We start from the raw sequence: 53,143 nt of genomic DNA, 5'->3' as shown, positions 1-53,143 counted from the left end.
GTCGGAGCCATCGGCAGCGACACGGTTGCCCTGCAGGTAATCGGAGCCATCAGCCGCCACGGCGCGTTTTTCCAGCAGGCGATCAGAGCCACCTTCAGCCACACGATTTTCGATCAGGCGATCCGAGCCACCTTCCGCCACACGGCTTTCAATCAGACGATCCGAGCCGCCTTCAGCGACTACAGGTTGAGCCGAGGTCGCGGCGAAAGCGTTCACTGCGAAAACCGAGAAAGCGATGCTGAGGAGGGTCTGGCGTTTCATGATCGTGTGCTCCGGGGTGTAATGGGTTGGTATGGAGCAGATGTTACGCCGCAGGATTTTTAAGAGAACTTCATTGATGTGATGGTGAACATCGATGGTATCGATAGGGCGAGTGGCATGCCGCTAGTGAGCGTGATAATGGCGTACCCTGACAAACCGGTTTTTTGCAGGTATTAATTACATTGCGTATCAACTGTAATGCGCGATAGCGTCATTATCAGGAGTGCAAAACACAAATACAGTCAGTCGGAGGATCCTGTATCAAGTCCGCCGGATTAACTGGTCGTGCAGGTGACGATGTTAATTTATTGACTGCGTAGTTGAGGTGTCTTTGATGGTTCAGCGCACGATGAAAACTACTTTCCTGGCAACACTTCTTCTGGCAAGTGCAGCCATGCCATTCGTCCAGGCACAACCATTGCCACTCGGTAAAACCGGTGCTTTATATAATGAAGAGGTGGAATGGCGCAGCTTTCCTGCTTTCCCCAAAGAAGTAAAACTGGCCGTCCTGGTTGGCGACCCCAGTCAGCCAGCACCCTACGTTGTGCGAGTCAAAGTGCCAAACGGCACCAAACTAATGCCCCATACACATCCTGAAGATCGTATCTATACCGTCATGTCCGGCGTTTTCTATATTGGTTTCGGTTCTGTCTTCGATCCGGACAAGCTGGTGGCCTATGGTCCGGGAAGCGTGGTGATACTTCCGGCTAATACGCCACATTTTCACTGGGCCAGATCAGGGGAGTACATCTCACAAGTTTACGGATTCGGACCGCTGGGCATCGAGTATATCGATAGCCATGATGATCCTCGTAATACATCGAAGTGACACCTGCTCGCGAAGACGATCTACAAGCCAGTCAGACTTTTGTGAATGTACCCAATCCACGTAGGAGCAAGGCTCGCCAGCGAAGGCGGCCAGACAGCCAACCAATCTCCCGCAGATGTATTCGGTTCAACTGTGGGAGCGAGCCTGCTCGCGAAGACGGTTGCTCAGTCACCAATGGCATTGAATGTAACGCCGCGATCGTCAGATCACCGTCCGGAGCAAGCTCGCTCACAATAAGGTTTCGAGAAATTGCGCCGACCGGTGTTTCATCTCTTCGGCAATGAAAAGGAGCAAAATACCAGCCAAAATAAATCCGCCCCTTTATTCCCTCTGCGAAGGCTCAGTGAGGTCGTAGTGATTCGTTTCGAAAGACAATTGGGCAGTTGAACACGAAAAAACCCGGCTGATCAGGCCGGGTTTTTTTTGTGTTTCGGTCAGGCGATTTGTTTATGCGACACGGTTGCCATTCAGGTGATCCGAACCATCAGCGGCGACGGTGTTGCCTTGCAAGTGGTCGGAGCCGTCAGAGGCAATGGTGTTGCCTTGCAGATGGTCGGAGCCGTCAGAGGCAATGGTGTTGCCTTGCAGGTGATCAGAACCATCGGCAGCAACAGCGCGTTTTTCGAGCAGGCGATCCGAACCACCTTCAGCCACACGGCTTTCAATCAGACGATCCGAACCCCCTTCAGCGACTACAGGTTGAGCAGAAGTAGCGGCGAAAGTGTTAACTGCGAAAACCGAGAAAGCGATGCTGAGGATGGTTTGGCGTTTCATGATCGTGTGCTCCGGGGTGTATTTGGTTGGTATGGAGCAGATGTTACGCCGCAGGATTTTTAAGAGAACTTCATTGAGTTGATGGTGACTATTGATGCAGTCAATGGATGCAAAAACCGGACTCTTTGTAGCAGCAGGCTTCGCCAGCTGCTACAGGCTGTGCGTTACGCCAGTGGCTACTGCTCTGTGACGGGCATCAGGTGTTCTTCTGGCCATTGAAGCGTAGGCGCCAATCAAAAGTCATGAAAAAACCGGCTGATCAGGCCGGGTCCTTCGTGCGAACTGACCGGCCTGCTCTACAGCCTCACCAAAAAAAAACGGCGATCTGCTATTGCATTAGTAATCTACAGTTCACTGATGGCAGGTTGTCATAGGGAGGCCTGATGATGCGAAGTTCACTTGTGCATTCGAGACTTTGTTTTTGTTGTTTAGTGAGTGTTGTAACAATGGGGCTGACTGCTTGCTCCAGCAACGCCCCCCCTAAACAAATCATTCGGCCACCTGAGGATGACAGTGAAACTTCGACTGTGCGTATCACTACCAATTGGAAAGAGCACGCGCTTAGCAAATTGGGGTGCATGGAGCACGCCAAAGCCGTTCTGACACAAGCGAAGTATTTTGTTGACGCAGGGGAACGCTCAATCTTTGGGTTGCGTGAAGGCATGACGTTTTCAATTCGCTGCGACTACGAAGGCGTTGCTTTTTTCGCCGTGGCTTATCGCCACAGACCAAGTGTTGAAACTCAGAATCGGATTATGGACGAGGTCATGACGCGGTTTTAAGGAAGTCAGGCCAGCGGTACAGGGTTTTATTATGTGCCCATCGCGGCTCGAAAGTATTTATGAAGGTCAAGGCGTCACAGCGGGAGCAAAAGCCGGAGGCGGGCTTATTGAGTGGTCGGGGAAATAACGGGCGCGCTCGGCGCCCGTTTATTTATTCAAACCGACGCCGGCGCTAGCTGATTTCCCGGGTCACACCCCCCCTACGAGGCGCGCCACAACATTCGCCTGAAATCGGAATTTCTGATGTGGGAAATTTCTCTATGTGTAATAAGGGTTGCTTGGGTGATTTCTAGTCGACGTATATTTAGTAAATATTTTACTGTTGATAGGTGTGCGCTGTCTCGGCATTAATTAAGTGCTTCTTTCACGTGGAACTTAATTAATGCAAGGAATGCTGCATGCAAGAAACAATTGCTTTTCCTCCGCCTTTGAAGTCGTCGAACGCTCGATTGTCAGGGTTTAGTTCAAGCCTTGAAAGTGCTCTGAAATGGGATGGAGCTATTCCGCCGGTTACTTTGATCACCAGTATTGAAAGCGTCGTTAAAGAGCCTGATGCATATGAAAGATTTCTCGCTATAGGGTATTCGCTACACGATCAGATAAGTAGTGTTTTTTCGAATGGCACAACGGGTGTGCGGAATGAGGTTGAGGGGCTCATAAGTTCAGCTGCTGAAGCCGGATCATTCAATCAGTTAGAGGTTGCCTTAAAAAAGAAAGCATTTGTTGTCAAACTACTTCAGCGGGTTATAGGGAGTAGGGCTTGGAGTGGGGCGGATCAGTTTTTTGGCGTAGACGCATTGTCGTTAGACAGAACGGATTTCGCTTATTGTTTCGCTAGTCTGGATACCCTGGAGCACGAGGAAGAACGCCTAGGCTTTTATGAAGGTTTTCTGTTAGCTCTGACAGCCACCAACTTTAAACGAATCCTCGTCAAGGCTGTTTCCATTTTGGAGGACGCTTCACTTTCCATAGATGCTGAAATCCACTCAGCCTGGCTAGAGGTGAAACTGCTAATAACTTCAACTTGACCCTTAATCAGTCCGCCGAAGTGGTTACTGTGGCGGGTGCCGCTACGCTTCACAGCACAAACGGTTGGGGCTTCGAGGTGGCAATCCATAGAAGCATTCAGTTGTTGGCAGGATTGGGGGAAGTATTGCTCAGTCGAGCAATGGCAATCGGGCTCGGGACTTTGCTCTATTCCCCCGCTCTGGGTAACGGCGAGCGTTATCCTCAGACGGCTCTTAAACTATCTGGCAGTAAACTTTTGCCCGATACAACAAGTAACCTGAATGAAATCGCCTCTGCCGGAGGCACCATCGATCTTCCCTATAGGATTTATGGTGACCCTTGGCAATACACACTGGTTGCAACGCCGAGTGGAGGGCGTATTTCTCCGGCAGTACCCGTACGAGCTTTGGTATTCGACCAGAACACCAGCAGTTACAGTTTCACGTCACACGGCACACCACCCATTACCCTCGGCTTTCCTGTCATTCACCAGGGGGGCACCTCAACAACTTCGCCTGCTCGCCCTGCGAATATTCCGAGTTATACAGGGGTTGAACTGACACCATTGCTTGTGGTGCCCGATGTTTTGCCGGCTTTTCAGCTGCCTGATTTCAGAGATTGCATTTACTGCTTTCCGATCGAAAGCGGTCTACCGCCTATTTACGTTGTTTTCAATAGTCCTTATGAAGGGGCTACCACGAGAGGAAAGTACAGTGGTCGACCTTACAACCCCGCCAAGGCCGGAGGCCCAATTTTGGATCTAGATTGGACTAAAGCCATCGTGACGCAAGCTGGTATTGATCTGGTGAAATTACATACGGGCCGATTTGATCCTTCGGATGCCAATACCATCATGATTGAGCGTTTGGACAAAATTCTCCAGGGTAAATTAGTAGTCACGGATATCGACAAACGTTTCTATACTCATGAACTTAGAGAGCTTGAACGTTTCAGGGTGTTAGGTGTGGCAGATGGCGTAAAACCGAATGATGAAGGTGCTACTTGGAATAACACCCACGCGGCGACCCTGGAGGACTACAAGCTAAAAGATGACTTTGAGTTGCTCTACACGCCTGAAGCCATAGACGCAGATAAAAAACAAGCTGACAGAGAGTATGAACAAATGGGAGGAGCAAAACGATGAGCGTCATAGAAACTATCGTACTTGACGAGGAACCCATGGAGGTAATTTTGTTTCTCACCAAAAATGAACTAGGAATCTCGTTCCCTCGACTGGACAGACTTTATAATATGGCTGGTTGGGCACATGTGGGAGATATTATGGGTTTGTTGAATCTCCTTTGGAAGATGCGTGAGGCCGGCTTTGTAGAGCTTAGTGGAACCGGAGTTAGGAGAGGGCCTAACTGGAGAGAACCGACATTCATGGTAGAGGGGAAATATACCTTTGATTGATTTCACTAACTGTCTGACTCTTTGAAAGACGATGGTTAACAAGAAACGGGCGCCTTGGCGCCCGTTTTCATTCACTCTGCCGCCTGCGCCCGCAAACGCCGCCCGATCACATCCATCAAGTCACACCCATCCCTTAACGGAATGGCCAGCAGCTTCGAAAAATCCGACAACACCACCGTGTCGCAACCAATCTCAGCGCGAAAGGCAATGTTCTCCAGCACCTGCGTAACCGCGCGAATGCGGTAATCCGCCGTGGCTTGCAGGACATCGAGTGGAGCGTGGGTGTCGATGAGCAGGGAGGCCGGAACCAGGTCGATTCCGGTGAGAGGCATGTATCTTTCCATGTTTGAAAAAATCTCTATTTGATTGGCTTAAAGCCATCACTCAGTCGTCGCCAAACGATTGGGTGGCAGCTGTGCGCAGGTTGGCGAACCGGCAATAGAGAAAACCGGCAGACCCGAAGGTCTCCCGCGCACAGCCGCCATGACAGCGGCTTTGCGGGTGCGATGATACCTGCAATGAAGCGGATAGCTCTCGCATTCTCTATGAACAGGTCGCCAAACCTGTGTCGCTATTTTGGGCGACGGGGCTGACTATAAGTCACACAAGATCAGCGGAGATAGGTGAGCACTTCCGAACTTCATGTAGGACCCGTGTTGATGAAACTTCAGACCTTTCACCTCCCTCCACTGGCATTCCAAACACAGACCTGAGATGTTCAATGCCCCCGTGGTTTCAGCCACCGAAGCTATCCTCAATCACCACGCCAGCACCCGAGACGGACCCTCAATGCAAACCCCAACCAAACCCCAACGCCCCCTCTGGCAAACCTACCTCCTGTTCCTCGCCCCGATGGTCCTGTCGAACTTCCTGCAATCCATGTCCGGCACCGTCAACAGCATCTACATCGGCCAGATGCTCGGCACCCAGGCGCTGGCCGCCGTGTCGGGCATGTTCCCCATCGTGTTCTTCTTCATCGCCCTGGTCATCGGCCTCGGCGCTGGCGCCGGTGTGCTGATCGGTCAGGCCTGGGGCGCGCGCGAGCCGCATCTGGTGAAGGCGATTGCCGGGGCGACGTTGTTGTTGGGGCTGTTGATCGGCTTGGTGGCGGCGGTGGTGGGCAGTGTGTTTGCGCGGTCTTCGCTGGTGGGGTTGGGGACGCCGGGGGATGTGCTGGACGATGCGGTTTCGTATGCCCACGTGATGTTGTGGTTCATGCCGTCGCTGTTGGTGTTTGTGTTGTTCACGCAGTTGCTGCGTGGGGTGAGTGACACGTTTTCGCCGTTGTTGGCGTTGCTGGTGTCGACCGTCATCGGGCTGGTGCTGACGCCGGTGTTGATTCGCGGCTGGTTCGGCTTGCCGATGCTGGGGATTCAGAGTGCGGCGTTTGCCGGGTTGGCGGGGAACCTGGCGGCGATGGGGTGGCTGGCGTGGCGCTTGATTCGCAAGGGGCATCCGTTGGCGCCGGATCGGGAGTTTTTTGCGGCGATGAAGCTGGATTGGGTGATCCTTGGCAAGGTGCTGCGCATCGGCTTGCCGACCGGGTTGCAGATGGTGGTGTTGTCGCTGTCGGAGTTGGTGATTCTGGCGTTGGTGAACCAGCACGGTTCCCAGGCGACGGCGGCGTACGGCGCGGTGACGCAGATCGTCAATTACGTGCAGTTCCCGGCGCTGTCGATTGCGATCACGGCGTCGATCCTTGGGGCGCAGGCGATCGGGGCAGGGCGCATCGAACGGATCGGGCCGATTTTGCGCACGGGGTTGATGATCAACGTGTGTTTGACCGGTGGGCTGGTGGTGTTGGGGTATCTGCTGTCGCACTGGTTGCTGGGCTCGTTCCTCACCGAGGAGGGGACGCGGAGTATGGCCGAGCACCTGTTGCACATCATGCTTTGGAGCCTGTTGGTGTTTGGCTTTCAGGCGATCATCGGCGGGATCATGCGTGCCAGTGGAGCGGTGATGGTGCCGGTGGCGATCTCGATTGTGTGTGTGGTGGGCGTGCAGTTGCCGGTGGCGTATCTGCTGGATGCGCGGTTCGGGTTGCAAGGGGTGTGGATGGCGTTTCCGGTGGCGTATCTGGGGATGCTGGCGTTGCAGACGCTGTATTACAAACTGGTGTGGCAGCATCAGAAGATTGAGCGGTTGGTGTAGGGGTTTGAGAGGTGTGTATTGCTGCTGGCGTCATCGCGAGCAGGCTCGCTCCTACAGGGATCTGCTTGCCGCCGGCCACCGTCGCGCCGAGAATTCATGGGTGGGGTGAAGTGTTAACCGACAGGCGTGATCGCCTGGGGAGGTTTTCAAATGAATCATTCATCGCAAACCATCCTGCAAAATCGCGCCGCCGCCGGTCGGCGCCTGGTGGAGCCGCTGCTCCCATACGCCCGTCGCGCCGATGTCATTGTCCTGGCCTTGCCCCGTGGCGGGGTGCCGGTGGCTTATGAGGTGGCCACGGCCCTGGCGGTGCGCCTGGACCTGATGCTGGTGCGCAAGCTTGGCGTGCCCTCGCACCAGGAGTTCGCCATGGGCGCGATTGCCAGTGGCGGCATTCAGATTCTCAACGAACAGGCGCTGCGGGCGCACCCGATTGATAAAGCCGCGTTCGATGCCGTGGTCGCACGGGAAACCAAAGAGCTGCAGCGCCGCGAACAGGTCTATCGCGGCAACCGTGCGCCACTGCAACTCAAGGATCAGGTGGTGATCCTGATCGACGACGGCCTGGCGACTGGCGCGTCGATGATGGCGGCGATCCATGCAGTGCGCGAGCACGGGCCGTCGCGCATCGTCGTCGCCGTGCCCGTGGCACCGATTGAAACTGCGGAGGCGTTGCGCAGTGAAGTGGATGAGTTGATCTGCCCGCTGATTCCCGATTGGATGATGTCCATCGGCTATTGGTACATGGATTTTTCCCAGACGTCGGATAAGGAAGTCATGGATCTGTTGCAACAGGCGTGGCAGCGAGAGGCTGGCGACAGCGCGTCATGAATGTGATGGCATCCAAGGTGGAATAAACAACCGTTCTTTGCTTTAGTCCTCCTGATGCTGGCTTGTGTGTACGGCACTTCAACCCATGAGGGCGCCCCGGCCCGGAGTGTTCCATGAACTCTCGATTCCCGCGTTTCACCGCTTTGCTCGCCATCGTGGCACTCGGTGTGTTACCCGGCGCTGACGCAGTCGAATACACCGACGTCAACCCCACGGCCAGTACCATCAGTTTCACCTACAACCAGATGGGCTCGAGGGTCTATGGCACCTTCGGCAAGTTCCAGGGTTCTCTGCAATTCGATACTCGCCACCCCGAAGCGGCACACGCCAAATTGACCATCGACCTGGACAGCATCGATGCCGGCAGCGAAGACGCCAACACTGAATTGCAAAAGCCGGCGTGGTTCGACACCGCCCAATATCCGGTGGCGACCTTTGAGTCGGCCCGATTCAAGGCCATAGGCAACAACCGCTACCAGATCACCGGCAAGCTCACCCTCAGAGGGCTGAGCCGGGAAGTGTCGGTGCCGGTGTTGCTGAAGGAGGAAAACGCCATCGGCATTTTCGAAGGGGAGCTGAAGCTGGAGCGCAATGATTTCAAGATCGGTGAAGGCGAATGGGCCGATACGGTTGTTTCCAACGAGATCAATATCCGCTTTCGGATGGTCGCTCCGCAGCGCTAGTGGGTGGGCACGGCCAATCCGAGTGAGCGCATTCGCTGCGTAAACGATCAACGCCCGGTCCACATTGCATGGACCGGGCGTCAGTCAACGTTACATCAGTGCGCCGCTATGGGCGCCGTCACCGACTTGCCGAACGTCGAGGTGATGGTGACGGTCGGGTTCGGTGTCGGGCCGGCACCGGTGGTGCTGGCCGATACTCTCCAGCGAGCCCCGGTGCCGGTCGGCGTGAGGATCGCGTTACCGAGGTTGAGCGGGCCGGCGGTCGTCGTCGCCGTGACCGTCAGCGTGTTGCCCGTACCCCGTGAAGTGGTCCCGGCCAGGTCCCAGGTGTAGCGGTTGTTGCTGCGCACGGTGACGGTCGCACTGGTCACCACCAGGTCTTCGTTGACCACCGGTGCCGGTGTCACCGCCACGGAGACGGTTGCCGGTGGCGAGACCGCATCCTTGGCATCGCTGGCCTGGTAGGTGAAGGTCGCGGTGAACGGCGCGGGGGCAGTGGCCGGCGGTGTGTAAATCACACGTACACCGTCGGTGGTGACTGTGCCCTGGCCAGAGTCCGGTTGACTCAGGCCCACCACTTTAAGTGGCAGGTTACCGTCCGGATCGGTGTCGTTGGCGAGCACGTTGATGGTCACCGCCTGTCCGTTGGCGCTGGCGGCGCTATCGGGGTTGGCCACGGGCTTTTTGTTCTCGCCTTCGTTGTTGTTATCGTCATCGTTACCGGTGCCACCGCTGCGGAAGGTCGGCAGTGCGGCAGAGTTCACGTAGGTGACGCCGTCCCAGCCGGGCAGGGGTGTTGGCATCAACTGGAACTGGCCCGGATGCTCGATATCCCAGCGCAGCAGCATCGAATTGTCTTCGTGCTGGGTGTTATGGCAGTGCTCCATGTAGGTCCCGGCAAATTCGCGGAAGTGAATCGCCATTTCCACATCCACCGAACTGTCGAGGCCGTCGCCGATGCGGTACACGTCCTTGCGTGCCCATTTTTCCCATTCCGGTGGCGCTTTGCCGTCGCGGCTGAGGATGATCCCTTCCTCGAAGTGCACGTGCACCGGATGGCTCCAGCCGTTGCCGCCGTTCTTGATTTTCCACACTTCGAGGGTGCCGTCACCGGAGAAGCCGGCATCGGTCGGGCCGTTGGCCAGTTGCGGTGCCGCGCTGAGCCGGCGTGGGTCCATGTTGTAGCCAAACCCACCGTCGGTCTTGACAGTCCATGGCGCTTCGTCGGTGCCATCGGAACGACCGAACGTGAACTCGCGATGCCGCGCCACCTTGAGCTTGGCCTGGTCGGCCGGGTTATCACGATCGATGGTCAGTGGAATCATGAATTTGCCTGCCGCCTTGCCTGGCTTGGCTGGCTCGTAATCGGCCGGGTTCATGCTCACGTCCGTGCCGCTGTAAGGCTGCACGATCAATTGCAGGAACTTGCCCACCACCGGGTCGCCCTTGTCCCACTCCGGTCCTTTGCTGCCCTGTTTGATCACCGCCTTGTATTTCTCGGACAGCACGTCGGCCAGGCTCAGCGCGTTCTTCTCAGGACCCTTGCCGGTCTTGTGCTCCAGGAGGTTGACGAAGTACAGCTTGTCGCCAACGTTGATCCCGTTTTTCGCGAAGTTGACGATGATGTCGTAGCGTTCGGCGATGCCTTGCACCGGCAGGATGGCGTTGTGGTTTTGCAGGTTACCGTCGCCGTCCAGGTCCATGCTGCCATCGAACGGCACGGTATGGGCCATGAGGTTGCCGTCGTTGGCGATCATGTGGAACGGTACGCGATTGTAGGACACATTGGAACCGGAAGGCCCCGGGAACTCACCGCTGTTGCCGGCCACTTCACGCACCAGGGCAATCTTCACGTAGCGCGATACCGAGCCATTGAGAATGCGAAAGCGATAGCTGCGTGCGCGCACTTTGAGTTTTGGCTGGTACTGCCAGTTGACCAGCATCTGATCGCCGAGGAAGCCGTCGGTGTTGAACGGGTTGAACCACAGCTGGCCGTTGGCGTCCCAGGCCTTGTCGGCCACCACCAGGTTGACGTCGTAGTCACGGTTGCCCCAGGGCAGCGCCGAGCCGCTGGGCAGGCGCAGGTTGACGCCGTCCTCGATCGCCTCGTTACCGCGATCCAGCGCGCTGTAGTAGTTCATCATCACCGCGTTGCCCTTGTAGACGTTCTGCGCGGTGAAATCGAGCATGTGGTCGTGGAACCAGTGGGTGCTCATGGTTTCGCGCCAGTCGCCGCGAATCTTGATCGTGCCGTTCTGGCAGGTCTTCAGGCCTGGCGAGGCGTCGTTGACATACAGCGTTTCGCCCGGCGCGCACGGGAACGCCGCGCGTGGGTCCGACGCGGTGGTGTTGATGGTGTCGTAACCGGCCAGTTGCATCGGCCAGCGATAGTCGTAGTACTGCCCGGGAAAGAAAAACGCGTTGGCGTAGCCATCACTCTCGGCGGGGGAGTGGCCGTTGTGTTCGTGGGTGCTGATGGTGTGTAGGCCGAACCCCATGTTGGCGGCGGGGTCGATCGGCAGGGCGTTGTAATGACGCATCATCAGGGGTTGGCCATAACGCACCATGAGCAGTTTGGGCGGCACGGTGCCGTCGAAGGTCCACAGCGCATTGTGATTCTGCACCGGCATGTTCGAATGGAAACGCACGTCGATGCCTTTGGTGGTGCCTATCGTGGTGGGGATGTCGGAGGTCTGGTAGTAAAGCCCGCCAGGGCCGAATTCACCGACGGCGTAGTTGTGCAATTGCTTGCGGTCGCGCAAGCCCATGTTGGTCCGGGCGCCGGCTTGCACGGTTTTGTAGGCGGTCTGCGGATAGAACTCGTTCCAGCGCTGGTGCGACCAGCCTTTTCCTGGTGGACGGCCTTCGGCCGGCGAACCTACCGGGTGGCGGTTGAGGAAGGCCTCGATCTGCGCCTGCCAGGGGTTGCGGTCCAGCACGTTGGAGTACTGCGATGGATACGGGAACAATCCCGGTTGGCGCATGAACGCCTCCAGCGCGGCGCTGGAGGGACCACTGCGGGCGATGCTGTTCGGGTCCTGTTGCGGCGCCGGGCCGGCGGTGGGGACCGGGAAGGTCAAGGTCGGTGGCGGAGTCGTCGGATCGAGTTTTTCCGGGCCGAACTCTTCGAACAGCAGCAGTTGCTGAGTAAACGGCTGGGCCCCGAACAACGGGCTGGGTTTGCCGTTGGTGGGGTAGTTGAACGAGGTCTGCGCGGACGGCGGCAGTACGTTGTCGGCACGGGGTGTGTTCTTGTCGCCGTACACGCCGTTAGGCAGGGCGATCGAGCCCTGGTTGGCTTCGGGCATGGACTTCAGGGCTTCCAGTTCAGCCGCGGCTTCAACCGGGTCGGCGGGTGGATTGGAGTAGGCCGAGGGGTCTGTCGGTGGCGGCTGGCTGACATCGTCGATGGGGGCTGCGCTGACTGAGGTCAGGCTGGCGGTGATCAGCATGACAGAGGCCACGCTGGACCTCCGCCAGAAGCTGAGCGAACGGAATACGGGTGTTGTGCTTTTCATGTGATTTCCCCTGAGATTTGCCAAATTGGCGAATCCGCCATCCCGACGTGGGGGGACGACTGCACTTGCGGTGCAAGGGTCGGTGCAACTGTTGGGCCATCATCGAGCACTAGGACAAAAGTCCCGATTAATTAGCAAGTTGTTTCAGAGTGTTGCTCTGGTGTGGCAGTCAGTGGTGGGGAATATTCCTCAGTTACGGGGAAAATTCCCTTATTTCATTGGGTTACTTTCACCACTCGCGGGTGGGTTTGGCAAAATGAGTGGTTCGTATAAGAAAACGAGAGGCATTATCAAATGATTTGCCCCGGCATCAGATGTTGTCCGTGTAGGAGCGTGGCTTGCCCGCGAAGAGGCCGGAACATTCAGCACATTGCCATCTGTCACCCCCAATAATGCAACGCCTCGAAGCTCGTTCAAGGCAGGCGCGGTATGATAGCCAGCCCCGCGACGAACGCTTTGCACCCATCCCCGGAGTCAGCCCCCGCAATGCCCCAGATCACTCATTTCAAAACCCCGTGCCCCGAGCACATCAACAGCCAGATCCTGCAGATGGTGGTGGACAACCTGACCGACATCAGCATGGTCGCGATCCCTCCGAGCAATCTGTTGTACAACGTTTACCAATACACGATCGGCTACGAGGTTCACCTGTATCTGGAGGCGTTGAACGGGGCGAAAGGGATCGATGTGGAGTTGATCGTCGCCACTGACCTGGATGACCCGGAGCAGGTCATCGGTTTCCTGTTGTACCTGCCGGTCAAGGACGACCCCGAGGCGTGTGGCGTGGCCTATATGGCGGTGCATGCCAGCCATCGGCGCCAGGGCGTTGCGCGCAGGATGCTGCGGGAAATGGTCGGTCGATATCCCCATGCCGAGCTGACGTGCGCGGTGGCCAAGGTGCCGTATTTCGAGGCGATGGGCTTTGAAGTGGTGGGCGTGCGCGCGACCCAGGTATTGATGAACACCCGCGACCACGGCAGCGACGGCTTGATGGCGCTGCTGGACGTGGCGTCGATCTACAGCTCGCTGGAGGTACGGCAGATCCATACGTATCTGCTGCAAAAACACGGCAAGCGGGCAATGCTCGATGCGGAAAAACAGCGGGACCGGCATCTGGACCAGTTGACGCGCAAGGCCAATGAATTCGTGCGCGAGCGGTTGGGGGAGGGGGCGGTTCTTGCCAACCAACCTCGTATACACCTGGTCTAACGGCGTTCAACCAGGCATCACAACCCGTTGTAGGAGCTGGCTTGCCAGCGAAGAGGTCGTCACAGCCGATAAAGATGCTGGCTGGAGACCGCTTCGCTGGCAAGCCAGCTCCTACAAGTGCAGAGCGACTGTTGTTAAGACAACTTCACATTCATCGTAATCCGCGCCGTGAATACCTTCTTGCCTTCAACGTCGTGAATGTCCACCGGCACGATCTTGTCGCCCTCCGTCGTCCAGTCCAACGCTTCGCCATCAGCCACCGCCGTCACATCACTCTTGGCCTTGGCCAGGTATTCCACCGTCATGCCCTTGGGAATCCAGCGCGCGCCTGCGGGGATGGACACGTCGGTCATCATCCCGGCGGCCAGTTCGGCGGCGTTGCACATCGCAATCGCGTGAACGGTGCCCAGGTGGTTGGTGATCTCCCGGGCAAACGGCACCTGCACGGTGGCCGAGCCTTTGCGCAGGTCGGTGACCAAGGGGTTGATGGTGGAGAAATAAGGTGCCACCTGGCAGGCCATTTTGCTGAATGATTCGGGGCCTGCGCTGTTGAACATGCTGAGGAACTGACTCATGTTGAAGCCTCTTTGATAGACGGATTTGCAGAATAGTATTCTGTAACAGAACAATGTTCTGTAACGGAACAGTATTCTGTCGAAGAGAAATCTGTCAACCTAGCGCCACTTTCCCGTTGGCAATCGCCAGCCTTCACCCATGCATTTTCCGGTCTGTGTTGAGTATGGAAACTTCAGATTTACTTGAGCGCTGCTACCCCGGCCGCCGCGCCGAACTCAAGCGCGACATCTTTCGCAAGGCCTTGAAACTGTTCAACGAGCAGGGGATCGAGGCCACGACCATCGACATGATCCGCGCTGAATGCGATACCAGCGTTGGCGCGATCTATCACCATTTCGGCAACAAGGAAGGCCTGGTGGCCGCGCTGTACTTCACAGCGCTGGACGACCAGGCCAGGCTGCGCGACAGCTACATGGCCGAGGCCGCCACCACCCAGGCGGGGGTGCACGCCCTGGTGTACAGCTACGTGGATTGGGTCGACAGCCAGCCCGAATGGGCACGTTTTCAGTACCACGCGCGATTTGCCGTGACCAAGGGGCCGTTCAAGGACGAACTCGCCACCCGCAACAAGGCGCGCAACAAGCAACTGATGGAGTGGCTGTTTGATTCGGCGCGCCGAGCTGAAATGGGGGACATTCCGGCTGAGCTGATACTGTCGCTGATCATCGGGCAGGCCGACAGCTACTGCCGCGCCTGGTTGTCGGGCCGGGTCAAGGGCAGCCCGAAGGCGTACCGGGAGATGCTGGCCGACGCGGCCTGGCGCTCGGTCGCTGCTCCCGAAACCCAATGAATCACCCCCTGTGGGAGCGAGCCTGCTCGCGATAGCGGTGTATCAGGAACATCAATGTTGACTGACACACCGCTATCGCGAGCAGGCTCGCTCCCACAAGGGGGGTGTTGGTTTTCAGAAGGTTAAAAAAGAGCCTCAAAGCTCTTTGATGGGGAGAAGTGGAGCCATTGAGGCTCAAGATGCGCATGAAGCAGGCGGTGAGCTTGATAGGGGTTCAGTACACTCACCACCTACGCAACGGCTTGGGCAAGCAAGCGGTTGCGCAACTTCATCGTAGAAACATGGGGGTTCGCCCTCAAGTACCGCTAGTCGAATCCCCCCACAAGTGTCAGCTTCTGCGAAGACCTTCACCCGGCCAACCGGCCTGATTCAGGGCTTTGAGCAGCGTTTCGGCATCCAGCCCCGGCACGGCATGTCCATTACCTTCGGTCGTTTCGGCGGCGAGCAGGGCATTGATGATGGCTTCCTCCACCGCTTCGGTGGCCGCCAGGAACAATTCGCTGATGTGATCGTTATTGACCATGCTCAGGTTATCGGTGGTCGGCGCGCGTTTGCTCTCGTAGGCGGCGGGTGGCACGTGAGCGTTGCCAGTGGCGAAGGCAATGAAAATGTCGCCGCTGTGGTCCTCGTTGCCGCCGCCGGTGCGGGCCAGGCCGAGGCTGGCACGCTGCGCCAGTCGCGTGCATTGATGCGGCAGTAACGGCGCATCAGTGGCCAGGCACACCACGATCGAACCCATGCCCGGATGCGGCAATGAGGCCTTGAGAAACGGTGAGTCAGCCTGCTCCATGTAGCGCCCGACCGGGTAGCCATCGACTCGCAGTTCATTGCGAATGCCATGGTTGGCCTGGACGATGGCGCCGACGGTCCAGCCGCCCTGGGCATTGTTCAAACGCCGCGATGCGGTGCCAATGCCGCCCTTGAATTCGTGGCAGATCATGCCGCTGCCGCCGCCGACATTGCCTTCGGCCACCGGTCCGCTCACCGCCGATTGCACGGCCTGGGCCACGTGTTCGGGCTTTACATGAAAGCCGTTGATGTCGTTGAGCAAACCGTCGAAGGTTTCCAGCACCACCGGCATGTTCCAGTAGAGCCGCCCGTCATCCGGTTGCTGTTCACGGTCCACCACGATCAATGCGTCGCGCACCACCCCCAGGCTATGGGTGTTGGTGAAGGCGACCGGGCTGGTCAGCAGGCCGGCCTCGCGAATCCACTCAAGCCCCGTGGCGTCGCCGTTGCCGTTGAGTACATGGACACCGGCGAAGCACGGCTGCCGGCTGGCGGACCCGGCACGGGGTTCGATCACGGTGACGCCGGTCAGAATGTCGCGGCCGCTGGCGGTACGGCCTCGCACGTTGCTGTGGCCGACCCGTACGCCGGGCACATCGGTGATGGCGTTGAGAGGGCCGGGTTGCAATTGGCCAAACTGAATGTTCAGGTCGCGGGCACGTGGTTTCATGGTTTCTATTCTTCAAATGAGTGGCGCAGGAGTGAAAACCTGTGGGAGCAAGGCTTGCCCGCGATTGCATCGCCTCGGTGCAGCAGAAACACCTCAGTGTCTGCATCGCAGGCAAGCCTTGCTCCCACAGGGTTTGAGGTGTTTGGGTTATTGACCGTTTTTGACCTTGCTCCAGATCCGCGTGCGCACGCGTTCAGTGGCCGGTGGCAACGGCTGCAAGGTGAACAAGGTCGCCAGCGCCTCGGTAGATGGATACACGGCAGGATTGGTGCGCGTCGCTTCGGCCACCAACGCCGTCGCATTGCGGTTGCCGTTGGGGTAGTTGAGGTGATTGCTGACCGGGGCGATGACCTCGGCACGCATCAGGTAGTCGATGAAGGCCAGCCCCTGTTGTGGATGCGGCGCATCCTTGAGCAACACCAGCGTGTCAAACCACACCGGCGCGCCTTCCTTGGGCAGGCTGTAGGCGATCTTCACGCCGTTGCCGGCCTGCTCGGCGGTGGCCTTGGCTTCCAGCATCGCCCCGGACCAGCCCACTGCCACGCAGATATTGCCGTTGGACAGGTCGCTGATGAATTTCGACGAGTTGAAGTAGGCGATATGCGGGCGCAACTTGAGCAACAGCGCTTCGGCTTTCTTGTAATCCTCGGGGTCGGTGCTGTTGGGCGGCAGGCCGAGGTAATGCAGGGCGACCGGCAGCATTTCCGAGGGCGAGTCGAGCATCGCCACGCCGCATTCGCCGAGTTTGGCCAGGTTCTCTTCCTTGAACACCAGGTCCCAGGAATCCACCGGCGCCTTGTCACCCAGCACCGCACGCACCTTGTCGATGTTGTAGCCGATGCCGTTGGTGCCCCACAGGTACGGTACGGCGTACTGGTTGCCCGGATCGTTGTTGGCCAGTTTCGCCAGCAGGTCGGTGTCCATATTCTTGAAATCCGGCATTTGGGCCCGGGGTAACGGCGCCAGCGCGCCGGCCTTGATCAGCGTCGGCAGGCTGAAGTTGCTGGCCACCACCACGTCGTAGCCACTGCGGCTGGTCAGCAGTTTGCCTTCCAGCACTTCGGCGCTGTCGAAGGTGTCGTAGACCGGCTGGATCCCGGTGTCGCGCTTGAAGTCATGCAGGGTGTCGGGGCCGATGTAGTCATACCAGTTGTACACATGAACGGTCGGGCCTTCGGTGGCAACCGCCGACAGCGAAACCGCCAGGCAGGCGCCCAACCCCAGATTGAAATACGAGCGGTGACCACTCATGATGCGGCACTCCTGGCCTGCTGCGGCCGGTGATATTCAGGAGCTTGCAGCGTATCGACCGGGGTGGCCGTTACCCATTCCCATCATGGGTTACTCGAAAGGGGTAGTGCGTGGACGCGTTGTTGAAAGAGTTGCCGCTGCACCAGGGGCTGGCGCGGGTGTTCGGCGCGATCGGCGAGGACGGATTCTGGCGTGCGCTCATCGACACCTTGCGAATGCTGGTGCCGATGGATAACGCATTAGTGGCGGTCATTCAGTCGGGAAGGGTGCCGCGCCTGCTGATCGACTTCGACTCCAAGGGCAGTGGCGAGCAGGAAGGGCTGGCGGATTATTGCGCCGGGATGTACCTGCTCGATCCGTTTTACCTGGCGGTGTGTGCCGGCATCGCTGACGGTTTGCACAGCCTCGACTCGGTGGCTCCCGACCAGTTCCAGCAGAGCGAGTACTACCTCAGCTACTTCCGCTCGGTGGTGGGCGGTGACGAGTTGCAGTTCATGGTCAACCTCGACGGCGCCGTGCTTGGCTTGTCCCTGGGGCGCTCGACGCGCTTCACGCTGGAAGAGCAGGGCCGCCTGCTGTGCGTGCGTGACTGGGTATTGGCCGCCATGCGTCGACACCTGCAACTGCTGCCCCCGGAAGGCCCGGTGGCCGAACCGGTGGCCGGCGATCTGGCGACCCTGCTCGACCGCTTCGACGCGCGCCTGTCGGTGCGCGAAATCGAAACCGCCCGGCTGATCCTCCAGGGCTTTTCCAGCAAGGCCATCGCCCAGCAAATGGGCATCTCCCCGGAAACGGTGAAAGTGCATCGGCGCAACCTCTATCACAAGCTCAATGTGAACGGGCATGGGGAGTTGTTTGCGTTGGTGTTGCAGCCGCGTTGAATCAACCGATCCCTTGTAGGAGCTGGCTTGCCAGCGAAGGCGTCGTATCAGGCAATAAATGCACTGACTGAGACACCGCTTTCGCTGGCAAGCCAGCTCCTACAGGGCGGTTGGGATTTTTAATTGTCCAGTTTGAACACCAACGCCTTCAACCCACACTCGATATCGGCATCCGGAAACTCCGGCGGATTGTCCAGCCGTTGCTCGAAGTGCAGGCTCGGCGCTTCGCGAGTCACGCCGTCGATGAGGAAGTCCGCGCCAAACGCCGGGTCGTTCATGCAGGCCAGTACCGTGCCTTGCGGGCCGAGCAATTCCGGGAGGCGGCGCAGTACGCGCTGGTAATCCTTGGTCAGCAGGAAACTGCCTTTCTGAAAGGAGGGCGGGTCGATGATCACCAGGTCATACGGGCCCTTGCCGATCACCTTGCCCCAGGACTTGAACAGGTCATGACCCAGAAAGGTGACGTTGCCAAGGTCATGTCCATTGAGCCGGTGGTTGTCACGGCCACGGCTCAGGGCCGGGCTGGACATGTCCAGATTGACCACCTGGGTCGCGCCCCCTTCGATGGCCGCCACCGAGAAGCCGCAGGTGTAGGCGAACAGATTCAGCACCCGTTTGCCCTCGGCATTGGCCCGCACCCAGTCGCGGCCATAACGCATGTCGAGGAATAGACCGGTGTTCTGCTTGCGACCCAGATCCACCCGATATTTCAGCCCGCCTTCGGTGATGGTCATTTCCTCGATGACATCCCCCAGCAGCCATTCAGTGGTGCTTTGCAGCAGATAACGATGCTGCAGCAACAGCGTATGCGCGCCCGATTCTGCCCACTGGACTGACTGGGTAATCGCCATCAGCAACTGCTTCAAGTCCTCCAGTTGCGAAGGCTCCGGCTCCTTGAACAGCGCCACCAGCACCACACCCTGCAACCAGTCGACGGTCAACTGTTCCAGCCCCGGCCAGCAGCGACCACGGCCGTGGAACAGGCGGCGGGTTTCGGCGGGGGCGGCTGCCAGGGCGGTCAGCAGGTGCGCTTGGAGAGTGGTGAGGGCGTCTGGGTTCATCGGTCAAGGGTCGGCAATTTTGAGGGGGCGGCATTTAACCATAGTTGCACCCCGAGCGGATCACACAACCCCCCTGTAAGAGCGAGCCTGCTCGCGATGATCGTTAACGATGACGCGGGTTTTCTGAATGAGCGCGGTGCCTGGGAGACCATCGCGAGCAGGCTCGCTCCTACAAGGGCTCGCAGGGTAGTTATCACGAATAATTTAACTCTGCGTGAGGATTTGGCGATCTTGTCGCTCCCATACTCGGCTCCAACGAACAACAACAAGGAGCCCGGACATGTCGCAGTCAACTGCTTCACCCAAGGCCAGCCACCCCCGCTGGCTGCGGCTCACCCATTGGCTGAACGCCCTGGCGGTGCTGGTGATGGTCACCAGCGGTTGGCGCATCTACAACGCCTCGCCGCTTTTCGACTTCAGCTTCCCCAAATCGATCACCCTCGGTGGCTGGCTCGGCGGTGCCTTGCAATGGCACTTCGCGGCGATGTGGTTCCTGGTGTTCAACGGCCTCGTCTATCTGGTCATCAACCTGTTCAGTGGCCGACTCAAACGACGGTTTTTCCCGGTCTCGCCTAAAGGCGTGCTGCATGACCTGTGGGCTGCGCTGCGAGGAAAACTGGGGCATGCCGACCTGAGTCATTACAACCAGGTACAACGGGTGGCGTACCTGTTCGTGATGGTCGACATCACGCTGCTGGTGATCTCCGGGCTGGTGTTGTGGAAGTCGGTGCAGTTCCCGCTGTTGCGTGAATTGCTGGGCGGTTACGAGGCGGCGCGGTATGTGCACTTCATCGCCATGTCGCTGTTGGTGGCGTTTGTGGCGGTGCATCTGGTGATGGTCGCGCTGGTTCCCAAAACGCTGGTGGCCATGATCGTCGGTCGCAAGGAGTCCGTATGAAAAAGCGCATTCAAGACCCGGGCCTGGACGAGTCTTCGATCCTGATCGACGCCCGGAAAATCCTCGCATCGCAGATCGAGGACCGCTCCCGCCGCTCATTCCTGCTGCGTGGCCTGACCCTCGGCGGCGTGGCCATGTTGTCCGGCTGCAACCTGACCGACAACGAAAGCGTCGAAACCGCGTTGTCGTCGATGTCGCGCTTCAACGATCGGGTGCAGGGCTGGCTGTTCAACCCCAATGCCATGGCACCGACCTATCCGGCGTCGATGATCACCCGGCCGTTTCCGTTCAATGCCTTCTACGGCATCGACGAAGCACCGACGGTGGAGGAGGAGGGCTATCGCCTGGAAATCACCGGCCTGGTCGCGGACAAGCGCAGCTGGCGTCTCGAAGAGTTGCGTGCCATGGCACAGACCGAGCAGATCACCCGGCACATTTGCGTCGAAGGCTGGAGTGCGATCGGGCGCTGGGGCGGTGTGCGCTTCAGTGATTTCCTCAAACGCATCGGCGCCGACACCGACGCCAAATACGTCGGCTTCAAGTGCGCCGACGACTACTACACCAGTATCGACATGGCCACCGCGCTGCATGCGCAAACCCTGCTGACGCTGACCTATGACGGCGCGGTGCTGCCGCGCCAGTACGGCTTCCCGATGAAGCTGCGCATGCCCACCAAGCTTGGCTACAAGAACCCCAAACACATTCAGGCGATTTTCGTCAGCAACACCTACAGCGGTGGCTACTGGGAAGACCAGGGCTACAACTGGTTCGGTGGCAGCTGATGAAGCCTGGACATTTCACCCTCAAAAACAAGCAAGGAGTTTCATCATGAAAAAGCTGACCACTGTTGCCCTGTCCATGTGCCTCGCAATCGGCGCCGCCAGCGTGTTCGCTGCCGACACCATGAGTAACGACGCAATGTCCAAGGACACCATGTCCAAAGACACCATGAAAAAAGACACGACCATGAAGAAGGATTCCATGGCCAAGGACACGATGAAGAAAGACAACATGTCCAAGGATTCCATGAGCAAGGACGGCATGAAAAAAGATGCCATGTCCAAGGATGCGATGAAGAAGGACGCCATGTCGCAATAACCCAAACACCCCCGACAACCTGTAGGAGCAAAGCTTGCTCGCGATGGCGTCGTGTCAGTTAACAGATGTATTGGCTGACACGACGCCATCGCGAGCAAGCTTTGCTCCTACAGGGGATCGGGTCGTTCAAGGGGTATGACCTGAAGTCATACCCCCATGATTTTATATGGTTACAGCCCGGCCAACCCCCAGTGTTAAAAAATCGCAAACCAGCTCATCAACAACAAAAAAGAGCGTTTGCAACCATGATCATTCATCACTGCCGCGTCTTCGCCAGCGACCTGCTGCGCTCTTCAAACCCCGACATTTACCACGCGATCCCCACGGTTTGCGTGCACCTCTGATCAACCCAACTCCCTGAAGAGTAAAAGCTCATGAAAGAACTCGATCTGTACATCGGTGAAGGTTTCGAAGGCCCTGGCGTGAACGCCGCGCACATCAATATCCTGATCGGCCCGCGTAACGGCCCGGCAGGGCAAGCGTTCGCCAACAGCCTGGCGTCGCCCAGCCAGGGTCATTGCCCGTTCATGGTGATCGCCCAGCCGAACATCCCGGTCAAACCAATGACCCTGTATGTGAACAAGGCCGCCATTGGCAGCGACCTGCACGGCAATGCCACCTGGGGTGCGTCCCAGGCCGGCATCGCCAAGGCTGTCCTGGAAGCGCTGCTGGACGGCACCTTGCCGCCGGAAGCGGAAGACGAGTGGGCCATCGTTACGGCCAACTGGGTCAACCCGGCTTGCGACGATCTGGATGCGGTGTACCTGAATAACTACAACGCCTGCCGCACCGCGATCCGCGCCGCCCTGACCGGCAAGCCGGAAACCGCGCAGCTGGCGGACGTGGTCAACCACATCAGCAACCCTTTCTACACGCCAAAAGCCTGAGGTCCGCGCCATGCAATACATCCGTTTGGGCAACTCCGGCCTGCAAGTCTCCCGCCTGTGCCTGGGCACCATGAACATGGGTACTCCGGACTGGAAACCGTGGATCTTCGATGAGAAGAAAAGCGAGCCGATCGTCAAGCACGCGCTGGACAACGGCGTGAACTTCATCGACCTGGCGGACTTCTATTCCGCCGGCGTCGGCGAAGAAGTGGTGGGGCGCATCGTCAAGCGCCTGGCCCGTCGCGAAGACCTGGTGATCACCACCAAGGTCGGCTACGGCACCCGCGCCGGGATCAATGCCAGCGGTCATTCGCGCAAGCACATCATGGACAGCATCGACGCCTCGCTCAAACGCCTGGACATGGATTACGTCGACGTGTTCATGCTGCATTACTTCGACGTGAACACCCCGGTCGAAGAAACCATGAGCGCCATGAACGACATCGTGCGCTCCGGCAAGGCCCGTTACATCGGCGTGTCGACCATGCTCACCGGGCAACTGGCAAAAATCCTCATGGCCTGCGAGCGCAATGGCTGGGTCAAGCCGATCAACATGCAGCTGCAACTGAACTGCGCCTACCGCGAAGAAGAGCGCGAGATGATTCCGTTCTGCCGCGATCAGGGCATCGGTGTGTCGGTGTTCAGCCCGCTGGCCCGTGGCTTGTTGACCGGTGACGTGCAGTCGACTCGCAACCAGACCGACTTCTTCACCCAGCAGATGTACAGCGACGAAGCCTCGTTCGAGATCGCTCATTCGGTGCAGCGCGTGGCCCGTGCCCGCGGCGTGTCCAACGCGCAGATCGCCCAGGCCTGGGTGGCCAATCATCCGGGTGTGGATTGCATGCTGGTCGGCGCCGACACCACCGAGCAATTCGACAGCGCCCTTGCAGCGCTGGAGACCAAGCTCGATGCCGAAGAACTGCATGAGCTGGAACGCAACTACACCCCGTGCGACGTGATCAACGATTACACCGCCGGCAAACGTATCCTGCGTTCGGCCCGTCCGGGTTCGGAACGCTTCACCCTGACTGAGGCCGTGGCATGAGCGCGTTGATCCGGCACGGCAATTTTATCGACGGGCAATGGTCCAGTGGTGGCCCGACTTATCCGGTGCTGAACCCGGCCACCGGCGAGCTGATCGCCGATGTGCAGAAGGCTGGCGCCGAAGAAACCAACCTGGCCATTGAAGCGGCCAATCGCGCCTTGCCGGCGTGGCGCAAGCTGACGGCCAAGGAACGGAGCCAACGCATCAAGCGCTGGGGCGAATTGATGCTGAGCAACCAGAAGGACCTGGCGACCTTGCTCAGCCGTGAGCAAGGCAAGCCGCTGGCCGAAGCCATGGGCGAAGTGGTCTACGCCGCGAGCTTTCTGGAGTGGTTCGCCGAAGAAGCCAAGCGCGCCTACGGTGATGTGATCCCGAGCCACAAGGCCGATGCGCGGATCATCGTGGTCAAGGAAGCCATCGGCGTGGTCGCGGCGATCACCCCGTGGAACTTCCCGCTGGCCATGGTCACCCGCAAGGTCGGCCCGGCACTGGCGGCCGGTTGCACGATGATCCTCAAGCCGTCGGAAGAAACCCCGCTGTCGGCCTTCGCCCTGGCGGTACTGGCGGAGCAGGCCGGCATTCCAGCGGGTGTGTTCAACGTGGTGTCCGGTGATGCCGTGGCCATCGGCGGCGCGCTGCAAGCGTCCGGCATCGTGCGCAAGCTGTCGTTCACCGGCTCCACCCGCACCGGCAAGTTGCTGATGCGCCAGGCGGCCGACACCTTGAAAAAGGTCTCGCTGGAACTGGGTGGCAACGCGCCGTTCATTGTCTTCGACGACGCGGATATCGACGCGGCGGTGAAGGGCGCGATGGCCTCGAAGTTCCGCAACACCGGGCAGACCTGTGTCTGCGTGAACCGCTTCTTTATTCAGGACGGCGTGTACGAAGCCTTCACCGGCAAACTCGCCGAAGCGGTGGCGGCGATGCGCGTGGGCAATGCCCTGGAAGGGGAAACCGAACAGGGACCGCTGATCAACACGGCGGCGCTGGCCAAGGTCGAGTTGCATGTCAGCGACGCGGTGGAGAAGGGCGCCAAGGTCCTGTGCGGTGGTCGCCGTCATGCGCTGGGCGGCACTTTCTACGAACCGACGATTCTCGCCGAAGCCAGCAGCGACATGCTGATCGCCCAGGACGAAACCTTCGGCCCGGTGGCCGCGTGTTTCCGTTTCAAGGACGAAGCCGAAGTGCTGCAACGGGCCAACGACACGCCCTACGGTTTGTCGGCCTACTTCTACAGCCGCGACATCGGCCGCGTGTGGCGAATGGCCGAAGGCCTGGAAGCGGGCATGGTCGGGATCAACGAAGGGATCATCTCCACGGAGGTGGCGCCGTTCGGCGGAATCAAGGAATCGGGCCTGGGTCGCGAGGGTTCGAAGTACGGTCTGGATGACTACCTGGAAATCAAATACCTGCTGATGGGTGGCCTGTAAGGGGCACGCCCCTGTAGGAGCAAAGCTTGCTCGCGATGACGGAGTGTCAGTCGACGCCTGTGGTGCCTGACACTCCGTCATCGCGGGCAAGCCTTGCTCCCACAGAAGCAAAAAAAACCAGAAATATCGGTTTCATTTCTCCGTCAATAACAACAATTGGAGACTTACATGTCCGTACAACCGGTAAAAATCGACGACCTGCCCATCGGGCGCTTCCACATCAAGATCGCCGGCCTGACCTTCGGTGCGCACTTCACCGACGGCTACATCCTCGGCCTGATCGGCATCGCCTTCACCCTGCTGAGCCCGCAGATGCAGCTGGATGCTTTCTGGCAGGGCCTGATCGGCGCTTCGGCATTGATCGGTCTGTTCATGGGCAGTCTGTTTTTCGGCTGGATTTCCGACAAGGTCGGCCGGCAGAAAATCTTCCTGGTCAGCTTCGTGCTGATCACCCTCGCGTCGGTGATGCAGTTCTACGTTGAAACGGCGATGAGCCTGTTCCTCTGCCGGGTACTGATCGGCATCGGCCTGGGCGGTGACTTCAGCGTCGGTCACGCCATGCTCGCCGAGTTCGCGCCGAAGAAACATCGCGGGGTGTTGCTCGGTTCGTTCAGCGTGATCTGGACCTTCGGCTATGTGGCGGCAACCTTTGTCGGCACCGCGATGCTCAGCCTCGGCGACGATGCCTGGCGCTGGATGCTGGCTTCGTCGGCGATCCCGGCGGCACTGATCCTGATCGCCCGCATCGGCACCCCGGAGTCGCCACGCTGGCTGGTCAATCAGGGCCGCATTGCCGAAGCGCGGGCGATCGTCAAGAAACACCTGGGCGACAACGTCGAACTCGACGAAACCCGTTCCACCGAAACCCGCTCCGGTTATGCCATCCTGTTCAGTCGCGAGTACCGCAAGCGCACCGCGTTCAACTGCCTGTTCTTCGTCTGCATCGTCATGCCGTACTTCGCCATCTACACCTTCCTGCCGTCGATCTTGCAGAAGATGGGCCTGGCCGAAGGCTTCGGCACCGAACTGATGCTGAACATGCTGCTGATCCTCGGCGCACTGATCGGCATCTGGTGCACCATCAAATTCACCCGTCGCGGGTTCCTGATCAACTCGTTCATCATCCTGGCGGTGGCGTTGTTCCTGCTGGCGGTGTTGCCGGGCAGCGCGGCGTTCCTGATGGTGCTGGTGTTCGGGTTGTTCACCCTGGTGTTGTCGGCGGTCAGTAACCTGGTGGGCGTGTTTCCGGCCGAGAGCTTTCCGACGGAAGTGCGTGCCAGCGGTATTGGCCTGGCGACGGCGGTGAGTCGCCTGGGCTCGGCGATCAGCACCTTCTTGCTGCCGGTGAGTGTGGCGGGGATCGGTCTGAGCCCGACCATGGGCATCCTGGCGGCGATCCTGGGGATTGGGGCGTTGTTGTCCTGGGCCTGGGCACCGGAGACCAAGTCGCTGACGTTGAGTCAGGCGTGCAAGGCGCAGAGTCCGGTGGAGGGTGGTATGCATGTAGCCGGAAAGGCTGCAACACCGGTCTAACTACTGGCACGCTTCCTGTAGGAGCAAAGCTTGCTCGCGATAGCGCCGGACCATCCAACATATCCGTTGAATGACACGCCGCCATCGCGAGCAAGCTTTGCTCCTACAGGGGGTAGCGGTGTGTCAGGGATTGCTGACCCTCTCCAGCCACTCGGTAAACAACCGCACCTTCGACAACCCCCACTTGTCATTCGCCACATCCAGCCAATAGCCATACGGCCCGATCACCTCCACCGGGGTAATCGGCAATAGGCTGCCATTGGCCAGTTCCTTTTCGATCATCTGCCGGTCGATCACCGCCAGGCCACCACCGGCCAGGGCGGTATGGATCACCTGGTCCAGGGTGCTGAACTCCAGCCCTTGCCCGGCATCGACATCGTCGCGGCCCATCGCCGCCAGCCAGTTTTCCCAGACCTTCAAACGCTTGCCGTTGTGCAGGATGTGCAGCAACGGCAATCGCTGCAGATCGGGTGGTTGCCCGGCGGTAAACAACTCCGGGCTGGCGACTGCGATGTGCCGTTCCATGACCAGTAGCTGACTGTGGCAATGGCTGTCCGCTTCGAGGCCGAAGCGGATGTGGCAGTCGATCTCGGCAAGGTTGTCGTGGCTGGCCTGATTGGTCACGCTCAGGCTGATGTCCGGGTAGCGCTGGCAGAACGCGCGCAGGTGCGCCGACAGCCAGCGTGTCGCCCAGGTTGGCGGCGCCACGATCCGCAAGCGCTGACGCAGGTTGGGCACGCGCACGGCTTGCAGGGCGCGTTCGATATGATCGAAGGCATCGCTCAGGTGCGGGGAGAGGGCGGTGCCGGCTTCGGTCAACGACAGGCCTTGGGGCGTACGAATGAACAGCGTCACGCCGAGGTAGTCTTCGAGCTGCTTGATCTGCCGGCTCACCGCGCCCTGGGTGACGTTCATGCCCAGGGCGGCCTGGCTGAAACTGCGATGCCGCGCGACCTCTTCGAAGACGCGCAGCATGTTGAGCGAGGGCAGTTGACGCATGACGGGGGGCTCATTTGTTTGAGTGTGCTTTGTGGTGCCTATCTGACTATTGGCAATGAGTGGATGCAAGTGTTGTTTGGGCGGACGCCATCGCCGCATCGCAGCGAAAGCGCCTGTAAAGGCGCTGATTTCGTCGCCTCCCTGTATGAAAAATGAATTTCCGTCGATGCCGCTGCTCATACCTGTAGGGCGAGGAGTAGAGCCCGTGAAATCGTTGAGGCATACAGGGAGCGGCAAGGTCATGAGTCGAATATCGACGGCGAGTGGAGACCTTCAAGGCGGGTTGATTCTGGTGGTTGAGGACGACCCGCTGATTCTGGAGTTTCTCTGTGAAATTCTGCAGGAAGAAGGCTATAGGGTGGAGCCGCAGACCAGTGCGGATGCCGCCTCGGTGTACTTGCAGCGTCATGCGCAGGGCGTCGGGTTGTTGCTGACGGATATCACCATGCCCGGCACGCTCAACGGCGCGGACCTCGCCAACCTGTTCGGCGATCGCTGGCCGGACAAACCGATCATGATCATGTCCGGCTACGAGACCCCTGAAAGCTCCGGCGTGCGGCATGAAGTCTCGTTCATCAAGAAACCCTGGGCGCTGGGGCAGCTGCTCGATTGCGTGGATGGCGCGTTCAATTCACGTCGTACCCTGTAGGAGCTGGCTTGCCAGCGAAGAGGGCCTCGAGTCTTGCATCGACAATCCGGACGCCTTCGCCAGCAAGCCGGCTCCTACATTGATCGTGTACATTGCTTGAAACACCGTCAGTTCCCTGAGATAGGAAGGACCCTTTGCCCACCTCCAAATCCGTTTTCAACAACCCATACCGTGCCTTCCTGTTCGACATGGACGGCACCATCCTTACGTCGATTGCCGCCGCCGAGCGCGTCTGGGCCCATTGGGCCGTGCGCCACGGTGTCGATGTCGAGAGCTTCCTGCCCACCATCCACGGTGCCCGCGCCATCGATACCATCCAGCGCCTGGCGTTGCCCGGTGTCGATGCCGAGGCTGAAGCGGCGTGGATCACCGCGGCGGAAATCGAGGATGTCGAAGGGGTTGCAGAAGTGGCGGGTGCGGCGCGGTTCCTGAAGTCACTGCCGGCCCATCAATGGGCCATCGTCACCTCGGCACCGAGGACGCTGGCGTTGCGTCGCATGGCCGCGGCCGGGATTCCCGAGCCGGATGTGATGGTCACTGCCGAGGATGTCAGCGTGGGCAAGCCTGATCCGGCGGGGTATCGGTTGGCTGCCCGACGACTGGGGGTCGAGATAGCGGATTGCCTGGTTTTTGAAGACGCCACGGTGGGGATACTGGCGGCGCAGGCGGCGGGGGCGGATTTGGTGATTGTCACGGCGACCCATGAACAGCCGATTGAGACGGGGCATGCGACGTTGGGCTGTTATGACCTGGTTGCCGTTCGGGTGGATACCGACGGTCTCATCCGTTTGCAGCCCCTGTAAGCGACATTAATCCCTGTGGGAGCGGGCTTGCCCGCGATGGCGTCGGCACATCCAGCATTGATGTGACAGACAGATTGCTATCGCGGGCAAGCCCGCTCCCACATGGTTCTGTATGCATCAATAAATCCCGGGTATCAACCGCCAGCTCCGCGCGCAATACGCCTCATATTCACCCCCGAACTGCGCCCTCAGCAGCGCCTCTTCTGAATGAATCCGCGCAATCAGCGGAATCAGCGTCAACGCCGCCAGCAACAGTCCCACGCTCGAGCGAAATGCCAGTGCCCAACCCACGCCGATGACCATCATTCCCAGATAACTGGGGTTGCGCAGGTTGCGGTAGATGCCGTCGGTGACCAGGCGATGCCCCGGTTGAATTGCCACGAGCCCGCTGAAACGCTTGCCCAGTACGAACACCGGCCATAACCGCAGTGCGCCGCCGATAATGAACAGGATTGCCCCGAGCCAACGCGTGCCTTCACCGCCAAAGGTCCAGAAATCGATGCGGTCGGTGTAGGCCGGTAGATACCCGCTCAATAAGCCGATCACCCCGAACGCTGGCAGCACCCAGCGATTGGCCCGGTCTTCTCGTTCCCCGGAGCTGAGATTGACCTCGGTGAACAGCGAAGCGATGGCCATGACGACTGTCGCCAGTGCCACCACCACCAGCGCGCCGTGGGAGAAGAAAGCGCCAATGCCGCCCAGCCCCCAAATGGCCAGGGCGAGGTAGGCGAGGGTGGACACGACGGCGAAAAACGCCAGTTTTGCCGAGATTTTCATACGACCTCCACGCACACACCCTTCATTGTAGGAGCTGCGGTGCGACGGTTCGACTTGCCAGCGAAGGTCGTTAACGATAACGCGTGGGGCTGGATAAACACGGTGCTCTTGAATCCATCGCGGGCAAGCCAGCTCCTACAAAAGCACGTCAGATCGGGCATTGCGGCGGATCACCTGCGGCGGTTGCCCGAATGCCCGCAGGAAGGCTTCGCGCATACGACGACGATCAGTGAAACCAGTCTCCAGGGCGATCTGGTCGAGGGTCAGGCGGCCGCGTTCGAGCATTTGCCGGGCCGCTTCCAGGCGCAGGTTTTCGATGGCCTTGGCTGGCGACTGGCCGGTTTCGGCGCGAAAGGCACGGCTGAACTGGCGCGGGCTGAGGCGCGCCACGTCCGCCAGTTGTTCCACCGACAGCGTCTGGGCCAGGTGTTCCCGGGCATAGCCGAGCACGGTCTGGATGCGGTCGGACTTCGGCTCCAGCGCCAGCAGCGCCGAGTGTTGCGACTGGCCACCGGCACGGCGGTGGTACATCACCAGTTTCTGCGCCACCGACCGGGCAAGTTCGGCACCGTGGTCTTTCTCCACCATGGCCAGCGCCAGGTCGATGCCGGCGGTCATCCCGGCGGATGTCCAGATCGAACCGTCGATCACATAGATGCGGTCGGCCTCGACCTTGATCGATGGAAAGCGCTCCTGCAGTTGCCGCGCGTAGGCCCAATGGGTGGTGGCCCGTCGTCCTTCGAGTAAACCGGCCTGGGCCATGACAAAGGCGCCGGAGCAGATCGATGCCGTGCGCCGCGCGGTCCGGGCACTGGAACGCATGTAATCGAGTACCGCTTCGGGAGCCTGTTCGAGGATGCCATCGCCACCGACCACGATCACCGTGTCGATGAGCCGTTCATCGAATGCTTCGGTACCGATGGTCAACCCACCGGAGGCGCGCAAGGTGCGGCCATCCTCGGACAGCACGCGCACGTCATACAGCGCTTCGCCGGCGCTGAAGTTGGCGTACTCGAACACCGGCATCGCCGCCAGCGCCATGGACTGGAACCCCTCGAAAACCACAAACGCCACGCTGATCATCGCGATGCCCTCAAACGATCATGTCCGAAAAACGTACTTTAAACGTCATTTGCGACGCGTGTCAGTCAATTTATAACAGCTCACACCCGGCGAATATCTCGCCGCACTGCAAAGGAAATTGAACATGGCTCTTTCATCCAAAGGTACTGCCCTGATCACTGGCGCCTCGTCGGGCATCGGCGCCGTCTACGCCGACCGTCTCGCCCGCCAGGGTTACAACCTGATTCTGGTGGCGCGCAGCCAGGCGAAACTCAATGCCCTGGCCAGCCGCTTGAGCAATGAAACCGGGCGCAACGTGGAAGTGGTCGCCGCTGATTTGAAAGATAAAACCGATCTACTGCGGGTTGAACAGATCCTGCGCAGCGATGCCAGCATCACTTTGCTGGTCAACAACGCCGGGGTCGGTGCGGTCCTGCCGCTGCTGGGCAGCCCGGTGGATGACATGGAAGACATGATCACCCTCAACATCACCGCCCTGACGCGCCTGGCCTATGCCGCCGCGCCCGGCTTCGTCACCCGTGGTACCGGGACCGTGATCAACATCGCCTCGATCGTCGCCATCGCCCCGGAAATCCTCAATGGTGTGTACGGCGGGACCAAGGCGTTCGTCCTGGCTTTGAGCCAGTCGATGCTTCACGAATTGGCGGACAAGGGCGTGCGCATCCAGGCCGTGCTGCCGGGTGCCACCGCCACGGACTTCTGGAACGAGGCCGGCCACCCGGTGGAAAACCTGCCGCAGGAAATCGTCATGTCCGTCGAAGAAATGGTCGATGCCGCGCTGACGGGTTTGGCCGCCGGCGAAACGGTGACCATCCCGGGCCTGCACGACGGCGCACAGTGGGACGATTACGAAGCCCGGCGCCAGGCGCTTACCGGGTTGCTCCACAATTCCACGGCGGCGCCGCGTTACCGTTAGATCGGGTGGACGCCCCCTGTAGGTGCGAGCGTGCTCGCGATGGTCGTGAACGATAACGCGTAAAACCAGATGTCCGCGGTGTCATCGGGTTTTTCGCGAGCAAGCTCGCTCCTACAGGGCGTCATCAGCAACGGCTCATGAACTAAGCTTGAACAAGGACCGTTCACCGCTGACCCGTGGAAAATTCGACGGGCCAACGGCGTGCAACAGGAGCCCGAAATGCTTCATATCAGAACGCCCTTGATCCTGCATCCCGACCTGTCGACGCCATCGCGCCGCATCTGGCTCAAACTGGAAAACCTGCAACCCAGCGGCTCCTTCAAACTGCGCGGCATAGGGCTTTTGTGCAGTCAGGCGGCAGAGCGGGGGAAGCGCAAGGTCATCTGTCCTTCCGGCGGCAATGCCGGGTTTGCCACGGCCGTGGCTGCTTCCCGCCTGGGCTTGAAAGCCTGCATTGTGGTCCCGCACACGACCCCTGAATCCACCCGCGCCAGGATCAAGAAAACCGGTGCCGAGGTGATCGTCCATGGCAAGGTCTGGGACGAAGCCAATTTGCGGGCGAAGGAATTGGCCCAAGGTGCAGACACCGAGTACGTGCCGGCCTTCGATCATCCGGTGCTGTGGGAAGGGCACAGTACGATGATCGATGAAATTCTCGAGGATTGTCCGCAGGTCGATGCGCTGGTGACCTCGGTGGGCGGTGGTGGTTTGCTCGCCGGCATTCTCACCGGACTGATCCGCCACCATCGCATGGACTGCAGGATCATCGCCTGTGAAACGCAAGGTTCAGCTTCTTTCGCCGCCGCCGTCAGTGCCGGGCATCCGGTCAAATTCCCCCGGATCGATACGGTCGCGCGGTCGCTCGGCGCATCCCTGGTGGCTGCGTGGCCGGTCCAGCACATCCTGGATTTCCCCCACGAACTGGTCACGCTCAGCGATGAGGAGGCGATCATGGGGGTAGTGCGTTACGCCAGCGACTTGCGTCAGTTGGTCGAGCCCGCCTGCGGAGTGTCGCTGGCCATCGCCTACCTCGACCACCCGGCGATCGCCGAAGCTCACGACGTGGTGGTTGTGGTGTGTGGCGGCGTCAGCATCAGCGCGCAACTGGTGGCCGGCTGGGCTCGTTGATCGAAAAACCCTGTTGGGCCTCAAGCAAGGCAGGGCTGGAAACGCTATCCGGGTTTCACAAGCCCCACCGCTGAGGTTGGCGTTTATTGACCTTCGGCAACGCCGTCCTGGACGAGAATGGCGCGGGCCAGGTCCTCGTCGCTTGCGCTGTTGAGGTCGGGATGTGTTTGACGAATCCGCTGTAGAACCTGTTCAAGATAAACCCCGCGAATCGCACCACCACTGGCCACGAAACTGGAGGCGTCATCCCGGGCGGGAATCATCATTTTTTTATCCTTGAAGGTCGAATACAGCGAAGCGGAAACGCCGGCCGAGGTGGCGACGTCTTCCGCATCCACTTTGGCCATTGCTGAGCCGAAGGGTAAACACAACAGCAGGGACGAAACGATAATCAGACGGCGCATGACGGTGTCCTCGTGCAGCAAAAAGGAAGTGCCTCATATTTTAGGATGCACGGCGATCATCAGGAGTTCCCTGGTGTTGCATGGGGCCGGTGATTCAACGCGAAAACCGACTTCGGTAGTCCCGTGGCGAAACCCCGAGGTTGCGCTGGAACGTCAGACGCATCCGCTCCTCATCGCCAAAACCGCACAGCCGGGAGATTTGATCGATGTTGCGCTCGGAATCTTCCAGCAGGCGCCGGGCGGCTTCCATCCGTAGCACCTCCACGGCCTTGGCCGGGGTGCGGCCGGTCTTGAGCTTGTAGACCCGGGCAAAATTGCGTGGGCTCATTTGCACTTGTTGGGCGAGGGTTTCGACCGTGAGATTTTCCCCGGCCAGGTTGTGCGAGATCCACAGGTGCAGGTCATCGAATACCGCGCCTTCGCTGGTTTGCGATTGCAGCAATTGACTGTACTGGGCTTGCCCGCCGGGGCGCTTGAGGAACACCACCATTTCCCGTGCCACCTGCAGCGCCACTTCACGCCCGCAATCCTCTTCGACCAGCGCCAGGGCCAGGTCGATGCCGGCGCTGACACCGGCGGACGTCCAGACCGAACCGTGCTTGACGAAGATCGCATCGCTATCGACGTCAATCGACGGGTAGTGCTCCTTGAGCATGTCGCACATCTTCCAGTGAGTGGCGGCGCGTCGGCCTTCCAGCAAGCCGGCCTCGGCCAGTAGAAAGGTGCCGCTGCACACCGAAGCGGTGCGTTTGACTTTGCCCGATGCCTCTGCCAGCCAGGCGACCAGATCCAGGGAAAAGCTCATGGCCTGGAGAATGTTCGGTGCGCCCGGAGCGATCAGCGTATCGATCGAATCGACGTCAAAATCGCTTAACGGCAGGGTGTGAACGGCCAGGCCCTCGGCGGTGTGCATCAAGCCGCCGGCCAGGCTGGCGGTGTGCAGCGTGTACCCGGGCAGATTGAGCGCGTGCCTGTACCGGGAGGCGGCCCAGAACACGGTTTGCGCACCGGTCAGGTCCAGCAGGCCCATTTCGGGGTAGGCGAGGAATACGATCAACCGCGGTGGGTCAGGTTGAATGTCGGGTGGTGGATCGGGGCAGACGGCGGAGCTGGCGATGTCGTTCATGAGCTTCTGTTTTAGCGAGTTGGAATAATCATAATTCGCAAAGGGTATAAACGTGATGGCTGCTGATCGGCTGTCAGGAATTCAGGGTTTTATGTCAGTGGCCCGACAAAGTCTAGTCCTGCCGGCGGTGCTTGGTTGTAGGATATTCGCTCGCTGTCTGCCTCGATAACTTGAACGAAGGTAGAGATCATGTCCAAGAACATAGTGATTGTGGGCGCCGGCTTCGCCGGCGTCTGGAGCGCCCTGGGTGCGGCCCGTGTACTCGACGTCAATGGCAAGAGCGCCGATGTCGAGGTGACGCTGGTTTCCCCGCGACCGGAACTGGTCATCAGGCCGCGTCTGTATGAACCCTCGCCCCACGAAATGACCGCACCCTTGATGCCGATGCTGGACGCCGTGGGCGTTAAGTTCCTCGGCGCCGAAGTCGAACGCATCGACACTACCGCCCGTCAAGTCAGCGCCCGGACCGTCGCCGGGCGAAACATTAACCTGGTCTATGACCGCCTGTTACTGACCAGCGGCAGCATTCTCAATCGCCCGCCGGTGCCCGGGTTGGCCGAATACGCCTTTGCCTCGGATCAGTTGCCCGATGCAGTGGAACTGGAGGAACACCTGGTCGGGCTACGCACATTGCCGGACACGCCGGAACGCAACACGGTCGTGGTGGTGGGCGGTGGCTTCACCGGCCTGGAAGTGGCCACTGAACTGCCGGAAAAACTGCGCAGAATCCTTGGTGCGGATGCTGCATTCCGCGTTGTCGTGGTCGAGCGCGCGGATGACATCGGCCCGGATCTGGGCCCAAGCCCACGGCCATTGATCATTGAGGCATTGAAGCAGATGGGCATCGAGTTCCAGGTCGGCTCCGGGGTGGTCGCCATCGATGCCGATGGCGTGCAGACCGCCAACGGTCAGCGGATCGACGCCCAGACCGTGATCTGGACCGGCGGGCTGGTGGCCAGCGGCCTGACCTCGCAAGTGTCGTCGCAACTCGACCGCCTGGGGCGTGCCGAAGTGACCGACGACTTGCGCGTGATCGGCACCGATCACGTGTTTGCCGCCGGTGATGTGGCCAGGGCATTGACTGACGACCAGGGTCATTACTCGCTGATGTCCTGCCAGCACGCGATCATCATGGGGCGCTTTGGCGGGCACAACGTGGCTGCCGACCTGCTGGGCGTGCCGACACTTCCTTACCGTCAACCCTTCTATGCCACCTGCCTGGACCTGGGCGAGTGGGGCGCGGTGTACACCGAAGGCTGGGATCGCCAGATCGTGCTGACCCACGATGAAGGCAAGGAGCGCAAGCGCATGATCAACACCCAATGGATATACCCGCCAGCCGCGAACCGTGCCGATGCGTTGGCGGCGGGCGATCCTCTGGCATCCTTTTAACCGGCTCCCCTCTGTAGGAGCGAGCTTGCTCGCGATGGTCGTCAACGATGACGCGTTTTGTCAGAAGGAACGCGCGGGACCTTGAGACCATCGCGAGCAGGCTCGCTCCTACAGTTATGATGGGTACTCGTGAGTTTTTAGAACAATTGAATTGTCGATCCCTGTCTGTTTCCGCAAAAAAGGGCTGCGTACCTTGGTCGACCGAAACCAGGCAAGGCCCCCCTCATGCTCGAGCCTAAAACCCTATGATTCCCTCCCTCGCCAGCATCGCCGCACGCCTGCGCCTCAAACAACTGCGCCTGCTGATTGCGCTGGATGAACGCGGCTCGTTGCATAAGGCGGCCGAGCAGATTTCCATTTCCCAGTCCGGCGCTACCAAGGCGCTGCACGAAGTCGAGTCGCTGCTGGGCGTGCCATTGTTCGAGCGTCAGCCCCAAGGCCTGATGGCTAACGAAATGGGTCGTTGCATGATCCGTTACGCGCGGCTGATCTACAGCGATGTCGAGCACCTGCGCGAGGACATGCTGAGCATCTTGCGTGGGCAGGGTGGGCGGCTGTCGGTGGGAGTGATCATGGGCGCGGTGCCGTTGCTGACCCGGGCCTTGACGGCCTTGCGCCTCAAGCAACCGCAACTGGCCATCGAAGTGGTGGAGAACACCAGTGCGAACCTGTTGGGGCTGCTGGATCAGGGACGGTTGGACCTGGCCATTTGTCGCACCAGTGTCGGCCAACGCTCGGACGCCTATGCCTGCATCGAGTTGAGCGAAGAGTCGTTGGCGGTGGTGGCCAGCAAGGACCATCCTCTGGCCGGTGCCACGTCGCTGCAACTGACGCAGTTGAGCAATTACCCCTGGGTGGTGTACCCCAAGGACATGCCGATGCGCCAGGCCCTGGAGCGTGAGCTGGAGGACGCCGGGCTGGATATCCCGCGTTATCCGCTGGAGACCTCGTCGGTGTTTGCCACCCTCCTGTTGGTGCAGCAGGACCCGACCTTGCTGGCGGTGGTCCCGGCAGAAGTCGCCGGATTTTGTGCGCAGTTCGGCTTATTGGTGACGCTGCCCTTGTCGATGCGCGCGCTGGTCGAGCCCTATGGCCTGATCAGCCGGATCGGCGCCGATTTGCCTGCGGCGGCGACCTTGCTGATCGACGAACTGCAGCCGTTGATCACTGCGTGATGACCGTCTACGCAGCCCCTGTAGGAGCGAGCCTGCTCGCGAAGAGGGAGTGTCAGTCACCACTGATGAGCCTGACACACCGCTTTCGCGAGCAGGCTCGCTCCTACAGTTCTTTTCGGTGGTTGTCAGGGCTTATTTGATCGGCGAAAACGCCGCCGGCATCAGCAGTTTCGATTCCATTTTTTCCAGCATCGGGAACGCGATCGGCACGAAACCTTCGAGCCAGTCCGGGTCCTGGTAAAGGGCGGCGCGTTTCTTGATGCGTTCGTCCAGGCTCTCGTAGGCCCAGATGTGGATCACCTGGTTCAGTTCGCCGATTTCGGTGTACCACCAACCCACCAGCGTGGTGTAGCGGGAGATCACCGGCAGGCCGTTTTCCTCGAAGTGCTTGAGGTAGGTCTGCATCTTGCCGATCTGGATTGTGTAGGTGCGCATTTCGTAGAACATGGGGGGCGTCTCTTCAGGAATGAGGCGTTGCCGATGAGTCGTTCGATGTCGGCGGATTCTTGTTCGTCCGTGAACAGTAATCAGTGTCGCGGGCGGCTGATAATGAAAAGGTCTGATCCGGTGATCACCCTTTGTCATCCCCGGTCTGAGGCTGTGCAGTGATAACGTGACCCCTTCGAACAGTCAGGAGCATCGTCATGGATTTGGGTATTTCGGGACGCTGGGCGATTGTCTGCGCCGCCAGCAAAGGCTTGGGCCTGGCCTGTGCGCGGGCCTTGGCGAAGGAGGGCGTGAACCTGGTGATCAACGCCCGTGGCGACGAAGCGTTGCAGGCCGCCGCCGTGGAGTTGCGTCGGTTGGCGCCGGCCATCGAGGTGCGTACCGTGGCCGGGGACATCAGCACACCCGATGTGAGAGCGCAGGTACTGGCGGCATGCCCGCAGGTGGACATTCTGGTCAACAACGCTGGCGGCCCGCCACCCGGTGACTTCCGTGACTGGCAGCGTGATGACTGGCTCAAGGCGCTGGACACCAACATGCTTACGCCTATCGAGCTGATCAAGGCCTGTGTCGATGGCATGGCCGAGCGCGGTTTCGGGCGCATCGTCAACATCACTTCCGGCGCGGTGAAAGCGCCGATCGATGTCCTCGGCCTGTCCAACGGTGCCCGCAGTGGCCTGACCGGTTTCATCGCCGGGCTGGCGCGTCAGGCGCGATTGGCGGGGAACAACGTCACGGTCAACAACCTGTTGCCGGGGCCGTTCGAGACCGAGCGTCTGCACAAAACCCTCAGCGCCGCCGCCGAAGCCAATGGCACCAGCGTCGACAGCATCGCCGAACAACGGCGCAAACACGTCCCGGCCCAGCGCTTCGGCCAGCCCGATGAATTCGGTGCCTACTGCGCGTTCATCTGCGGCGCCCAGTCAGGATTCCTCACCGGGCAGAACCTGTTGCTCGACGGTGGCAGCTATCCGGGCACGTTTTGATTTATCCAGCGCCGCAGATTCCCCGTAGGCGCTGTCGAGTGCAACGAGGCTGCGATCTTTTCGAATACCAGGAGCGAGGACTGGTTTGACATGAGCGTCGATATCGACAGTGTGGTGGTGGGCGCCGGGGTGGTGGGGCTGGCGGTGGCCAGGGCCCTGGCCAAGAACGGGCGCGAAGTGATTGTGGTCGAGGCCTTTGAGGGCATCGGCACGGGCATCAGCTCGCGCAATTCCGAAGTGATCCACGCTGGCATTTACTACCCTGGCGGCAGTCTCAAGGCGCAGTTGTGCGTGGAGGGCAGGCAACGCCTGTACGCCTACTGCGATGAGCGTGGCGTCAGCTATCAACGCCTCGGCAAGCTGATCGTCGCCACCGATGAGACGCAGCACACGGCCCTGCAACGGTTGCTGGAGCAGGGGCGGCGCAATGGCGTCGATGACCTGCAATGGCTGGATGCTGCTCAGGCGCGGGAGCTGGAGCCGGCGTTGTCCTGCGTCGCCGCGCTGTGGTCGCCGTCCACCGGGATCGTCGATTCCCATGGGCTCATGTTGGCTTTGCAAGGCGATGCGCAAGCCCATGGGGCCTCGCTGGTGTTTCATACGCCGCTGTTGTCGGCTCGCTGCACCGAACAGGGTTTCGAGTTGCAGATGGGCGGCGCCGAGCCCATGACCTTGAGCTGTCGTGAGCTGATCAATTGTGCGGGATTGTCCGCGCCCGAAGTGGCGAGTCGCATCGCTGGCCTGCCAGCGCAATACGTCCCCACGGCGCGATTGTGCAAGGGCAGCTATTTCAGCTTCAGCGGCCGGGCGCCGTTTCGCCATCTGGTGTACCCGGCGCCGGAAAGTGCCGGGTTGGGTGTGCACATGACTCTCGATCTGGGCGGGCAGGCGCGGTTCGGGCCGGACGTGGAGTGGGTCGACACCGTCGATTACGGCGTGGACCCTGCCCGGGCCGACGGCTTTTATGAGGCGATCCGCCGTTACTGGCCGGGCCTGCCGGATCACAGCCTGCAACCGGCCTACAGCGGCATTCGCCCGAAAATCAGCGGCCCGAACGAAGCGGCCGCCGACTTTCGCATCAGCGGTCCGGCCGAACATGGACTGCCAGGGCTGGTCAACCTGTTCGGCATCGAATCGCCAGGCCTGACCAGTTGCCTGGCGCTGGCCAGGCGGGTGATGGAACAACTCGCATAACCCCCTGTGGGAGCAAAGTTTGCTCGCGATGACGTCGTTCCAGCCAACATCGATTTAAGATGTGCCGACCTCATCGCGAGCAAGCTTTGCTCCTACAGGTTCAGGTACAGGTTGCGTGGACGACCGATGATCAGTGCCCGCGCCGCTGCGTCCGGATAGCGCTATCCTTGGAAGATGCGCTTATCGCCATCGGAGACATCTGATGATCAACGTACGCACTGCCCGCATGCTTGCCGATTACAAACAATGGGCCAACCAGCGCCTCTTCGACAACCTGGCGCAACTGCCACCGGGAGAAGTCGAAAAAGAACGCGCCGGGATCTTCAAGAACATGATCGGCACCCTGAACCATATCTACGTCGTTGACTGTCTCTGGCAAGCCCACCTCGAAGGCCGAGGGCACGGCTTCACTACTTCCCATGACGTGATCCATCCCACATTGACGGGCCTGCGCCTGGCGCAACAGGACGTCGATCATTGGTACTGCGACTGGACGGCCCGGCAAACCGATGCCTCGTTGGACAGACCCGTGCGGTTCACCTTCATTTCCGGGGAAAGCGGCACCATGAGTGCCGGCGCCATGCTGCTGCATGTGGTCAACCACGCCAGCTATCACCGTGGCTGGATCATCCAGATGTACTTCGAAATCCCGGCCATGCCGCCCATGACTGACCTGCCGATCTACCTGCGCGAGACCGACCCGCATTTCAATTCGCTCAATGCGCCGGCAGTGGAGCCGACATGTGCTCCACAATTCGCGAGCGCAACCAACGTTCTGCCGGATCGTTATCGTTGACGCCGTTCCAGACCATGGACAGTTCGGACAGGTTGATCTCGAACGGCGCGACGTCGGCGCGCAGCTGGTCGCTGCCCCTGACCAGCGCGCAGGCCGCGTAATCCGGCACCGTAGCGAGTAGGTCAGTGCCGGCGAGCAAATCACGCAAACCGGCAAATTGCGGCACCGCCAGTACCACCCGACGCGAACGGCCGATTCGCGCCAGATCGGTGTCGATCGCCCCGGTCAGATCCCCGGAAAACGACACCAGCGCGTGGGGGCGTTCGCAATATTCATCGAGGGTCAGCGTGCCGGGACGGTTGTCGCCTCGCAGGATCTTCACACTCAAGTCCCGCAGCTTCTTGCGCTTGGCATTGGCCGGCAATTCCGTGGTGTAGCTGATGCCGACGGAAATCTCCCCGGAGGCGAGCATCGAGGACAACAACAGGAAATTCACCCGCCGCACTACCACCACGACGTTCTGTGCCTCTTCGCGGATTTGTTTGAGCAAGGGCGGAAACAGGCCGAACTCGGCGTCGTCGGACAGGCCGATGCGAAACACATCGCGGCTGGTGGACGGGTCGAAATCCTTGGCCCGGCTGACCGCGCCGGAAATGGTATCCATCGCCGGCTGCAACTCTTTGAGAATCACCAAGGCCCGCTGTGTCGGCTCCAACACCCGACCGTTGCGCACCAGCAACGGGTCGTCGAACAAATCCCGTAACCGCGCCAGCGCCGCACTGACGGCCGGCTGGCCGAGAAATAGCTTTTCTCCGGCGCGGGTGAGGTTTTTTTCGAACATCAGGGTTTCGAAAATCACCAAGAGGTTCATGTCCACGCGGCGCAGGTCGTTGCGGTTCATGGTGGCAGGCTCGCTGGTTTTGGAGTCTTCTCAGTAAAGCACCAAACCCGCTTCGAGCATGATTGCGTCAAAGGACTAGCTGTCGCGCCAGTTTTCCATCTGCGACGGCGTAGCGTAGAACATGGCATCCATGGTTTGCGGTTGCAGGTCGGGATGTTGCTGGTGCAGTGCTTCCAGAGTGTGCGCATGGGCTTGAAGCAAGGCGCCGATCTGCTCGCAGGCTTCGGGGCTGTAATACTGCGTGGCCTTTTCGATCCTTTGATACAAATCGCCATAGCTGGCCGCTGCCACATTACCGGGGAAGTATCGGCGATTGTTGGCAGCAGCCTCTGCCAGGGGGACGGTTTCGACAAACGTGTGATACCCCCCCGCGTTCAACATGGCGGCAAGGCCCAGGCCGGCAGGCAGAGCCACGTTTTCATTACCGTAGATGGATTGTGGGCTGAGCACATTGAGTGACAGCAGAAGGTCGCACATATTGCCCGATTGTGAGCCCGCCGATGGCAGGCCATTCAAATTGCTCTCCAGGGCGAATGTGCCAAAGGGCTGCCAGGGATTGAGTGTGGTATCAGGTGCCACGCAGAACTGTCCAAGCATCTGGTGCAGGCCAAGCTCGGCATAAGCTTGTGGCATGTTTCCCATCTCTGCCTGCGACAGCGTGAAGGGCTGGCGAGCTATGACATTGTTGTTCAGGTCACACCCCCCTTTATCCTCATTTGCACTCGACGTATTTTGGCTACGGGCTCGACTGATTGGATTGTCGAATGCTGGTGTACGGGTTCTGCTGGAAAACTCTTTAACCCTTTGCATGAAGGCATCCGCCTGCTCGTCAAGACCTGCTTCCTTGAGCAACGCCGTGAAGGCAGCGATATTGCTGTGTTTATGCAGTGCGTACATTTGAGGTTGACGGTCGTCTTCCTGCGGATTCATCAGTTGCCAGATCGTGTCGCCAAAAACGGCAACGGCACATATTTTGGTGAACAGCTCGGTATACGTCTGCTTGCCAGTTCCATCGAGTCGGCCCTGGAAGGGTGTGCTCAAGGTCTCAAGCAGCCATTGCAGGGGCTCTGGCTCGGAACTGGTGTGTCGGCCCAGCCAGCCGGAATCCGCTGCAAAGGGATCAATGACGATCTGCTGCAACACATCGCTCAACGATTGTTCCTTGCCCTGATAATAGGCGCGGGCTCTCCCTGCCAGGCCTTTTTCGCTCATGCCCTGGCGAAGCACGCAGGCCAGTTGCAAGGCTTGCTGGTCGAACACATCACTTACCTTGCCCGGCTGATTCAACAAGGACAGGCTGGCACCAGCTTCGAAGAACCGGCTGTTACTGATCGCTTGCTCTCGTGCTTCGGATAACGTCACGCCTTGCCGGCTGCTGATTGCCAGCGGCTCGGGTTTAGCTTGCGAGTTCGTGCCGTGGATGGCGATCAAGGATGATGAAGTTTTAGAAATGAACATGGGATTCTTTCGAGGAGAAACTGCGCATTTTGTAGAGTGGTTTTTGATCACGCCTTCAAAAAAAGCCCATCGAATAAAAGGCGGGCATGCCTTATGGAGTTGCAGAACCTGTGGGAGCGAGCTTGCTCGCGATGACGGAGTGTCAGGCGACATCATTTTCGCCATCTAGACCGCTATCGCGAGCAAGCTCGCTCCCACAGGTATTGTGTACTAGGCGGGAACCGCCTCCGGTTCGGTCAGCATCTTCCTGAACGTCTCCACCAACGGCCGCAAATTAACCCGGTGCCACGCCGCCCACAGCGGTCTGCTCAAGCAAATCCACGGCACTTCCCGCAGCACCACACCCGGCGGTGCGTTGCGGCTCAAGCCTTTCTGAATCATGGCGATGCCCAGTCCCGAGGCCACCAGCGCCATGGCAGTGAAGGGGCCGGTGGCTTCCATGCGGATGTCCGGGGTGAAGCCGGCGCGGATGCAGGCGCTGACGAAGTCTTCGCGGTTGGTGAGGTTCTGGTGGTGCTGCACGCCGATCCACTCCTGAGCGGCGAGGTCGGCCGGGGTCAATATGGCCTGGCTGGCCAGTGGATGATCCTCGGGCAGTGCCAGCAGCATCGGGTCGTCCAGCACCTGGAAACCCAGCAAGTCAGGATCGTCATCGGTCGGCGGCTCACTGACCAGCGCAATATCCAGACTACGCTGTCGCAGACCTTCGAGTTGTTCGGCGGAGCTCTGGTTGTACAGCGCGACATGCACATTCGGTCGGTCGCCGCGCAAAACGCGCAAGGCATTGGGCAGGACCCCAGCGTGCATGGCGTTTTCGATGTAGCCGATGCACAGGCCGCCTTCTTCACCGCGACCCAGGCGCTTGCCGAGGGATTCCAGGCGATTGGCGTGGGTCAGCAGGGCGCGGGTTTCGGCGAGGAAGGTCTGGCCGTCGCGGGTCAGGCGAATGCGTTGCTGGCTGCGCTCGAACAGGGTCAGGCCCAGGCGTTCTTCAAGCTGGGCGATTTGCCGGCTCAGGGGCGACTGGGAAATGTGCAGGCGTTCGGCGGCGCGACCGACGTGTTCTTCTTCGGCGACGGCGACGAAGTAGCGCAATTGGCGGATGTCGATCATGTCAGACCTCTGGGGACTCAAGTACTGCACATTATGTCTTGGACGGTCCGACCATCGCAATCTAGGATCTGCTCATCGGTAAAACAAGCCGTTTTCTGTAGGAGCCGGCTTGCTGGCGATAGCGGTGAATCAGGCACTGCGTTGTTGACTGGGCTGCCGTCTTCGCCGGCAAGCCGGCTCCTACAGGGTTACCTTCAAGAGGATTCGTTCATGAGCTTGAAAGACAAACTGCCCGGTGCGTTGGGCTTCGGTACTGCACCCCTGGGCAACATGTTCCGCGCCATTCCCGAGGAAGAAGCGCAAGCCACCGTCCACGCTGCCTGGAATGCCGGTGTGCGTTACTTCGATACCGCGCCGTTCTACGGTTCGGGCCTGTCGGAAATTCGCCTCGGCGAAGCACTGTCCCGCTACAACCGCGACGACTATGTGCTCAGCAGCAAGGTCGGCCGGGTGATACTCGACGAAGTCGAAGACGCCGCCGCCCGCGATCTCGGTGAGAAGAGCGGGGTGTTCGAGCATGGTCGCCCGAACAAGATCGTCAATGACTACAGCGCCGACGCGACGATGCGTTCGATCGAAGACAGCCTCCAGCGGCTGCAAACCGATCGCCTGGATATCGTTTGGGTGCATGACATCGCCCAGGATTTCTACGGTGATCAATGGCTGGAGTATTTCAATCAGGCGCGTACCGGTGCCTTCAAAGTCTTGACCCGCCTGCGTGAAGAAGGCGTGATCAAGGGCTGGGGCCTGGGCGTGAACAAGGTTGAGCCGTGCGAATTGGCCCTGGACCTGAGCGAAGCGCAGCCGGACGGTTTCCTGCTGGCGGGCCGCTATACGCTGCTGGACCATGACCGCGCCTTGCAGCGTTTGATGGATGCGGCACTGGCGCAGAACGTCGAGATCGTGGTCGGCGGTCCGTACAGCTCGGGCATCCTCGCCGGTGGCGCGCACTTCGAATACCAGAAGGCCAGCCCGGCGATCATCGCCAAAGTCGAGCACATCAAACGCATTGCGGCTGCCCATGGTGTCGATATCAAAGCCGCTGCCTTGCAATTCTCCTTGGCCAATCCGGCCGTGGCGGCGGTGATTCCTGGTGCCAGCCGCCCCGAGCGGATTGCCGAAGATGTCGCCGCATTGTCGGCGGTGATTCCCGCTGCCTTCTGGCAGGCACTGCGTGACGCGAAGCTGGTGTCCGAACGCGCCCCATTACCCATCATTGGAGCTTGAGCATGAAAATCGATCTGAGTGGAAAACTGGCGATTGTCAGCGGCAGCACCGCCGGCATTGGTCTGGGCATCAGCAAGGCGCTGGCCGAATCCGGCGCCACGGTGGTGGTGATCGGTCGCGACACGGCCAAGGTCGAGCAGGCATTGGCGAGCATTCGCCAGAGCGTGCCGGGTGCGCAGTTGCGCGGCCTGACCGCGGACCTGGGCACTGCCGAAGGCGCGGAGAAATTGTTCGCCGCCGAGCCACGAGCCGACATCCTGGTGAACAACCTGGGGATCTACAACGCGGTTGATTTTTTTGACACCCCTGACAGCGAGTGGACGCGGTTCTATGAGATCAACGTAATCTCCGGTGTGCGCCTGTCCCGGCATTACGTGCCGGATATGGTCAAGCAGGGCTGGGGCCGGGTGATTTTCCTGTCCTCGGAATCCGGCATCGCGATCCCGGCCGACATGCTCAACTATGGCGTGACCAAAAGCGCCAACCTGGCGGTGTCCCATGGCCTGGCTAAACGTCTGGCGGGCACCGGAGTGACAGTCAACTCGATCCTGCCGGGGCCGACCCTCACCGATGGTGTGGAAGAAATGCTCAAGGATGCTGTCGCCGCCTCCGGCCGCAGCGTACGCGAAGAAGCCGACGCCTTCGTGCGCAAGGCGCGGCCGAGTTCGATCATCCAGCGCGTGGCGGATGTCGAGGAAGTGGCGAACCTGGTCGCCTACATCGCTTCGCCGCTGTCCTCGGCCACTACCGGTGCCGCCCTGCGGGTCGACGGCGGTGTCGTCGACAGCCTGGCCATCTGAACCTTTTTGATGAAGCGAGAACATTACATGGCAACAACTTCAGCATTTATCGACATCCCGGCCTCGGCCGATCAGGTCTGGCAATTGATCGGCGGCTTCAACTCGCTGCCGGATTGGCTGCCATTCATTCCAAAGAGTGAACTCAGCGAAGGCGGGCGCGTGCGCAGCCTGCAAACGGCAGACGGCGCGGTGGTGATCGAACGCCTGCAAGCGTTCGACAATGACGGGAAAACCTACAGCTACTCGATTGTGCAGGCGCCGTTTCCGGCGACTGATTATCTGGCGACGATCAAGGTTGAAGCGCAGGGGCAGGGTGCCCGGGTGACCTGGTCCGGTCGGTTTGAACCGGTGGGTGTGAGCGACGAGGAAGTGGTGGCGTTGTTTACCGGGATTTATCAGGGTGGGCTTGAGGCGTTGCGGGCTAATTACCCAACCTGAGCCCGTTCACTTGTAGGCGCCGGCTTGCCGGCGAAGGCGGCCTGAAGATTGATGCAATATTCAAGGGCCCTTTCGCTGGCAAGCCAGCTCCTACAAAGGGCGACTATGTTTGTGGAATCAAGCTTTCCTGGCAATCAAGCACCAACCGCGCCCCACCCAATTCACTGGTCCCGACCTCCAGCGTAAACCCATGCAGGCTGACAATCGCCGCGACAATCGACAGCCCCAACCCGAAACCGCTTTTCAGGTTGCCCGCTTCGGCGCGATAGAAACGCTGGAACACCGCTACCCGTTCAGACTCTGGAATACCCGGACCGGAGTCGAGCACTTCGATGCGGGTATGCCCGTGCACATCGACCCCACGCAAAATCACCCGACCACCGGGCGGGGTGAATTTGATTGAATTGCTCAACAGGTTCGCCACCGCCTCGAACAGCAAGGCGCGATCGCCATTGAGCGATGGCAGTGACGCCGGCAGTTGCAGTTCAAACGCCAGGCCGTCGTCTTCTGCCAGGGGCAAATAAAACTCATGCAGTTCCTGCAGCAAGGACACTGGATCGAGCTGCACAAAGCCGGAACGGCGTTGGCGATCCTCCAGTTCGGAAATCCGCAGCAATCCGCGAAAACGTGCCATCAGCGTGTCGGCCTCGGCCAGCACCAGGTCAAGCTGCGTCGCTTGCGCCGAGCCTTCGCCGGCCTGTTGTTGCATGCGGTAGAGCTGGGCGCGCAGACGAGTCAGCGGTGTACGCAGGTCATGGGCGATGTTGTCGCACACGCCTTTGACCTCGTGCATCAGACGCTCGATGCGTTCGAGCATGGCGTTGACGATGGCGGCGAGCATGTCCAGTTCATCGCGGCGGTTGGACAGTGGCAGACGTCGGGTCAGGTCGCCGGCGACAATCGCTTCGGCGCTGGCCTGAATCCCGCGAATACGCCGCAGCGGCCGGCGGCGCAGCAGGTGCCAGCCGACGATGCCCGGCAGGATGGTCAAGGTCACGCCCCAGAACAAGGCGTGGAGAATGATCCGGGTCACGGCAAACAGCGAGCCATTGTCCCGCACCAGGATCAGCCAGCGGCCATCCTTCGTCTGGGTCGCCACCGCGTCGCAACTGTCGGCGGGCAGGGTCGGATCGTCGGAGTCGGTGCAATCGTCGAGCATATGAATCTTGCCGTCCAGCGGCAGGCCCTTGGGGATGTGGCGCAGGGCTCCGTTGAGGTAACGATGCTCGGCATCGAACAGGCCATAGGCGTCGATGCCGCGAATGTCGAAGGTCATGCTGACGGCGAGGGCGTCCACCAATTGTTCGCCCTGGAAACGCGAAAACAGATGCTGACGTTGCATCAGCGAATGCTTGGCCAGATTGTCCAGGTAAGCGGATACCTCGTAGTACATGACCCCCATGAGAATGCCGCTCCAGGTCACGAACAATGCACTGTAAAGCGCCAGCAGGCGACTGCTGGAAGAACGCCAGCCTTTAGACGGGTTCGGCAATGACATAACCCGAGCCTCGTACGGTACGAATCAACGGGACATTGCCAGGTGGGTCGATTTTCTTGCGCAGGCGTCCGATGTGCACGTCGATCAGGTTGGTACCGGGGTCGAAGTGATATCCCCAGACCTCCTCGAAAATCATCATCCGCGACAGGATCTGGCCGGTGTTGCGCATCAGGAATTCCAGCAGCTTGTATTCAGTGGGCAGCAGCGTGAGCATCTGGCCGTCGCGGCTGGCTTCGTGGCTGATCAGGTTCAGCTCCAGGTCTGCCACCCGCAGCGTGGTGGCCTGGGCGGTCACGGTGTTCTGCCGGCGCAGCAGGACCTCGACCCGTGCGGCCATTTCATCGGTGGCGAAGGGTTTGGTCAGGTAATCGTCGCCCCCGGCGCGCAACCCGCGCACCCGCTCGTCGACATCGGACAGGGCGCTGATCATCAGGATAGGCGTCGCCACGCCCATGGTCCGCAGGGTGGTGACGATCGCCAGGCCATCGAGCCCGGGCAACATACGGTCGAGGGTGATCAGGTCATAGTTTCCGCTGACCGCACGTTCCAGCCCCTCGCGCCCGTTGTCGACCCAGTCGACGTCGAGGCCATGGCTGCTCAGTTCGGCGACGATTTCCCGGGCGGTCACTGCGTCGTCTTCGATGGTCAAGATGCGGGTCATGGGGCTGGCCTGATTAGATGTTCACAACGATAGGCGACATTTTGCCAAGAAATGTACGCAGGCTTTCTAAATTAAAGTTCATGGACGCTGAAAAGATCGCAGCCTTCGGCAACTCCTACAGGGGTCGCGTTCTAAATGCAGGAGCTGCCGAAGGCTGCGATCTTTTAATCTTCAATGCATAAAACCCGCTGAGCCTACCCGTTCGTTGCATCTTGCATGGACATGGGAAGTTCAATCTTTATAAGTGGCTGACGCAAGACGATTTATTCAAAAGACGTGACTGGCACGGTGACTGCAACTGCTTATTCGAGAGTTGTAACACCATCTTTCTGCCTGGAGCGATACAACGATGAATAGATCCTCTGATGGTTTCTATCCCGCCATAGATGAATCGACCACGCTCTCTGGCGTGTCGTGGGGCGCGATCTTCGCCGGGGCGGCGGCGGCAGCGGCATTGTCGCTGATACTGGTGCTGCTGGGTTTTGGCCTGGGGTTTTCCGCGGTATCGCCGTGGGCCCATGAAGGCGTGAGCGCCAAAGGGTTGGGCATCTCGACGATTGTCTGGCTGGCCTTCACGCAAATCGTTGCCTCTGGGCTCGGTGGCTACATTGCCGGCCGGCTGCGGGTGAAGTGGGCTTATATGCATGGCGATGAAGTCTATTTCCGTGACACCGCCCACGGGTTTCTCGCCTGGTGCGTGGCGACACTGGTGACGGCCACGCTGGTGGCCGGTTCAGTCAGCAGTATTGTCAGCGGGGGTGTACAGGCCGGGGCGCACGTTGCCGGTGGTGCCGCCAGTGCCATGACCCAGGTCGCGGGCACGGCGGCTGCCAATACTGACAGCGATCAGTATGGCTATTACATCGATAGCCTGTTTCGCGATGATCGTCCGGATGCCGTCAGCGATGATGCTGCCCGAGGCACCGTGACCCGAATCTTCGTGCGCTCCCTGAGCAACGGTGGACAGCTGGCAGCTGAAGACCGTACCTACCTTGCACAACTGGTCGCGCAGCGGACCAACCTGACCCAGGCGGATGCCGAGCGTCGCGTCGATGAGGTCTACGCCCGCACGCAAAAAGCCGTGGCCGACGCCAAGTTGGCGGCACAACAAGCTGCCGACACCGCCGCCAAAGTCGCCGCCTGGACCACCTTGTGGATGTTTGTTGCGCTGTTGTTCGGCGCGTTTTTCGCCAGCCTCGCCGCAACGTTCGGCGGTCGTCGTCGGGATGCCGTGGTGTATCTGGAAACCGACACTTATGTGACCACTACACCTGTTCGCTAAACCAGGAGAATTATCATGCGTTCATTACTGCTGTTCTTTCTCGGCGTGCCGATCCCGATCATTATTTTGATTGCGTTGTTCATGCATTGACGCTTGCGCCGCTTCCACCTTTAGTAGAAGCGGCGTTTTATTTTGTCAGTTGCATAGATGCTGGATGTCACTCCGTCATCGCGAGCAGGCTCGCTCCTACAGGGAATGTGTTCAACTGTGGGAGCAGCCGGTCGACGATGGGGCCAGTTCAGTCAATCGGGGTACTGACAAACACCTCAAGCCCCTCGGCATAGTCGGTAAACGCAGCGATCCTCGGAAACCGCTCACTCGACACCTGATCCGGCACCACGTAATGGGTAAAGCTCCACGCCACCGCCAGGGTGATGCCCGACTGATCGATCGAGCCATCAGTTTTCAACGGTTGCTTTTCCAGTTCCTGTTCCAGCGCTTGATAGGCCGCTGCCAATTGCCCCTCGACCCGTTCGACCCAAGGTCCGTACTGAATTTCCGCTGGCCGCAGGTTGCGCTCGTAATATAGCTGCACCGATTTTTCGCTCGCCGCCAGTGCCAGTCCGATCAAGCGCAATGAGCGCAGGCGCTGTTCGATGACCGTGGGCATCAAGCTGCGGTCAGGCTTGGCCAGTGTTTCCAGGTAATCGATGATCAGGGTGGAGTCCATCAACACTTCACCGTCATCGAGCACCAGGGTCGGTGCCTTGACCACCGGGTTGATTTGCCGGAACTGCTCGAAGGTCCTGAACACCGAGACCGACTCGTGTTCCAGGGCGATGCCCAGGCGTTTGGCAGAAATGGCGACGCGCCGCACAAAGGGAGAATCCAGCATGCCGATCAGCTTCATTTAACCGCTCCTTGATATAGCCATTTCGGGAGGAACAACCTTAGCCGAGCCTGCGCGACCTGCAAGCGGGGCCCCCGCCGCGCAGCCGTTTGTCTTCTATATACCTCCCCTGAATGGAATTTCTTGCTATAAACGCACTCCGATATCCGCCTGGATGCCTGCCATAGCGCATTTTCGAGGCCTTGTCGGACAAATTCGCTGTCTTTTCAGTTGCTGAGGCCTCAAGTCGGCCTTAGACTGCCGCCCCTCGTAAATTGAGTGCCGGGTGGCGCTTGGAACAAATGGCGCCTTTCCGATGGCCTGCCCAGGTCCGCCGGAACGCTCCCTTATTCGCCTTAATGCACGTTTTTTTATAGAGATATCAATGACAAAGGACAAGTTGCTGGCCATGCCGGCGGATGACTACATGAATGCCGAGCAACATGCTTTTTTCTCCGAGCTGTTGCAGAACATGAAAGTCGAAACCCATGAGCGCATCGAACAGAACCGCATCGCCATCGAGAGCCTGGACACCCCGGCCGATCCGGCTGACGCGGCGTCCGTGGAAGAAGAGCGCACCTGGCTGGTGAACGCGATCGATCGCGATCAGCGCATGCTGCCTCAGTTGGAACAGGCTTTGGAGCGTATTAAAGAAGACAGCTTCGGCTGGTGCGACGACAGCGGCGAGCCTATCGGCCTCAAGCGCCTGCTGATCAGCCCGACCACCAAGTACTGCATCGAAGCTCAGGAACGTCACGAGCAGATCGACAAGCACCAGCGTCAGGCCTGATTCGACGGCGCCCCCATCGCGGGCAAGCCCGCTCCCACAGGATCATCGTGAACCCTGTGGGAGCGGGCTTGCCCGCGATGCTTTTTGTCGTCCGCGAAATCTTCTGTTGATTTGCCGCAACACCCGCGACTAAAGGCTTATGGATAATGGCCTTTTGGTGGCGCTCAATGCGAAGACAACAACTAGAAGATTTTTGGGGTGATTACGATGACGAGAGACGGCTCCGCGGTTGCAGCGGTGTCTGCGCCAATACGTTTGCCGAAAAACCGCTGGCTGACACCAACGTTGCAGAGCATCGCCCTGATGTTCTTGCTGTGTGGCATGACGCTCGGGGGCTGGTCGCTGTATGTTGGACTGCCGCTGGCCGTGCTGATTGTCTGGCTGCCGCGCCTGCGTTCACGCGCAGCCCCTGAAGCCGCGCCTGCCGATACGGCCGACGCCATCGGCGCGTTGACCCGCGATCTTTCCTTCACCACCAGTCATAACGCACTGTCCGCCGCCGGCGTGGCCTTTTCGGTCAAGCAACTGGCGGACAAACTGCAATCGCAACTCGGCGCCGCAGCACAAATCGTCAGCAATGCCGAAGTGATGATCGCCACCGAACGGGCCACTTCGACCCTGAGTCGCGAGGCGCTGGGCGCCGCGAGTGAGGCGCACCAGAGTGGCGCGGCCGGGCGCAGCGAGTTGATCGAGTCGATTGCGCGGATGCACCGACTCAGCGAGCGGGCCAATAGCAGCCGTGAATTGATCGAAGCCCTGAGCCTGCGCAGTGACGACATCCAGCGCGTAACCCTGGTCATCCAGTCCATCGCCAGCCAGACCAACCTGTTGGCCTTGAACGCTGCAATCGAAGCGGCGCGGGCCGGAGAACACGGTCGTGGCTTTGCGGTGGTGGCCGACGAGGTGCGCGGTCTCGCCGCGCGCACAGCGACCGCGACCGGCGAAGTCGGCGAGATGGTGGCCGATATCCAGCAACGCACGGCACAAGTGGTGGAGCAGATCCGCCAGTTGTCCAGTGACCTCGACATCGGTGTCGAGCAGGTCGAGCACACCGGCCAGCACCTGGAAAACATCGCCCGCCTGGCAGCCAGCGTCGAAGGTCAGGTCGGGGAAATCGCCCGTGGTGCCGAAACCAATCGCGAACAACTCGATAGCCTGTTTCACGCCATCGAGCAGATGCGCAGTGACCTGGCCATCAGCGATCAACAGACCCGACGCCTGGCCGAGGCCGCGGTACAGATGGAAGGCCAGGCCGAAACCATCAGCGAACGTCTGGCCGAGGTTGGGTTGGACGAGTATCACCAACGAATCTATGACCTGGCCCGGGAAGGCGCGAGTCAGATCGCGGCGCGTTTCGAAGCGGACATCGAGGCGGGTCGCGTCAGCCTCGATGACCTGTTCGACCGCAATTACCAGGCGATTGCCGGCACTAGCCCGGCCAAGTACCAGACGCGTTTCGATCGCTACACCGATCAGGTCTTGCCGGCGATCCAGGAACCGCTGTTGCCGCGCCATGAAGGCCTGGTGTTCGCGATTGCCTGCACTCAGCAGGGGTATGTGCCGACTCACAACACAGCGTTTAGTCAGCCGCTGACGGGTGATGTGCAGGTCGATACGCTGCACAACCGCACCAAACGCAAGTTTGCCGACCGCACCGGGATTCGCTGTGGCAGTCATCAGCAGGCGGTGTTGTTGCAGACCTACACGCGCGACACCGGGGAGCTGATGCATGATCTTTCGGTGCCGATTGTGGTCAGGGGGCGGCATTGGGGTGGGTTGCGGTTGGGGTATAAGCCGCAGAAGGCTCGCTAGTAATAGGTTTGGATTTGGGGTGGTGTACATATCCGTTACTTTGGTAACGGCTGCTTAGGGTTTCGCCCTTACGGCGAGTCACTTGGAAAAGCGCCAAGTAACCAAGCGCTTTCGCCCCTTTCGTTCGGTGCCTCGCTCCGGTCCTGCTCCG

53 protein-coding genes are annotated in these 53,143 nt (G+C 59.8%); 33 read left to right on the top strand and 20 right to left on the bottom strand.

What is annotated here, in order from left to right; all coding sequences use genetic code 11:
* Positions 1-261 (bottom strand): hypothetical protein (locus tag GPL81_RS15755; RefSeq protein WP_160107507.1); only part of this gene is annotated, 261 nt, incomplete at its 3' end.
* Positions 262-610: 349 nt separating this feature from the next.
* Here GPL81_RS15755 and GPL81_RS15750 point away from each other — a divergent pair.
* A complete protein-coding gene (locus GPL81_RS15750) occupies positions 611-1,090 on the top strand; it encodes a cupin domain-containing protein (RefSeq protein WP_246218935.1) in 480 nt (159 codons plus the stop codon).
* 447 nt (positions 1,091-1,537) lie between these two features.
* Here the strand turns inward: GPL81_RS15750 and GPL81_RS15745 are convergent, their stop codons facing one another.
* On the bottom strand, positions 1,538-1,864 hold the full coding sequence (locus GPL81_RS15745) for a hypothetical protein (RefSeq protein WP_160107505.1): 327 nt from the start codon (positions 1,862-1,864) through the stop codon (positions 1,538-1,540).
* Between the two features lie 383 nt (positions 1,865-2,247).
* On the opposite strand from GPL81_RS15745, the gene GPL81_RS15740 reads away from it, so the two are divergent.
* The 4 genes from GPL81_RS15740 to GPL81_RS15730 all read left to right on the top strand — a co-directional run bounded on the left by GPL81_RS15740 (position 2,248) and on the right by GPL81_RS15730 (position 5,067).
* A complete protein-coding gene (locus GPL81_RS15740) occupies positions 2,248-2,646 on the top strand; it encodes a hypothetical protein (protein ID WP_160107504.1) in 399 nt (132 codons plus the stop codon).
* 398 nt (positions 2,647-3,044) lie between these two features.
* Entirely contained in the window at positions 3,045-3,674 is a 630-nt protein-coding gene (locus GPL81_RS31465) for a hypothetical protein (protein WP_246218934.1), read from the top strand.
* Positions 3,671-4,798 carry an S-type pyocin domain-containing protein gene (locus GPL81_RS31460; RefSeq protein WP_246218933.1) on the top strand — a complete coding sequence of 376 codons (1,128 nt, stop codon included), beginning with the start codon at positions 3,671-3,673 and terminating at the stop codon, positions 4,796-4,798. The genes GPL81_RS31465 and GPL81_RS31460 overlap by 4 nt, the downstream gene beginning before the upstream one ends.
* Complete coding sequence (locus GPL81_RS15730; RefSeq protein ID WP_160107503.1) at positions 4,795-5,067, top strand: hypothetical protein; 273 nt, start codon at positions 4,795-4,797, stop codon at positions 5,065-5,067. The genes GPL81_RS31460 and GPL81_RS15730 overlap by 4 nt, the downstream gene beginning before the upstream one ends.
* Positions 5,068-5,138: 71 nt before the next feature.
* Here the strand turns inward: GPL81_RS15730 and GPL81_RS15725 are convergent, their stop codons facing one another.
* On the bottom strand, positions 5,139-5,411 hold the full coding sequence (locus GPL81_RS15725; protein WP_160107502.1) for a hypothetical protein: 273 nt from the start codon (positions 5,409-5,411) through the stop codon (positions 5,139-5,141).
* Between the two features lie 445 nt (positions 5,412-5,856).
* On the opposite strand from GPL81_RS15725, the gene GPL81_RS15715 reads away from it, so the two are divergent.
* The 3 genes from GPL81_RS15715 (at position 5,857) to GPL81_RS15705 (ending at position 8,732) form a co-directional block, all read left to right on the top strand.
* Positions 5,857-7,218, top strand: a complete 1,362-nt coding sequence (locus GPL81_RS15715; protein ID WP_160107500.1) for an MATE family efflux transporter — start codon at positions 5,857-5,859, stop codon at positions 7,216-7,218.
* Between the two features lie 150 nt (positions 7,219-7,368).
* Positions 7,369-8,049, top strand: a complete 681-nt coding sequence (locus tag GPL81_RS15710; RefSeq protein WP_160107499.1) for a phosphoribosyltransferase — start codon at positions 7,369-7,371, stop codon at positions 8,047-8,049.
* 113 nt (positions 8,050-8,162) lie between these two features.
* Positions 8,163-8,732, top strand: coding sequence for a YceI family protein (locus GPL81_RS15705; RefSeq protein WP_160107498.1), 570 nt, complete (start codon positions 8,163-8,165; stop codon positions 8,730-8,732).
* A 95-nt stretch (positions 8,733-8,827) separates the two neighbouring features.
* Here GPL81_RS15705 and GPL81_RS15700 read toward each other — a convergent pair whose 3' ends face one another.
* Positions 8,828-12,250, bottom strand: a complete 3,423-nt coding sequence (locus tag GPL81_RS15700; protein WP_160107497.1) for an Ig-like domain-containing protein — start codon at positions 12,248-12,250, stop codon at positions 8,828-8,830.
* Positions 12,251-12,736: 486 nt separating this feature from the next.
* Here GPL81_RS15700 and GPL81_RS15695 point away from each other — a divergent pair, with 486 nt between their 5' ends.
* Positions 12,737-13,459 (top strand): GNAT family N-acetyltransferase, encoded by a 723-nt coding sequence (locus tag GPL81_RS15695; RefSeq protein WP_160107496.1) that lies wholly within the window; start codon positions 12,737-12,739, stop codon positions 13,457-13,459.
* A 134-nt stretch (positions 13,460-13,593) separates the two neighbouring features.
* Here the strand turns inward: GPL81_RS15695 and GPL81_RS15690 are convergent, their stop codons facing one another.
* Positions 13,594-14,034, bottom strand: coding sequence for a hotdog fold domain-containing protein (locus GPL81_RS15690; protein WP_160107495.1), 441 nt, complete (start codon positions 14,032-14,034; stop codon positions 13,594-13,596).
* Positions 14,035-14,198: 164 nt separating this feature from the next.
* On the opposite strand from GPL81_RS15690, the gene GPL81_RS15685 reads away from it, so the two are divergent.
* Complete coding sequence (locus tag GPL81_RS15685) at positions 14,199-14,825, top strand: TetR/AcrR family transcriptional regulator (protein WP_160107494.1); 627 nt, start codon at positions 14,199-14,201, stop codon at positions 14,823-14,825.
* A 328-nt stretch (positions 14,826-15,153) separates the two neighbouring features.
* Here GPL81_RS15685 and GPL81_RS15680 read toward each other — a convergent pair whose 3' ends face one another.
* Complete coding sequence (locus GPL81_RS15680) at positions 15,154-16,284, bottom strand: DmpA family aminopeptidase (protein WP_160107493.1); 1,131 nt, start codon at positions 16,282-16,284, stop codon at positions 15,154-15,156.
* 147 nt (positions 16,285-16,431) lie between these two features.
* Complete coding sequence (locus tag GPL81_RS15675; protein WP_160107492.1) at positions 16,432-17,535, bottom strand: polyamine ABC transporter substrate-binding protein; 1,104 nt, start codon at positions 17,533-17,535, stop codon at positions 16,432-16,434.
* A 110-nt stretch (positions 17,536-17,645) separates the two neighbouring features.
* Between GPL81_RS15675 and GPL81_RS15670 the strand changes: the two genes are divergently transcribed.
* A complete protein-coding gene (locus GPL81_RS15670) occupies positions 17,646-18,416 on the top strand; it encodes a LuxR C-terminal-related transcriptional regulator (protein WP_160107491.1) in 771 nt (256 codons plus the stop codon).
* Between the two features lie 119 nt (positions 18,417-18,535).
* On the opposite strand, the gene GPL81_RS15665 is transcribed toward GPL81_RS15670, so the two are convergent.
* Complete coding sequence (locus GPL81_RS15665; protein WP_160107490.1) at positions 18,536-19,477, bottom strand: class I SAM-dependent methyltransferase; 942 nt, start codon at positions 19,475-19,477, stop codon at positions 18,536-18,538.
* A 280-nt stretch (positions 19,478-19,757) separates the two neighbouring features.
* Between GPL81_RS15665 and GPL81_RS15660 the strand changes: the two genes are divergently transcribed.
* The 7 genes from GPL81_RS15660 to GPL81_RS15630 all read left to right on the top strand — a co-directional run bounded on the left by GPL81_RS15660 (position 19,758) and on the right by GPL81_RS15630 (position 26,368).
* Entirely contained in the window at positions 19,758-20,375 is a 618-nt protein-coding gene (locus GPL81_RS15660) for a cytochrome b/b6 domain-containing protein (protein WP_160107489.1), read from the top strand.
* Positions 20,372-21,157, top strand: a complete 786-nt coding sequence (locus GPL81_RS15655; RefSeq protein WP_160107488.1) for a molybdopterin-dependent oxidoreductase — start codon at positions 20,372-20,374, stop codon at positions 21,155-21,157. Before GPL81_RS15660 ends, GPL81_RS15655 begins: the two co-directional genes overlap by 4 nt.
* A gap of 46 nt (positions 21,158-21,203) precedes the next feature.
* On the top strand, positions 21,204-21,473 hold the full coding sequence (locus tag GPL81_RS15650; RefSeq protein WP_160107487.1) for a pentapeptide MXKDX repeat protein: 270 nt from the start codon (positions 21,204-21,206) through the stop codon (positions 21,471-21,473).
* 374 nt (positions 21,474-21,847) lie between these two features.
* Entirely contained in the window at positions 21,848-22,360 is a 513-nt protein-coding gene (gene fae, locus GPL81_RS15645) for a formaldehyde-activating enzyme (RefSeq protein WP_160107486.1), read from the top strand.
* 10 nt (positions 22,361-22,370) lie between these two features.
* A complete protein-coding gene (locus tag GPL81_RS15640; RefSeq protein ID WP_160107485.1) occupies positions 22,371-23,405 on the top strand; it encodes an aldo/keto reductase in 1,035 nt (344 codons plus the stop codon).
* The gene (locus GPL81_RS15635) at positions 23,402-24,835 is read left to right on the top strand and encodes an NAD-dependent succinate-semialdehyde dehydrogenase (protein WP_160107484.1); all 1,434 of its coding nucleotides are present in this window, start codon (positions 23,402-23,404) and stop codon (positions 24,833-24,835) included. Before GPL81_RS15640 ends, GPL81_RS15635 begins: the two co-directional genes overlap by 4 nt.
* 168 nt (positions 24,836-25,003) lie before the next feature.
* Positions 25,004-26,368: an MFS transporter gene (locus GPL81_RS15630; protein WP_160107483.1), complete on the top strand. Its 1,365-nt coding sequence runs from the start codon at positions 25,004-25,006 to the stop codon at positions 26,366-26,368.
* Positions 26,369-26,491: 123 nt separating this feature from the next.
* Here the strand turns inward: GPL81_RS15630 and GPL81_RS15625 are convergent, their stop codons facing one another.
* A complete protein-coding gene (locus GPL81_RS15625; RefSeq protein ID WP_160107482.1) occupies positions 26,492-27,367 on the bottom strand; it encodes a LysR substrate-binding domain-containing protein in 876 nt (291 codons plus the stop codon).
* A gap of 241 nt (positions 27,368-27,608) precedes the next feature.
* Between GPL81_RS15625 and GPL81_RS15620 the strand changes: the two genes are divergently transcribed.
* Positions 27,609-28,016, top strand: a complete 408-nt coding sequence (locus tag GPL81_RS15620; protein WP_096510228.1) for a response regulator — start codon at positions 27,609-27,611, stop codon at positions 28,014-28,016.
* Between the two features lie 134 nt (positions 28,017-28,150).
* Positions 28,151-28,819 (top strand): HAD family hydrolase, encoded by a 669-nt coding sequence (locus tag GPL81_RS15615; RefSeq protein WP_160107481.1) that lies wholly within the window; start codon positions 28,151-28,153, stop codon positions 28,817-28,819.
* A 117-nt stretch (positions 28,820-28,936) separates the two neighbouring features.
* Here GPL81_RS15615 and GPL81_RS15610 read toward each other — a convergent pair whose 3' ends face one another.
* Together GPL81_RS15610 and GPL81_RS15605 are read right to left on the bottom strand one after the other, a co-directional pair.
* On the bottom strand, positions 28,937-29,596 hold the full coding sequence (locus GPL81_RS15610) for a methyltransferase family protein (protein ID WP_160107480.1): 660 nt from the start codon (positions 29,594-29,596) through the stop codon (positions 28,937-28,939).
* A 135-nt stretch (positions 29,597-29,731) separates the two neighbouring features.
* Positions 29,732-30,679, bottom strand: a complete 948-nt coding sequence (locus GPL81_RS15605; protein ID WP_160107479.1) for a GlxA family transcriptional regulator — start codon at positions 30,677-30,679, stop codon at positions 29,732-29,734.
* Between the two features lie 124 nt (positions 30,680-30,803).
* Between GPL81_RS15605 and GPL81_RS15600 the strand changes: the two genes are divergently transcribed.
* On the top strand, positions 30,804-31,595 hold the full coding sequence (locus tag GPL81_RS15600; protein ID WP_160107478.1) for an SDR family NAD(P)-dependent oxidoreductase: 792 nt from the start codon (positions 30,804-30,806) through the stop codon (positions 31,593-31,595).
* 219 nt (positions 31,596-31,814) lie between these two features.
* Positions 31,815-32,723 carry a pyridoxal-phosphate dependent enzyme gene (locus tag GPL81_RS15595; protein ID WP_096510233.1) on the top strand — a complete coding sequence of 303 codons (909 nt, stop codon included), beginning with the start codon at positions 31,815-31,817 and terminating at the stop codon, positions 32,721-32,723.
* 83 nt (positions 32,724-32,806) lie between these two features.
* On the opposite strand, the gene GPL81_RS15590 is transcribed toward GPL81_RS15595, so the two are convergent.
* Together GPL81_RS15590 and GPL81_RS15585 are read right to left on the bottom strand one after the other, a co-directional pair.
* On the bottom strand, positions 32,807-33,127 hold the full coding sequence (locus GPL81_RS15590) for a DUF2388 domain-containing protein (protein ID WP_160107477.1): 321 nt from the start codon (positions 33,125-33,127) through the stop codon (positions 32,807-32,809).
* A 94-nt stretch (positions 33,128-33,221) separates the two neighbouring features.
* Positions 33,222-34,253: a GlxA family transcriptional regulator gene (locus GPL81_RS15585; RefSeq protein WP_096510242.1), complete on the bottom strand. Its 1,032-nt coding sequence runs from the start codon at positions 34,251-34,253 to the stop codon at positions 33,222-33,224.
* A gap of 189 nt (positions 34,254-34,442) precedes the next feature.
* Between GPL81_RS15585 and GPL81_RS15580 the strand changes: the two genes are divergently transcribed.
* Positions 34,443-35,645 carry an NAD(P)/FAD-dependent oxidoreductase gene (locus tag GPL81_RS15580; RefSeq protein ID WP_160107476.1) on the top strand — a complete coding sequence of 401 codons (1,203 nt, stop codon included), beginning with the start codon at positions 34,443-34,445 and terminating at the stop codon, positions 35,643-35,645.
* Positions 35,646-35,890: 245 nt separating this feature from the next.
* Complete coding sequence (locus tag GPL81_RS15575) at positions 35,891-36,820, top strand: LysR family transcriptional regulator (protein ID WP_160107475.1); 930 nt, start codon at positions 35,891-35,893, stop codon at positions 36,818-36,820.
* A gap of 132 nt (positions 36,821-36,952) precedes the next feature.
* Here GPL81_RS15575 and GPL81_RS15570 read toward each other — a convergent pair whose 3' ends face one another.
* Complete coding sequence (locus GPL81_RS15570; RefSeq protein ID WP_095192554.1) at positions 36,953-37,267, bottom strand: NIPSNAP family protein; 315 nt, start codon at positions 37,265-37,267, stop codon at positions 36,953-36,955.
* Between the two features lie 197 nt (positions 37,268-37,464).
* Here GPL81_RS15570 and GPL81_RS15565 point away from each other — a divergent pair, with 197 nt between their 5' ends.
* From GPL81_RS15565 to GPL81_RS15555, 3 genes are all read left to right on the top strand, one after another.
* The gene (locus GPL81_RS15565) at positions 37,465-38,253 is read left to right on the top strand and encodes an SDR family oxidoreductase (RefSeq protein ID WP_160107474.1); all 789 of its coding nucleotides are present in this window, start codon (positions 37,465-37,467) and stop codon (positions 38,251-38,253) included.
* Positions 38,254-38,343: 90 nt separating this feature from the next.
* Complete coding sequence (locus tag GPL81_RS15560; protein WP_160107473.1) at positions 38,344-39,447, top strand: NAD(P)/FAD-dependent oxidoreductase; 1,104 nt, start codon at positions 38,344-38,346, stop codon at positions 39,445-39,447.
* A gap of 202 nt (positions 39,448-39,649) precedes the next feature.
* Complete coding sequence (locus GPL81_RS15555) at positions 39,650-40,243, top strand: DinB family protein (RefSeq protein WP_096510248.1); 594 nt, start codon at positions 39,650-39,652, stop codon at positions 40,241-40,243.
* On the opposite strand, the gene GPL81_RS15550 is transcribed toward GPL81_RS15555, so the two are convergent.
* The 3 genes from GPL81_RS15550 to GPL81_RS15540 form a co-directional block, all read right to left on the bottom strand.
* Positions 40,164-41,084, bottom strand: a complete 921-nt coding sequence (locus GPL81_RS15550; RefSeq protein WP_160107472.1) for a LysR substrate-binding domain-containing protein — start codon at positions 41,082-41,084, stop codon at positions 40,164-40,166. The genes GPL81_RS15555 and GPL81_RS15550 overlap by 80 nt on opposite strands.
* A gap of 75 nt (positions 41,085-41,159) precedes the next feature.
* Positions 41,160-42,542, bottom strand: coding sequence for a hypothetical protein (locus GPL81_RS15545; protein ID WP_160107471.1), 1,383 nt, complete (start codon positions 42,540-42,542; stop codon positions 41,160-41,162).
* Between the two features lie 210 nt (positions 42,543-42,752).
* Positions 42,753-43,655, bottom strand: coding sequence for a LysR substrate-binding domain-containing protein (locus tag GPL81_RS15540; protein ID WP_160107470.1), 903 nt, complete (start codon positions 43,653-43,655; stop codon positions 42,753-42,755).
* Between the two features lie 210 nt (positions 43,656-43,865).
* Between GPL81_RS15540 and GPL81_RS15535 the strand changes: the two genes are divergently transcribed.
* From GPL81_RS15535 to GPL81_RS15525, 3 genes are read left to right on the top strand one after another with little or no spacing between them, the layout of a single operon-like run.
* Positions 43,866-44,882 carry an aldo/keto reductase gene (locus tag GPL81_RS15535; protein WP_160107469.1) on the top strand — a complete coding sequence of 339 codons (1,017 nt, stop codon included), beginning with the start codon at positions 43,866-43,868 and terminating at the stop codon, positions 44,880-44,882.
* Between the two features lie 2 nt (positions 44,883-44,884).
* Complete coding sequence (locus GPL81_RS15530) at positions 44,885-45,682, top strand: SDR family NAD(P)-dependent oxidoreductase (RefSeq protein ID WP_160107468.1); 798 nt, start codon at positions 44,885-44,887, stop codon at positions 45,680-45,682.
* Positions 45,683-45,709: 27 nt separating this feature from the next.
* On the top strand, positions 45,710-46,120 hold the full coding sequence (locus GPL81_RS15525; protein ID WP_160107467.1) for an SRPBCC family protein: 411 nt from the start codon (positions 45,710-45,712) through the stop codon (positions 46,118-46,120).
* Positions 46,121-46,223: 103 nt separating this feature from the next.
* Here the strand turns inward: GPL81_RS15525 and GPL81_RS15520 are convergent, their stop codons facing one another.
* Together GPL81_RS15520 and GPL81_RS15515 are read right to left on the bottom strand one after the other, a co-directional pair.
* Positions 46,224-47,618, bottom strand: coding sequence for a sensor histidine kinase (locus GPL81_RS15520; RefSeq protein WP_160107466.1), 1,395 nt, complete (start codon positions 47,616-47,618; stop codon positions 46,224-46,226).
* Positions 47,596-48,279, bottom strand: coding sequence for a response regulator transcription factor (locus GPL81_RS15515; RefSeq protein ID WP_160107465.1), 684 nt, complete (start codon positions 48,277-48,279; stop codon positions 47,596-47,598). The genes GPL81_RS15520 and GPL81_RS15515 overlap by 23 nt, the downstream gene beginning before the upstream one ends.
* 349 nt (positions 48,280-48,628) lie before the next feature.
* Between GPL81_RS15515 and GPL81_RS15510 the strand changes: the two genes are divergently transcribed.
* Positions 48,629-49,561 (top strand): hypothetical protein, encoded by a 933-nt coding sequence (locus GPL81_RS15510; protein WP_160107464.1) that lies wholly within the window; start codon positions 48,629-48,631, stop codon positions 49,559-49,561.
* 238 nt (positions 49,562-49,799) lie between these two features.
* Here the strand turns inward: GPL81_RS15510 and GPL81_RS15505 are convergent, their stop codons facing one another.
* Positions 49,800-50,411 carry a glutathione S-transferase gene (locus tag GPL81_RS15505; RefSeq protein WP_160107463.1) on the bottom strand — a complete coding sequence of 204 codons (612 nt, stop codon included), beginning with the start codon at positions 50,409-50,411 and terminating at the stop codon, positions 49,800-49,802.
* Between the two features lie 364 nt (positions 50,412-50,775).
* Here GPL81_RS15505 and GPL81_RS15500 point away from each other — a divergent pair, with 364 nt between their 5' ends.
* Complete coding sequence (locus GPL81_RS15500) at positions 50,776-51,180, top strand: TraR/DksA family transcriptional regulator (RefSeq protein WP_007935965.1); 405 nt, start codon at positions 50,776-50,778, stop codon at positions 51,178-51,180.
* Positions 51,181-51,387: 207 nt separating this feature from the next.
* Positions 51,388-52,992 carry a methyl-accepting chemotaxis protein gene (locus tag GPL81_RS15495; RefSeq protein ID WP_160107462.1) on the top strand — a complete coding sequence of 535 codons (1,605 nt, stop codon included), beginning with the start codon at positions 51,388-51,390 and terminating at the stop codon, positions 52,990-52,992.
* Positions 52,993-53,143: the final 151 nt, after the last annotated feature.

Source organism: Pseudomonas izuensis (assembly GCF_009861505.1).
Lineage (GTDB): Bacteria > Pseudomonadota > Gammaproteobacteria > Pseudomonadales > Pseudomonadaceae > Aquipseudomonas > Aquipseudomonas izuensis.
Note: the sequence above shows the minus strand (reverse complement) of the source record. Positions and strands in the feature narration are given on the sequence as shown.

Bases quoted from the DNA above. Each gene is read 5' to 3' on its own strand.
- GPL81_RS15665 (WP_160107490.1), bottom strand. From the start codon at position 19,477: ATGAACCCAGACGCCCTCACCACTCTCCAAGCGCACCTGCTGACCGCC.
- GPL81_RS15655 (WP_160107488.1), top strand. From the start codon at position 20,372: ATGAAAAAGCGCATTCAAGACCCGGGCCTGGACGAGTCTTCGATCCTG.
- GPL81_RS15565 (WP_160107474.1), top strand. From the start codon at position 37,465: ATGGATTTGGGTATTTCGGGACGCTGGGCGATTGTCTGCGCCGCCAGC.
- GPL81_RS15580 (WP_160107476.1), top strand. From the start codon at position 34,443: ATGTCCAAGAACATAGTGATTGTGGGCGCCGGCTTCGCCGGCGTCTGG.
- GPL81_RS15495 (WP_160107462.1), top strand. From the start codon at position 51,388: ATGACGAGAGACGGCTCCGCGGTTGCAGCGGTGTCTGCGCCAATACGT.
- GPL81_RS15590 (WP_160107477.1), bottom strand. From the start codon at position 33,127: ATGCGCCGTCTGATTATCGTTTCGTCCCTGCTGTTGTGTTTACCCTTC.
- GPL81_RS15725 (WP_160107502.1), bottom strand. From the start codon at position 5,411: ATGGAAAGATACATGCCTCTCACCGGAATCGACCTGGTTCCGGCCTCC.
- GPL81_RS15510 (WP_160107464.1), top strand. From the start codon at position 48,629: ATGAATAGATCCTCTGATGGTTTCTATCCCGCCATAGATGAATCGACC.
- GPL81_RS15625 (WP_160107482.1), bottom strand. From the start codon at position 27,367: ATGCGTCAACTGCCCTCGCTCAACATGCTGCGCGTCTTCGAAGAGGTC.
- GPL81_RS15545 (WP_160107471.1), bottom strand. From the start codon at position 42,542: ATGTTCATTTCTAAAACTTCATCATCCTTGATCGCCATCCACGGCACG.
- GPL81_RS15650 (WP_160107487.1), top strand. From the start codon at position 21,204: ATGAAAAAGCTGACCACTGTTGCCCTGTCCATGTGCCTCGCAATCGGC.
- GPL81_RS15690 (WP_160107495.1), bottom strand. From the start codon at position 14,034: ATGAGTCAGTTCCTCAGCATGTTCAACAGCGCAGGCCCCGAATCATTC.
- GPL81_RS15585 (WP_096510242.1), bottom strand. From the start codon at position 34,253: ATGAACGACATCGCCAGCTCCGCCGTCTGCCCCGATCCACCACCCGAC.
- GPL81_RS15550 (WP_160107472.1), bottom strand. From the start codon at position 41,084: ATGAACCGCAACGACCTGCGCCGCGTGGACATGAACCTCTTGGTGATT.
- GPL81_RS15520 (WP_160107466.1), bottom strand. From the start codon at position 47,618: ATGTCATTGCCGAACCCGTCTAAAGGCTGGCGTTCTTCCAGCAGTCGC.
- GPL81_RS15750 (WP_246218935.1), top strand. From the start codon at position 611: ATGAAAACTACTTTCCTGGCAACACTTCTTCTGGCAAGTGCAGCCATG.
- GPL81_RS15515 (WP_160107465.1), bottom strand. From the start codon at position 48,279: ATGACCCGCATCTTGACCATCGAAGACGACGCAGTGACCGCCCGGGAA.
- GPL81_RS15525 (WP_160107467.1), top strand. From the start codon at position 45,710: ATGGCAACAACTTCAGCATTTATCGACATCCCGGCCTCGGCCGATCAG.
- GPL81_RS15700 (WP_160107497.1), bottom strand. From the start codon at position 12,250: ATGAAAAGCACAACACCCGTATTCCGTTCGCTCAGCTTCTGGCGGAGG.
- GPL81_RS15600 (WP_160107478.1), top strand. From the start codon at position 30,804: ATGGCTCTTTCATCCAAAGGTACTGCCCTGATCACTGGCGCCTCGTCG.
- GPL81_RS15500 (WP_007935965.1), top strand. From the start codon at position 50,776: ATGACAAAGGACAAGTTGCTGGCCATGCCGGCGGATGACTACATGAAT.
- GPL81_RS15605 (WP_160107479.1), bottom strand. From the start codon at position 30,679: ATGATCAGCGTGGCGTTTGTGGTTTTCGAGGGGTTCCAGTCCATGGCG.
- GPL81_RS15745 (WP_160107505.1), bottom strand. From the start codon at position 1,864: ATGAAACGCCAAACCATCCTCAGCATCGCTTTCTCGGTTTTCGCAGTT.
- GPL81_RS15740 (WP_160107504.1), top strand. From the start codon at position 2,248: ATGATGCGAAGTTCACTTGTGCATTCGAGACTTTGTTTTTGTTGTTTA.
- GPL81_RS15630 (WP_160107483.1), top strand. From the start codon at position 25,004: ATGTCCGTACAACCGGTAAAAATCGACGACCTGCCCATCGGGCGCTTC.
- GPL81_RS15535 (WP_160107469.1), top strand. From the start codon at position 43,866: ATGAGCTTGAAAGACAAACTGCCCGGTGCGTTGGGCTTCGGTACTGCA.
- GPL81_RS15555 (WP_096510248.1), top strand. From the start codon at position 39,650: ATGATCAACGTACGCACTGCCCGCATGCTTGCCGATTACAAACAATGG.
- GPL81_RS15680 (WP_160107493.1), bottom strand. From the start codon at position 16,284: ATGAAACCACGTGCCCGCGACCTGAACATTCAGTTTGGCCAATTGCAA.
- GPL81_RS15575 (WP_160107475.1), top strand. From the start codon at position 35,891: ATGATTCCCTCCCTCGCCAGCATCGCCGCACGCCTGCGCCTCAAACAA.
- GPL81_RS15620 (WP_096510228.1), top strand. From the start codon at position 27,609: ATGAGTCGAATATCGACGGCGAGTGGAGACCTTCAAGGCGGGTTGATT.
- GPL81_RS15710 (WP_160107499.1), top strand. From the start codon at position 7,369: ATGAATCATTCATCGCAAACCATCCTGCAAAATCGCGCCGCCGCCGGT.
- GPL81_RS15635 (WP_160107484.1), top strand. From the start codon at position 23,402: ATGAGCGCGTTGATCCGGCACGGCAATTTTATCGACGGGCAATGGTCC.
- GPL81_RS15570 (WP_095192554.1), bottom strand. From the start codon at position 37,267: ATGTTCTACGAAATGCGCACCTACACAATCCAGATCGGCAAGATGCAG.
- GPL81_RS15640 (WP_160107485.1), top strand. From the start codon at position 22,371: ATGCAATACATCCGTTTGGGCAACTCCGGCCTGCAAGTCTCCCGCCTG.
- GPL81_RS15530 (WP_160107468.1), top strand. From the start codon at position 44,885: ATGAAAATCGATCTGAGTGGAAAACTGGCGATTGTCAGCGGCAGCACC.
- GPL81_RS15560 (WP_160107473.1), top strand. From the start codon at position 38,344: ATGAGCGTCGATATCGACAGTGTGGTGGTGGGCGCCGGGGTGGTGGGG.
- GPL81_RS15730 (WP_160107503.1), top strand. From the start codon at position 4,795: ATGAGCGTCATAGAAACTATCGTACTTGACGAGGAACCCATGGAGGTA.
- GPL81_RS15715 (WP_160107500.1), top strand. From the start codon at position 5,857: ATGCAAACCCCAACCAAACCCCAACGCCCCCTCTGGCAAACCTACCTC.
- GPL81_RS15540 (WP_160107470.1), bottom strand. From the start codon at position 43,655: ATGATCGACATCCGCCAATTGCGCTACTTCGTCGCCGTCGCCGAAGAA.
- GPL81_RS15705 (WP_160107498.1), top strand. From the start codon at position 8,163: ATGAACTCTCGATTCCCGCGTTTCACCGCTTTGCTCGCCATCGTGGCA.
- GPL81_RS15595 (WP_096510233.1), top strand. From the start codon at position 31,815: ATGCTTCATATCAGAACGCCCTTGATCCTGCATCCCGACCTGTCGACG.
- GPL81_RS15695 (WP_160107496.1), top strand. From the start codon at position 12,737: ATGCCCCAGATCACTCATTTCAAAACCCCGTGCCCCGAGCACATCAAC.
- GPL81_RS15675 (WP_160107492.1), bottom strand. From the start codon at position 17,535: ATGAGTGGTCACCGCTCGTATTTCAATCTGGGGTTGGGCGCCTGCCTG.
- GPL81_RS15685 (WP_160107494.1), top strand. From the start codon at position 14,199: ATGGAAACTTCAGATTTACTTGAGCGCTGCTACCCCGGCCGCCGCGCC.
- GPL81_RS31465 (WP_246218934.1), top strand. From the start codon at position 3,045: ATGCAAGAAACAATTGCTTTTCCTCCGCCTTTGAAGTCGTCGAACGCT.
- GPL81_RS15660 (WP_160107489.1), top strand. From the start codon at position 19,758: ATGTCGCAGTCAACTGCTTCACCCAAGGCCAGCCACCCCCGCTGGCTG.
- GPL81_RS15610 (WP_160107480.1), bottom strand. From the start codon at position 29,596: ATGAAAATCTCGGCAAAACTGGCGTTTTTCGCCGTCGTGTCCACCCTC.
- GPL81_RS15505 (WP_160107463.1), bottom strand. From the start codon at position 50,411: ATGAAGCTGATCGGCATGCTGGATTCTCCCTTTGTGCGGCGCGTCGCC.
- fae (WP_160107486.1), top strand. From the start codon at position 21,848: ATGAAAGAACTCGATCTGTACATCGGTGAAGGTTTCGAAGGCCCTGGC.